The 56918-nt window shown below is 66.5% G+C and carries 55 protein-coding genes and 3 pseudogenes (1 of these 58 running past the window's edge); 33 read left to right on the top strand and 25 right to left on the bottom strand.

The window, feature by feature from the left end:
• From A5651_RS13935 to A5651_RS26010, 3 genes and pseudogenes are all read right to left on the bottom strand, one after another.
• A pseudogene (locus A5651_RS13935) lies at positions 1-711 on the bottom strand (acyltransferase); it reaches 610 nt to the left of the window's first position.
• Positions 712-770: 59 nt separating this feature from the next.
• Positions 771-1961 carry an MFS transporter gene (locus A5651_RS13930; RefSeq protein ID WP_066981416.1) on the bottom strand — a complete coding sequence of 397 codons (1191 nt, stop codon included), beginning with the start codon at positions 1959-1961 and terminating at the stop codon, positions 771-773.
• 60 nt (positions 1962-2021) lie between these two features.
• A pseudogene (locus A5651_RS26010) lies at positions 2022-2107 on the bottom strand (DUF732 domain-containing protein); the annotation flags it as partial.
• Between the two features lie 135 nt (positions 2108-2242).
• Between A5651_RS26010 and A5651_RS13925 the strand changes: the two are divergent.
• Complete coding sequence (locus A5651_RS13925; protein ID WP_066981412.1) at positions 2243-2827, top strand: HhH-GPD-type base excision DNA repair protein; 585 nt, start codon at positions 2243-2245, stop codon at positions 2825-2827.
• On the opposite strand, the gene A5651_RS13920 is transcribed toward A5651_RS13925, so the two are convergent.
• Complete coding sequence (locus tag A5651_RS13920; protein ID WP_066981536.1) at positions 2824-3477, bottom strand: nitroreductase family protein; 654 nt, start codon at positions 3475-3477, stop codon at positions 2824-2826. The genes A5651_RS13925 and A5651_RS13920 overlap by 4 nt on opposite strands.
• Before the next feature lie 32 nt (positions 3478-3509).
• Here A5651_RS13920 and A5651_RS13915 point away from each other — a divergent pair, with 32 nt between their 5' ends.
• Positions 3510-3656: a DUF1059 domain-containing protein gene (locus A5651_RS13915; RefSeq protein ID WP_066981409.1), complete on the top strand. Its 147-nt coding sequence runs from the start codon at positions 3510-3512 to the stop codon at positions 3654-3656.
• 16 nt (positions 3657-3672) lie between these two features.
• On the opposite strand, the gene A5651_RS13910 is transcribed toward A5651_RS13915, so the two are convergent.
• Positions 3673-4629: a hypothetical protein gene (locus tag A5651_RS13910; protein ID WP_066981403.1), complete on the bottom strand. Its 957-nt coding sequence runs from the start codon at positions 4627-4629 to the stop codon at positions 3673-3675.
• Positions 4630-4676: 47 nt separating this feature from the next.
• Entirely contained in the window at positions 4677-5270 is a 594-nt protein-coding gene (locus tag A5651_RS13905; RefSeq protein WP_066981401.1) for a hypothetical protein, read from the bottom strand.
• 189 nt (positions 5271-5459) lie between these two features.
• Between A5651_RS13905 and A5651_RS13900 the strand changes: the two genes are divergently transcribed.
• Positions 5460-6656, top strand: a complete 1197-nt coding sequence (locus A5651_RS13900; protein ID WP_066981398.1) for a mannosyltransferase — start codon at positions 5460-5462, stop codon at positions 6654-6656.
• On the opposite strand, the gene A5651_RS13895 is transcribed toward A5651_RS13900, so the two are convergent.
• Positions 6595-6885 carry a 4a-hydroxytetrahydrobiopterin dehydratase gene (locus tag A5651_RS13895; protein ID WP_066981395.1) on the bottom strand — a complete coding sequence of 97 codons (291 nt, stop codon included), beginning with the start codon at positions 6883-6885 and terminating at the stop codon, positions 6595-6597. The two genes, A5651_RS13900 and A5651_RS13895, sit on opposite strands and share 62 nt — an antisense overlap.
• A 38-nt stretch (positions 6886-6923) precedes the next feature.
• Between A5651_RS13895 and A5651_RS13890 the strand changes: the two genes are divergently transcribed.
• Together A5651_RS13890 and A5651_RS13885 are read left to right on the top strand one after the other, a co-directional pair.
• Entirely contained in the window at positions 6924-7319 is a 396-nt protein-coding gene (locus tag A5651_RS13890; protein ID WP_066981533.1) for a (deoxy)nucleoside triphosphate pyrophosphohydrolase, read from the top strand.
• A gap of 82 nt (positions 7320-7401) precedes the next feature.
• Positions 7402-8472 (top strand): hypothetical protein, encoded by a 1071-nt coding sequence (locus A5651_RS13885; protein ID WP_066981392.1) that lies wholly within the window; start codon positions 7402-7404, stop codon positions 8470-8472.
• Positions 8473-8481: 9 nt separating this feature from the next.
• Here the strand turns inward: A5651_RS13885 and A5651_RS13880 are convergent, their stop codons facing one another.
• Positions 8482-8754, bottom strand: a complete 273-nt coding sequence (locus tag A5651_RS13880; protein ID WP_066981530.1) for a hypothetical protein — start codon at positions 8752-8754, stop codon at positions 8482-8484.
• Positions 8755-9040: 286 nt separating this feature from the next.
• Between A5651_RS13880 and typA the strand changes: the two genes are divergently transcribed.
• The gene (gene typA, locus A5651_RS13875) at positions 9041-10942 is read left to right on the top strand and encodes a translational GTPase TypA (protein ID WP_066981389.1); all 1902 of its coding nucleotides are present in this window, start codon (positions 9041-9043) and stop codon (positions 10940-10942) included.
• A gap of 59 nt (positions 10943-11001) precedes the next feature.
• Here typA and A5651_RS13870 read toward each other — a convergent pair whose 3' ends face one another.
• Positions 11002-12084, bottom strand: a complete 1083-nt coding sequence (locus A5651_RS13870; RefSeq protein ID WP_066981386.1) for a hypothetical protein — start codon at positions 12082-12084, stop codon at positions 11002-11004.
• A gap of 417 nt (positions 12085-12501) precedes the next feature.
• On the opposite strand from A5651_RS13870, the gene A5651_RS13865 reads away from it, so the two are divergent.
• Complete coding sequence (locus tag A5651_RS13865; protein ID WP_066981383.1) at positions 12502-14424, top strand: ABC transporter family substrate-binding protein; 1923 nt, start codon at positions 12502-12504, stop codon at positions 14422-14424.
• Here the strand turns inward: A5651_RS13865 and A5651_RS13860 are convergent.
• Positions 14354-15667, bottom strand: a complete 1314-nt coding sequence (locus A5651_RS13860) for a chloride channel protein (protein WP_082943758.1) — start codon at positions 15665-15667, stop codon at positions 14354-14356. The two genes, A5651_RS13865 and A5651_RS13860, sit on opposite strands and share 71 nt — an antisense overlap.
• An 846-nt stretch (positions 15668-16513) precedes the next feature.
• Here A5651_RS13860 and mshB point away from each other — a divergent pair.
• From mshB to A5651_RS13835, 5 genes are all read left to right on the top strand, one after another.
• Entirely contained in the window at positions 16514-17398 is an 885-nt protein-coding gene (gene mshB / locus A5651_RS13855; RefSeq protein WP_066981525.1) for an N-acetyl-1-D-myo-inositol-2-amino-2-deoxy-alpha-D-glucopyranoside deacetylase, read from the top strand.
• Between the two features lie 113 nt (positions 17399-17511).
• Positions 17512-17931 carry a hypothetical protein gene (locus tag A5651_RS13850; protein ID WP_066981380.1) on the top strand — a complete coding sequence of 140 codons (420 nt, stop codon included), beginning with the start codon at positions 17512-17514 and terminating at the stop codon, positions 17929-17931.
• Positions 17932-18071: 140 nt separating this feature from the next.
• Positions 18072-20651 carry a bifunctional FO biosynthesis protein CofGH gene (locus tag A5651_RS13845; RefSeq protein ID WP_066981377.1) on the top strand — a complete coding sequence of 860 codons (2580 nt, stop codon included), beginning with the start codon at positions 18072-18074 and terminating at the stop codon, positions 20649-20651.
• A 113-nt stretch (positions 20652-20764) separates the two neighbouring features.
• Complete coding sequence (locus A5651_RS13840; RefSeq protein WP_066981374.1) at positions 20765-21226, top strand: DUF2231 domain-containing protein; 462 nt, start codon at positions 20765-20767, stop codon at positions 21224-21226.
• A gap of 70 nt (positions 21227-21296) precedes the next feature.
• Positions 21297-21860, top strand: a complete 564-nt coding sequence (locus A5651_RS13835; protein WP_066981371.1) for a YceI family protein — start codon at positions 21297-21299, stop codon at positions 21858-21860.
• Positions 21861-21879: 19 nt separating this feature from the next.
• Here A5651_RS13835 and A5651_RS13830 read toward each other — a convergent pair whose 3' ends face one another.
• Together A5651_RS13830 and A5651_RS13825 are read right to left on the bottom strand one after the other, a co-directional pair.
• Positions 21880-23895, bottom strand: a complete 2016-nt coding sequence (locus A5651_RS13830; RefSeq protein WP_156662889.1) for an NADPH-dependent 2,4-dienoyl-CoA reductase — start codon at positions 23893-23895, stop codon at positions 21880-21882.
• Positions 23892-24449 (bottom strand): PadR family transcriptional regulator, encoded by a 558-nt coding sequence (locus A5651_RS13825; protein WP_066981367.1) that lies wholly within the window; start codon positions 24447-24449, stop codon positions 23892-23894. The genes A5651_RS13830 and A5651_RS13825 overlap by 4 nt, the downstream gene beginning before the upstream one ends.
• Before the next feature lie 264 nt (positions 24450-24713).
• On the opposite strand from A5651_RS13825, the gene fdxA reads away from it, so the two are divergent.
• A complete protein-coding gene (gene fdxA, locus A5651_RS13820; protein WP_066981364.1) occupies positions 24714-25037 on the top strand; it encodes a ferredoxin in 324 nt (107 codons plus the stop codon).
• 34 nt (positions 25038-25071) lie between these two features.
• On the top strand, positions 25072-26166 hold the full coding sequence (gene dapC, locus A5651_RS13815) for a succinyldiaminopimelate transaminase (protein WP_066981519.1): 1095 nt from the start codon (positions 25072-25074) through the stop codon (positions 26164-26166).
• Positions 26167-26170: 4 nt separating this feature from the next.
• On the opposite strand, the gene A5651_RS13810 is transcribed toward dapC, so the two are convergent.
• Positions 26171-26392, bottom strand: a complete 222-nt coding sequence (locus A5651_RS13810) for a hypothetical protein (RefSeq protein ID WP_066981361.1) — start codon at positions 26390-26392, stop codon at positions 26171-26173.
• Positions 26393-26733: 341 nt separating this feature from the next.
• Here A5651_RS13810 and A5651_RS13805 point away from each other — a divergent pair, with 341 nt between their 5' ends.
• The 3 genes from A5651_RS13805 to A5651_RS13795 all read left to right on the top strand — a co-directional run bounded on the left by A5651_RS13805 (position 26734) and on the right by A5651_RS13795 (position 31222).
• Positions 26734-28506, top strand: coding sequence for an acyl-CoA dehydrogenase family protein (locus tag A5651_RS13805; RefSeq protein WP_066981357.1), 1773 nt, complete (start codon positions 26734-26736; stop codon positions 28504-28506).
• Between the two features lie 119 nt (positions 28507-28625).
• Complete coding sequence (pruA, locus tag A5651_RS13800) at positions 28626-30260, top strand: L-glutamate gamma-semialdehyde dehydrogenase (RefSeq protein WP_066981355.1); 1635 nt, start codon at positions 28626-28628, stop codon at positions 30258-30260.
• Positions 30260-31222 (top strand): proline dehydrogenase family protein, encoded by a 963-nt coding sequence (locus A5651_RS13795; RefSeq protein WP_066981352.1) that lies wholly within the window; start codon positions 30260-30262, stop codon positions 31220-31222. The genes pruA and A5651_RS13795 overlap by 1 nt, the downstream gene beginning before the upstream one ends.
• Positions 31223-31251: 29 nt before the next feature.
• Here A5651_RS13795 and A5651_RS25380 read toward each other — a convergent pair whose 3' ends face one another.
• Positions 31252-31629: a hypothetical protein gene (locus tag A5651_RS25380; RefSeq protein WP_156662887.1), complete on the bottom strand. Its 378-nt coding sequence runs from the start codon at positions 31627-31629 to the stop codon at positions 31252-31254.
• A 146-nt stretch (positions 31630-31775) separates the two neighbouring features.
• On the opposite strand from A5651_RS25380, the gene A5651_RS13790 reads away from it, so the two are divergent.
• The gene (locus tag A5651_RS13790; RefSeq protein WP_369803951.1) at positions 31776-32021 is read left to right on the top strand and encodes a hypothetical protein; all 246 of its coding nucleotides are present in this window, start codon (positions 31776-31778) and stop codon (positions 32019-32021) included.
• Positions 32022-32042: 21 nt separating this feature from the next.
• Here A5651_RS13790 and A5651_RS13785 read toward each other — a convergent pair whose 3' ends face one another.
• The gene (locus tag A5651_RS13785) at positions 32043-32525 is read right to left on the bottom strand and encodes an NUDIX hydrolase (protein ID WP_066981516.1); all 483 of its coding nucleotides are present in this window, start codon (positions 32523-32525) and stop codon (positions 32043-32045) included.
• 91 nt (positions 32526-32616) lie between these two features.
• Here A5651_RS13785 and A5651_RS13780 point away from each other — a divergent pair, with 91 nt between their 5' ends.
• A complete protein-coding gene (locus A5651_RS13780) occupies positions 32617-34038 on the top strand; it encodes an acyl-CoA synthetase (protein ID WP_066981347.1) in 1422 nt (473 codons plus the stop codon).
• Here A5651_RS13780 and dapD read toward each other — a convergent pair.
• Entirely contained in the window at positions 34013-34960 is a 948-nt protein-coding gene (dapD, locus tag A5651_RS13775) for a 2,3,4,5-tetrahydropyridine-2,6-dicarboxylate N-succinyltransferase (protein WP_066981344.1), read from the bottom strand. The two genes, A5651_RS13780 and dapD, sit on opposite strands and share 26 nt — an antisense overlap.
• A 71-nt stretch (positions 34961-35031) precedes the next feature.
• On the opposite strand from dapD, the gene dapE reads away from it, so the two are divergent.
• The gene (gene dapE / locus A5651_RS13770) at positions 35032-36096 is read left to right on the top strand and encodes a succinyl-diaminopimelate desuccinylase (protein ID WP_066981341.1); all 1065 of its coding nucleotides are present in this window, start codon (positions 35032-35034) and stop codon (positions 36094-36096) included.
• Positions 36097-36213: 117 nt separating this feature from the next.
• Positions 36214-37803, top strand: coding sequence for a ribosomal protection-like ABC-F family protein (abc-f, locus tag A5651_RS13765; RefSeq protein ID WP_066981337.1), 1590 nt, complete (start codon positions 36214-36216; stop codon positions 37801-37803).
• 71 nt (positions 37804-37874) lie between these two features.
• On the opposite strand, the gene A5651_RS13760 is transcribed toward abc-f, so the two are convergent.
• On the bottom strand, positions 37875-39953 hold the full coding sequence (locus tag A5651_RS13760; RefSeq protein ID WP_066981333.1) for an AAA family ATPase: 2079 nt from the start codon (positions 39951-39953) through the stop codon (positions 37875-37877).
• Between the two features lie 58 nt (positions 39954-40011).
• Here A5651_RS13760 and A5651_RS13755 point away from each other — a divergent pair, with 58 nt between their 5' ends.
• The 9 genes from A5651_RS13755 to A5651_RS13715 all read left to right on the top strand — a co-directional run bounded on the left by A5651_RS13755 (position 40012) and on the right by A5651_RS13715 (position 47417).
• Entirely contained in the window at positions 40012-40572 is a 561-nt protein-coding gene (locus tag A5651_RS13755) for a TIGR00730 family Rossman fold protein (RefSeq protein ID WP_066981330.1), read from the top strand.
• Positions 40573-40630: 58 nt separating this feature from the next.
• A complete protein-coding gene (fadD6, locus tag A5651_RS13750; protein WP_066981327.1) occupies positions 40631-42439 on the top strand; it encodes a long-chain-acyl-CoA synthetase FadD6 in 1809 nt (602 codons plus the stop codon).
• A gap of 145 nt (positions 42440-42584) precedes the next feature.
• On the top strand, positions 42585-43409 hold the full coding sequence (gene folP / locus A5651_RS13745; protein WP_231988686.1) for a dihydropteroate synthase: 825 nt from the start codon (positions 42585-42587) through the stop codon (positions 43407-43409).
• The gene (locus A5651_RS13740; protein WP_066981320.1) at positions 43406-44353 is read left to right on the top strand and encodes a glucosyl-3-phosphoglycerate synthase; all 948 of its coding nucleotides are present in this window, start codon (positions 43406-43408) and stop codon (positions 44351-44353) included. Before folP ends, A5651_RS13740 begins: the two co-directional genes overlap by 4 nt.
• Positions 44354-44395: 42 nt before the next feature.
• Positions 44396-44755 (top strand): DivIVA domain-containing protein, encoded by a 360-nt coding sequence (locus A5651_RS13735; protein ID WP_066981317.1) that lies wholly within the window; start codon positions 44396-44398, stop codon positions 44753-44755.
• Complete coding sequence (locus A5651_RS13730; protein ID WP_066981313.1) at positions 44752-45342, top strand: DNA-3-methyladenine glycosylase I; 591 nt, start codon at positions 44752-44754, stop codon at positions 45340-45342. Before A5651_RS13735 ends, A5651_RS13730 begins: the two co-directional genes overlap by 4 nt.
• Positions 45343-45346: 4 nt before the next feature.
• The gene (locus A5651_RS13725; protein ID WP_231988683.1) at positions 45347-46180 is read left to right on the top strand and encodes an AraC family transcriptional regulator; all 834 of its coding nucleotides are present in this window, start codon (positions 45347-45349) and stop codon (positions 46178-46180) included.
• Between the two features lie 52 nt (positions 46181-46232).
• Positions 46233-47147, top strand: coding sequence for an SAM-dependent methyltransferase (locus tag A5651_RS13720; RefSeq protein ID WP_066981309.1), 915 nt, complete (start codon positions 46233-46235; stop codon positions 47145-47147).
• A gap of 102 nt (positions 47148-47249) precedes the next feature.
• Complete coding sequence (locus A5651_RS13715; protein ID WP_006554284.1) at positions 47250-47417, top strand: DUF3117 domain-containing protein; 168 nt, start codon at positions 47250-47252, stop codon at positions 47415-47417.
• Here A5651_RS13715 and glgA read toward each other — a convergent pair.
• Positions 47414-48580 carry a glycogen synthase gene (gene glgA, locus A5651_RS13710; protein WP_156662885.1) on the bottom strand — a complete coding sequence of 389 codons (1167 nt, stop codon included), beginning with the start codon at positions 48578-48580 and terminating at the stop codon, positions 47414-47416. The genes A5651_RS13715 and glgA overlap by 4 nt on opposite strands.
• A 147-nt stretch (positions 48581-48727) precedes the next feature.
• On the opposite strand from glgA, the gene glgC reads away from it, so the two are divergent.
• Positions 48728-49942, top strand: coding sequence for a glucose-1-phosphate adenylyltransferase (gene glgC / locus A5651_RS13705; protein ID WP_066981306.1), 1215 nt, complete (start codon positions 48728-48730; stop codon positions 49940-49942).
• On the opposite strand, the gene A5651_RS13700 is transcribed toward glgC, so the two are convergent.
• Both A5651_RS13700 and A5651_RS13695 read right to left on the bottom strand, forming a co-directional pair.
• Positions 49939-50517 (bottom strand): DUF4126 domain-containing protein, encoded by a 579-nt coding sequence (locus A5651_RS13700; RefSeq protein WP_066981303.1) that lies wholly within the window; start codon positions 50515-50517, stop codon positions 49939-49941. The genes glgC and A5651_RS13700 overlap by 4 nt on opposite strands.
• Positions 50518-50536: 19 nt before the next feature.
• Positions 50537-51397 carry a sigma-70 family RNA polymerase sigma factor gene (locus A5651_RS13695; RefSeq protein ID WP_066981300.1) on the bottom strand — a complete coding sequence of 287 codons (861 nt, stop codon included), beginning with the start codon at positions 51395-51397 and terminating at the stop codon, positions 50537-50539.
• 71 nt (positions 51398-51468) lie between these two features.
• On the opposite strand from A5651_RS13695, the gene A5651_RS25375 reads away from it, so the two are divergent.
• Positions 51469-51858, top strand: coding sequence for a hypothetical protein (locus tag A5651_RS25375; RefSeq protein WP_156662883.1), 390 nt, complete (start codon positions 51469-51471; stop codon positions 51856-51858).
• On the opposite strand, the gene A5651_RS13685 is transcribed toward A5651_RS25375, so the two are convergent.
• The 5 genes from A5651_RS13685 to A5651_RS13665 are packed head-to-tail and all read right to left on the bottom strand — an operon-like array spanning position 51744 to position 56445.
• Complete coding sequence (locus A5651_RS13685; protein WP_369803952.1) at positions 51744-52502, bottom strand: isoprenylcysteine carboxylmethyltransferase family protein; 759 nt, start codon at positions 52500-52502, stop codon at positions 51744-51746. The two genes, A5651_RS25375 and A5651_RS13685, sit on opposite strands and share 115 nt — an antisense overlap.
• Before the next feature lie 32 nt (positions 52503-52534).
• Positions 52535-53209: an isoprenylcysteine carboxylmethyltransferase family protein gene (locus tag A5651_RS13680; protein ID WP_066981291.1), complete on the bottom strand. Its 675-nt coding sequence runs from the start codon at positions 53207-53209 to the stop codon at positions 52535-52537.
• A gap of 20 nt (positions 53210-53229) precedes the next feature.
• On the bottom strand, positions 53230-54852 hold the full coding sequence (locus A5651_RS13675; RefSeq protein ID WP_066981287.1) for an ABC transporter permease: 1623 nt from the start codon (positions 54850-54852) through the stop codon (positions 53230-53232).
• A complete protein-coding gene (locus A5651_RS13670; protein ID WP_066981284.1) occupies positions 54849-55787 on the bottom strand; it encodes an ABC transporter ATP-binding protein in 939 nt (312 codons plus the stop codon). Before A5651_RS13670 ends, A5651_RS13675 begins: the two co-directional genes overlap by 4 nt.
• Positions 55759-56445 (bottom strand): TetR/AcrR family transcriptional regulator, encoded by a 687-nt coding sequence (locus A5651_RS13665; protein WP_066981281.1) that lies wholly within the window; start codon positions 56443-56445, stop codon positions 55759-55761. Before A5651_RS13665 ends, A5651_RS13670 begins: the two co-directional genes overlap by 29 nt.
• A 221-nt stretch (positions 56446-56666) precedes the next feature.
• Between A5651_RS13665 and A5651_RS13660 the strand changes: the two are divergent.
• Positions 56667-56918 (top strand): annotated as a pseudogene (locus tag A5651_RS13660) (O-methyltransferase); the annotation flags it as partial.

The following is a 56918-nucleotide window of genomic DNA, read 5'->3' as shown; positions in this document are numbered from 1 at the left end:
CCACATCAGCAGCAGGTTCACGACGAACATGCCCAGCCCCAGCGTCAGCGCCGCGCGCCCGGCGACCAAGCGTCGACGGTAAGCGACACCGAGCATGCCGGGGATCAACCACGCGACCAGGTTCAGATAGCCCAGGGCCGACGGTCCGCCGACGTTGACCCGGATAACGTCGACCGCCGCGATGAAGGCGTAGGCGCCCGCGACGGCACCGCATAGGCGGGTGGTCGTGGTGATGCGGGCCAGCAGCGGAACGGTCGCGAGCACGCAGACGTAGGCGCCGAGAAACCACAGCAGCTGAATGGAGACCCCGGCGACGGGTTCGTAGATGTGCTCGGGCAGGAAGTACCGAAGGATCGCCAGCGCGGAAACCCAGAACGCCAGGTAATAGAACACGGGCCGATACAGCCGGGTGCAGCGTCGCATCAGCCAGTTGCCCCAGCTCTGGTCCGGACGCCAACTGTCCACGCACGCCGCGACACCGGCGAAGAAGAACAGGGGCATGATCTGGAACACCCAGGTCAGTGCCTGGAAGACGACGGAGGCGGTGAGCAGATTGCTCCAGAGGAAGACGTCGTCGCGGATGGTGCTGGTTGCCATGATCGTGTGGCCGACGACAACGCCGACCAGGGACACAATCCGGATGACGTCGATGGCGCGGTCTCGTGTCGCGGGGGTGTTCGCCTCAACCTCAGCCGGGCTGGAAACATCGATGCAGCGGTCATGCCGCAAATTTAGGTGTGACCTGCACCGGAGGATTTGAGTAGAAGCACTCAAATGGCCGCGGCGGTGGTTTTACGGGCCTCCCTCAGCACGATCGCCACCAGGCACACGACGGCCAGCACCCCCACGCCGATGGAGAAGGAGACACCCGCCGTGCGCAGTCCCCACTGTTCGGCGGCCAGGCCTTCGCCGATCACCGGCAGAGAGATCGCCACGTAGGCGACAACGAAATACGCCGAGCTGATCTCGGCGCGCCGGCCCGGCGGCGTCAGGTCGGAGACCGCCGCCAGTCCGCGGCTGAAGCAGATGCCCTGACCGATACCGCCGACGATCGCCGCGGCCAGCAGACCCCACAACGACGACAACGCAAGTGCGGCAGCGAGAATGACCATGCCGACGACGAGGATCGCGCAGCCCACCACGACGGCGCGCTGCGGCGGGATGCGCCCGGCAAACAGTTGCGTTGCCGCCGAGGCAAAGAACACGGCCGACGCGACCGCGCCGGCGACCGCGTGATTGCCGACACCGACGACGTCCGACAGGAACGCCGGAGCCACCGATGCGAACAGTCCGGTGACGGCGAACCCCGCGAATGCGGCGAGGCCGGCGATGACGAACACTGCGCGGACTTCGGGAGGCACCGCCAGCCGTTGCAGCCCAACGCTTCCCGTGCGCTGCGAGGTTTCGGGCACCGCCACGACGGCGAGCGCGGCCAGCATCACCATGAGGATGTGCACGACGAAGGTCAGCTGCAGAGGGTCGGGTGCGTACTGGACGAGCAGACCGGCCAGCAGGGGTCCGCCGCCGAGGCCGCCGACATTGGCCGCGGTCGCCACCGCGGCCGCCCGGTTGTGCCACTTCGGCGGGGCGGCCTCGATGATCGCTGCGGTGGCGGTGCCGGTGAAAATCCCGGCCGAAAGGCCCGACAGCAGCCGACCCACCAACAGCACCGCCACCGAGTCAGCGGCGAGAAACACCGCGGCGCTGCCGAGCGCAAAGGCCGTCCCCGCCAGTAGAAGCGGCCGCCGTCCGATGGCGTCCGACCACCGGCCGAAGGCCAGCAGCGCCAACAGCACCCCGCCTGCATAGGTGGCGTAGATGACCGCGGTCGTCAGCACCCCGAAATGCATTCGGTCGCCGTAGAGCGCATACATCGGCGTGGGCAGCGTCGTGCCCACCATGATCGCGGCGAAGGCATACGACAACAGGGCGAACGCACGGCGGGATCGGGTATTGCGCACGTGACGTTGCAGCGTATGGGCCCGCGTGCGGTATTCCTCCGGTCGGTGTGATGTCAACGGCTACTGAACGGGGCAGGCGTACTTCTGGCCACGTCCATCACCCGCTGCTGTGCCCCGGGACCGACAACCCCTTGGGCGGCGAGTTTCATGTCGGTCTCCGAGGGGCGTAAACACCGGTCATCGCCTCCACGATCGCATAACCCGCCGCGCCAGACTGCCGAAACGGCCCGACCGCCGGCCACGGCCGATGGAGGGGCGGCGAATCGTCCTAAACTGGCCGGGTGCCCACACTGCAGCTCGCTCAGGATCCGGCGGCCGATGCGCTGCTGGAGTCCAACCCGTTCGCGCTTTTAGTCGGCATGTTGCTCGACCAGCAGATCCCGCTCGAGGTGGCCTTCGCCGGGCCGAAGAAGATCGCTGACCGCATGGGTGCGGTCGAGGCCCGCGAGATCGCCGACTACGACCCGGACAAGTTCGCTGCGCTGTGTGCCGAACGTCCTGCCGTGCATCGGTTTCCGGGGTCGATGGCCAAACGCATCCAGGCGTTGGCTCAGATCATCGTCGACCAGTACAACGGTGACGCCGCCGCGGTATGGGCTGCCGGTGACCCCGACGGCAAAGAGGTGCTGCGGAGGCTCAAGGAGCTGCCCGGCTTCGGTGACCAGAAGGCGCGAATCTTCTTGGCGCTGTTGGGCAAGCAATACGGCGTGACACCGAAGGGCTGGCGTGAGGTGGCCGGTGACTACGGCAAGGCGGGATCGCATCTTTCGGTCGCCGACATCGTCGACGCCGGCTCGCTGGAGAAGGTGCGGTCGTACAAGAAGCAGATGAAGGCGGCGGCGAAGGCCGCCAAGCAGGAGAACTAGAGCGGCGCGCCGTCGAACCGCTCTCGGGTGGCCAATTCGGCCACCGGTTTGCGCGTGAGCTTTTGCACCTGCTTGACCGGTTTACCGAGCGGTAGCAGCGCGGCGACGGCGTAGTCGTCCGGAATCCCGAGCAGTGCCTTCACCCGCGGTTCCTCGGCCACCGCGGCAGTGGTGAGCACGCCGCCGAACCCCTCGTTGCGGGCTGCCAGCAGGAGATTCCAGACGAACGGGTACACCGACGCGCCGGCGATCAGCCCGACGCGGTCCAGATGCTGGTCGAACGCCGCGACGACGTTGAGGTCGACGCAGACCACCAGCACCACCTCGGCGGTGCGCAGGGGCGACTGGCGGGGCACCTCGACGGCGTCGATCGTTTCGGCGTCAACTCCGCACGGCTGCAGCGGGTTCCACGGCCCTTCGCCGTTGCGAAGCTGAGCGATATAGCGCTTGGCGCCCGGGATCGTGCAGTCGATCAGTTCCTCGCGCGTGCGGGGGTCGCGGACGACGACGACGTGGTTGCCCTGGCGGTTGCCGCCGCTGGGCGCAAACCGCGCATTGCCGAGGATGCGTTGGAGAACCTCATCGGGCAGCGGATCGCCGGTGTACTCGCGGACCGCACCCGTCGTGCGCATGACGTCGTATAACTCCATGCCGTCCATCTTGACTGTGGGATCGTAGGGGTATGAAGACCCACCTGAACTGTCCCTGCGGCGAGGCGATCACCGGCAACGACGAGGACGATCTCGTCGAGAAGGCGCAAAAGCATCTCTCCGAGCAGCATCCCGGCCGCGAGTACGACCGGGACGCCATCCTCTTCATGGCCTACTGACCCGCCGAAGCTGGTGTCAGGGCACCACCGTCGAGCCGATGGTGGGCATGAACTGGCACTGCTTTTCGGTCGTGGTGACCTGACCGAAGATCGTCGACATGATGCTGCCCGAGCCCGTGTCGGCGACGACCGACAGCGTCGTTGGTCCCTCCGGATTGATATCGGGACGCGGCTTGAGCGTCGCGCTGCCCGACTTGCCGGTGGTCAGGTTGACCCACGTGACGTTCAACGGCAGCTTCTGCTCGGCCGCCGGTCCCGGTGTGCCGATGGCAGTGAACACGTAGGCCGTCTGCCCCGGGCCGACGCCCGGCGCCGGGATCTTGGCGGGCCCCGCCACCGAGATCGCGGTCGCCAGCACGTTACCGCCGTCCTTCAGGCACCCGTTGCTGATCGACGGATACAGGAAGTCCTGCGTCGTCGGGGCGTCAGGACCGAACTGCGGATTGGCCCCGGTGGCCCCCGCCTCGGGGGCAGGGGAGGCGCCCCCGGGGGTCGGGTCGGGTGACGGCACCGCGTGCGCAACCTCCGCCGCCGGAGCGGAAGCCGCCTCGGGCGCCGGTGCCGGAACTGCTTCCGGTGCGGGCCCGACGGCGTGTGCCGGATCGACACCGGCCGGCAGGTGGGCCGCCTCGCCCGGCACCGCACCCGGTGCCGGCACATGAGCGGCAGCGGGTTCGGCGACGAAGCTGTTGACGGCCGACGCCACGTTCTTCGAGTCCGTAGGAGCCGCGGAGTTGCCTGTGAACGCCGCCGCGGCCGCCATCAACGTCGACACCGCGTTGTACGGGTCGGCGGCCGCCTTCTGGACCGCCGGGCTGAGGCCCTCCATCGCCGACAACCCCGGTGCCTGAGTGGTGTCGATCGGCAGCGGCGCGACAGGCTCGGCGGTGGCGGTGCCTGCGGCACCCCACATCAGTGCTGCCGACGAGGCGACAGCGGCGGCGGTGGTGAACAACTTACGGGTCGATGACATGGCTTCTCCCAAGACTCGGTGGCGTTCGGCTGGGCTGTCTTACGGGGTCACGGCAGTGCGCTGAGCACTGACGCGGGCATGCCCGGCAGGGCAGCCGCTGCGGCCGGTGCCGCGGCGACGGGTGCAGGAGCGATGGCAAGAGGCGCCACGACCGTGGGAGCCGCCGCGGCAGGTGCCGCGGCCGCAGGTGCAGCAGAGCCGATGCCCGGCAACGACATTCCGGCCGGCAGCAGGTTCGCCAGGCCGGCGGGCACGCCGAGCTCGGACGGCAGCGAATTGGTCAGAGTGGACACCACGTTGCCCGGAGCGGCTGCGGGTGCGGCCGCGGGAGCGGCGGGTGCGGCCGCGGCCGGCAGAGCTGGGGCCTGCGGCAGCGTCAGCGACGCGGTGGCGCCGGGCGGAGGAGTGGCCGGTGCCGCCGCGGGGGCAGCCTTGCCCGACATGGTCGACGCGAGGGTCTGCATCAGCTGGGGAGCGGCCGCGCCGACGCTGGAGAGCTGGGTGAGCAGCTGGGCGCCGGGGTTCGCCGGCACTGGGGCCGGGGCGACGGGATCGGCGGAGGCCGTTGCGCTGAGTGACAGCGCGGTGACCGCGCCGGCGGCGGCGATCATGGTCGAGACAAACAGTTTCCGGGTGTTCATGGTTCTCCCAATCGTTTGATGGCGCGGGTCTAAGCCGAAGCTAGTTTGTTACTGCTGTGACTCAAGTGACACGTGTGGCGTTTATGCAACCGTTACGGGAGCGAAGGCTTTTGGTGACCGGTCGCTAGAGTCGGTCGGATAGACCTCACATCCGCCACGGCGAAGACAGTCCCGCGGCTGCCAGCGCGAATGGCGGCCGCGGCGCCGTTGCTTCTTGTCCTCAGCATCGCTGCGCGATTGGCATGGACCTACCTGGTGCCCAACGGCGCGAATTTCGTCGACCTTCACGTATACGTCGGCGGCGCAAGCGCTTTGGATTCGCCGGGCACGCTCTATGACTACGTATACGCCGATCAGACGCCGGACTTCCCGCTGCCGTTCACCTATCCCCCGTTCGCCGCCGTCGTCTTCTACCCGCTGCATCTGTTGCCGTTCGGCTTCGTCGCTTTCGCCTGGCAACTGGGCATCATCGCCGCGCTGTACGGCGTGGTGCGCATGAGCCAGCGCCTGTTGGTCGTCGAGGATGCCGCGCGCAGCCGGCGTGTCGCGATGCTGTGGACCGCGGTCGGCATCTGGCTGGAACCGCTGCGTAGCACGTTCGACTACGGCCAGGTCAACGTGCTGTTGGTGCTCGCGGTGTTGTACGCGGTCTACATCTCGCGGTGGTGGCTGTCGGGGCTGTTGGTCGGGCTTGCGGCGGGGGTGAAGCTGACTCCTGCTGTCAGCGGCCTGTACTTCCTCGGCGCGCGGCGCTGGGCGGCGGCGGCGTTCTCAGCGGTCGTCTTCCTCGCCACGATCGCGGTGTCGGCGATGGTCGTGGGTGACCAAACCCGTTACTACTTCACCGAACTGCTCGGCGACGCGCGGCGCGTCGGGCCCATCGGAACGTCGTTCAACCAATCCTGGCGCGGCGGCATCTCGCGGATTCTCGGCCACGACGCCGGATACGGGCCCATCGTGGTGGTTGCGATCGTCGTCACCGCCGTGCTGGCGTTGCTCGCGTGGCGAGCGATCAGTGATGACGACCGGCTGGGCCGGATCCTCGTCGTGCAGATGTTCGGCCTGCTGTTGTCGCCGATTTCGTGGACCCATCACTGGGTGTGGGTGCTGCCGCTGATGATCTGGCTGTTGCACGGCACGCTGCGGGGCCGGCGCGGCGCGCAGATCCTCGGGTGGAGTTGGTTGGCGCTGACCATCATCGGGGTGCCGTGGCTGCTCAGCTTCGCCCAGCCGACAATCTGGGAGATCAGTAGGCCGTGGTATCTGGCGTGGGCGGGGTTGATCTATATCGTGGCGACGTTGGTGACGCTTGGGTGGATCGCCTCTACTGCGCCGAGCCGACGATCCCGTCGATCTCCCTCGCCATCTCCAGATCCTTGTCCGTGATGCCGCCCTCGGAATGGGTGACGAGCGCGAAAGTCACTGTGCGCCAGCGGATATCGATGTCAGGGTGATGATCCTTCTGCTCGGCTCGTTCGCCCACCCGGCGCACGGCGTCGATGCCGTCGAGGAAAGCGGGGAACTTGATCGACCGGCGCAGCGCTCCGTCCTTGCGCTCCCAGCCATCTAGGTCGGGGAGTGCGGCGTCCACTTGTTCGTCCGATAACACAGCCATATTGAAACGGTATACCGTCAGCCGCAGTGCCGAATCAGATGCGAAACCAGATCGTCGTCGCCGGTGCACTCATCGCCGGATCGGCGCTATTGGTCGCCCAGCGTGCGCGGCCGCCGGAACTTGCCGGGCTGTGGGAACTGCCCGGCGGGAAGGTCGCCGCGGGGGAGAGCGACGCAAGCGGTCTGGCCCGCGAACTCCTCGAGGAGCTCGGCGTGGTGGTGACGGTCGGTGAGCAGCTGGGCACCGACGTCGCGTTGACCGAGACGACGACGCTGCGCGCCTACCGCGTCACCCACACCGGCGGCACGCTGAGCCCTATCGACCACCGTGCGTTGCGGTGGGTGACCGTCGACGAGCTGGAAAGCCTGCCGTGGGTGCCTGCCGATCGGGCATGGCTAGGTGATCTGGCCCAGGCGTTGCGCAAGCCGCACTAGCCCCGCGAAACGATATTCCGGCACGCTCGTTCTCGCTCTTTCGGTGCTGGAATTCCGTTTCGCGCCGTTAGTCTTCCCAGCCATGGGCGTGCTGCGGTTCATTTGGCAGGGCGTGCTGGCGTTCGACCGGATCGGTTCGCGCATTCCACAGTTGATCCAGATGTGGCTCGTTGAACTCTTCTTCGCGCTTCCACTGACGTTCTTCATCGCCAAGATCATCGATAGCCGCGGTGCGTTCGGCGTCCCGGGCACCGGTGAATCGATGCCGGGCGTCTTCTGGGCGGCGCTGGCGCTGTCATCGGTGTGCGGGTTCTTCTTCGTCAAGGGCTTGATCCGTCCGCGCGTCGTGCGCGGCACCTGGACGCCGATGGTGCACGCCGACGTCGGGCCGGTCACCGTCTACGGCGCAAACCGCCAGTGGACGACGAGCTATGACTATCTGACCAGCCACCCGTCGTACTCGCTGCTTCTGCTTCTCACCGCGCCGATTCCCGCGGTGATGTTCCTGGCCACTGCCAACCACGGCGACAGCACGTTCTATTGGCGGGTGGCCGGCATCGTCGGAATCGTCATCCTGGCGTTGATGGCGCTGGCGCGCGTATTGGCCTGGTACGTCTTCCGATTCGGTCGCAGACAACTAGACAGTCAGACCGCGGGCATGTCTCAGAGCAGGCTCGGCTGGGAGATCGCATGGAAACCCGTGCTGATGCTCATGGTTCTGGTCTACGCGATCGTCTGCATTCCGCTGGGATGGATGTGGTGGCAGGAGAAACGCACGATCGCCGCGCTGCCCGTCGTCACCGTCTCCGACACCGAGCACGCGGGCGAATACTTCCGCATCGAAGGATCCATGCTGTCCGACGCGGTGTACTGGGCTCCGCGGGGAACGGGTCGCGGCGGCAACAACTACTCCGGTGCCGGGGTGCTGATCGAATTGCCTTCCGGCGGTGAGGCATTGCTGTTGGCCGAGTCGCTCTCGGTGCCCGACTTCGTCGGGATGATGAAGGACACGCGGGCCGGCCGGCTCCAGGCGCAGGGCAAGATCATCGACTCGATCAGCGCCGACCAGGCGACGTACTACGGTTTCGACGAGTCAGCGTTTCCCGACCCGTCACCGGATGGCCGGGTGATGATGCTGCTGTCGTATCCCTAGACCGCAGGCTCAGTAGTGCAGCCGGTCGTCGAGCACGCGGACCCGGCTGGTCGAGCGCGGATGGTGCAGGGAGTACAGCGGATGTGTCAGCACGGGGTGGCGGCAATGCGGACAGGATGGGTCTGCCGTCTTCGCCGTCGTGAACGCCAAGTGGTGACATGCAGCACAGCGGACGACGAAGAACGCTCCCATCCAGTTGAGTAGTCCGAGATAGATCGCCGCCGTGGCCGCTGTCGCGATGACCGCGATCAAAACGATGGTCAGTACCTGATAAACCGACATATTCGCCACCTTCACGCTCGGCTGCCGGATAGCCCTACGGTACGCCTGGAAACCGGGACCGATCAGGACTTTCGGGCCCGCTTGAACACCTTCTGCAGCTGCTTGCCGCGGATCCCGTTGCGCTGCGCCTTCCGCACCTGATGCACGACTACTGGACATTTCTGGCAGCGCGGCTTGCTGCGGCAACATTTCTTCTTCGGTTTCAGGCCGGCGAGCTTGCTTGGCTTCAAGTGACGGGAGTCTCTCGTTTTCGTGATCGGCCGATGGCACTGAGACAATCACCGGCGTGGATTCTCGCCCTGATTTTCGCAACGTCGCCATCGTGGCACACGTCGACCATGGGAAGACGACCCTGGTCGACGCGATGCTGCGGCAGTCAGGGGCGCTGACGCACCGCGGCGACGACGCCACCGAGCGAATCATGGACTCGGGTGACCTGGAGCGCGAGAAGGGCATCACGATCCTGGCGAAGAACACCGCCGTGCACCGCCACCACCCCGACGGCAGCGTCACCGTCATCAACGTCATCGACACCCCCGGCCACGCCGACTTCGGCGGTGAGGTGGAACGCGGCCTGTCCATGGTCGACGGGGTGCTGCTCCTGGTCGACGCCTCGGAGGGGCCGCTGCCGCAGACCCGGTTCGTGCTACGTAAGGCGCTGGCCGCCCACCTGCCGGTGATTCTGGTGGTCAACAAGACCGACCGGCCGGATGCGCGCATCGCCGAAGTGGTTTCCGACAGCCATGACCTGTTGCTCGACGTGGCGTCCGACCTTGACGAAGAGGCGCAGAAGGCGGCCGAGAACGCGCTGGGGTTGCCGACGCTCTACGCATCCGGCCGCGCGGGCATTGCCAGCACGACCCAGCCGGCCAACGGCGAGAACCCCGACGGCGAGAACCTCGACCCGCTGTTCGACGTGCTGTTGGAACACATCCCGCCGCCGCAGGGCGATCCCGACGCGCCGTTGCAGGCGTTGGTGACCAACCTCGACGCGTCGGCGTTCCTGGGCAGGCTGGCGCTGATCCGCATCTACAAGGGCCGGATTCGCAAGGGGCAACAGGTCGCCTGGATGCGGGAGGTCGACGGCCACCCGGTGATTACCAACGCCAAGATCACCGAGCTGCTGGTGACCGAGGGCGTAGACCGGACGTCGACGAATGAGGCCGTCGCGGGCGACATCGTCGCCGTGGCGGGGCTGCCCGAAATCATGATCGGTGACACGCTGGCCGACCCGGACCACGCGCATGCCCTGCCGCGGATCACGGTCGACGAGCCGGCGATCTCGGTCACGATCGGCACCAACACCTCGCCGCTGGCGGGCAAGGTCTCCGGGCACAAACTGACCGCCCGGATGGTGAAGAACCGGCTGGATGCCGAGCTGGTTGGCAATGTGTCGATCAAGGTCGTCGACATCGGCAGACCGGACGCCTGGGAGGTGCAGGGTCGCGGCGAGCTGGCGCTGGCCGTGCTCGTCGAGCAGATGCGCCGGGAGGGTTTCGAGCTGACGGTCGGCAAGCCGCAGGTGGTCACGCGCATGATCGACGGCAAGCTCCACGAGCCGTTTGAAGCCATGACGATCGACTGCCCGGAGGAGTATGTCGGGGCCATCACGCAGTTGATGGCGGCGCGCAAGGGCCGGATGGAAGAGATGACCAACCACGCCGCGGGGTGGGTGCGAATGGATTTCATCGTGCCGAGCCGCGGGCTGATCGGCTTCCGCACCGACTTCCTCACCGAGACGCGGGGCACCGGCATCGCCAACGCGGTGTTCGACGGCTACCGCCCATGGGCGGGGGAGATCCGGTCGCGGCACACCGGATCGCTGGTGTCCGACCGCAGCGGCACGATCACTCCGTTTGCGTTGATTCAGTTGGCCGACCGCGGCACGTTCTTCGTCGAGCCCGGGCAGGACACCTATGCGGGTCAGGTGGTGGGTATCAACCCGCGCCCCGAGGACCTGGACATCAACGTCACCCGCGAGAAGAAGCTGACCAACATGCGGTCCTCGACCGCGGATGTCATTGAGACACTTGCCAAACCGATCGAGCTCGATCTCGAGCGGGCGATGGAGTTCTGCGCGACAGACGAGTGCGTCGAGGTGACGCCGGAGGTCGTGCGGGTACGCAAGGTCGAACTGGACGCAACGGTCCGGGCCCGCAGTCGAGCCCGGGCGAAAGCGCGGGGCTAGTTCGTCGATGACGAAAAGCCGGCCACGGAATGCGTGGCCGGCTCTTCAATCTGCCCCGATTATTTGGTGTTGTCTGCGCTGGTATCGGCCTTTGGCTTCGCAGCCGGCTTCTTGTCGTCGAGCGAGGTCAGCTTCTGCACCCTGCGCTCGAACTTGTCCGCCGCAGCCTTGATCTCGTTGCGGGTGTTTTTGACCGTCGTGTTGAGTGAAACTCTCTGCTGCGTGTTCGTGGTGCGCGCAACGTTGTTCGCCACCTTGTTCGTCTCGTCGCCTGTGACGGGGTTCACTCCGAGCGCACCTGCGACGACCTTGCGGACGTTATCACGAGGCGCCAGAAGGACATTGCCGCGGAATTTCGAAATCGCGCTTCCGTCCATCTTCGCGGGGTCGGTCTCCGGATCTCCTCCGATCGGCTTGGGCAGCACATCGTCAGCGGCGAAGACGATCGGATCGGCCACGTAATTCGGCCCGTCGATGTAGGCCTGCAACGCCTTGTACAGATCTGTGTTGTCGCCTTCGAAACTCTTCTGCAGACCCTGCGCGACCGCCACGAGTCCCAGCGGCGCCGAAACAGCGCTCTGGGCCGCACGTACGCCGGACATCGCGAGGCCGGCTCCAACGCGGGCAGCGGCATAGGTCGGACTTACGTCATTGCCAGCGGTGCCCACGCCGAGGGCGTCTTCAATGGCTGCGTTGATGTCGTCTCGTCCCTGGACGAGGACTGCAGCACGGAACTGCGAAATAGCGCTGTCGGGGTCCGGCGTCGTGGGTTCGTTGGCGTCGTCACCGCCGATGGGCTCCGGGAGCAGATCGTCCAGCGCGTAGATCGCGGGGTCGACGGCCCACAGCGGGCCGTCGACGATCTGAGACAAGGCGCCCTGTGCGTCGGTGTTCTTGCCCTGGGCGAGCGCCGCTGCGGCCGTTGCCAGGCCGATCGGCGTGGTCGCAAGGCCGGTGACGCCGCGCTGTGCCGACAAAGCAAACAGCGCCGGCACGCCCTGGTCGTACGCGGCGAGTTGCACATCGGCTTCCGCCGCCTTGACCACTTCCGGCGCCTGCTGGGCGACCGGCGAAGCCGCCACCACGCCGACGCCGACAAGCGCAACGCCAGCGGTCACTGCGCCTTGGACACGTTCCTTCATGGTCCCCCTCGTGAGTTAGTCGTGGAGCTGTCCCCAACTTGCGGGGAGCCTATGCTGTGAATCGATTCAGAACAAGTTTGCTGAGTAAAATTTGCGTTTTTCGTACAGGGAGCCGGGACGGGCGGTCGGCAACTGACTTGACCGGGCCTTGTTGCGCACGGTGGCACCCTAAACTACGACCCGCGACGGTTGTATTCATTTCGCCTATTTTCAGTGGCAGAGGCTCACGGATTGGTCAGGAGCCGCGGAGGGGCAGCGAAGTCTGGGGGCAGTCGGCCCCCGTCGGGCGGCCTCGGCGCACGGTATTTTCGAACGCAAACAGTGCCTCGCGGCGCTGCGATACCAGTCAGCAAACTATGTTTGCTATGACGGTGACGTAAATTATCAACCTGGGCTAACTTACCAACGCGAAGATCAATGCGCGCCACGGGTGTCGATACCCTGTGGGGCGTGCCGATCGCCTGCCTCCGTGACTGGATCACGCGCGGGATGGTTCTCTCGGCAGCTGTGCTGCTCGTCGGCGGCTGCACCGTCAGTCCGCCGCCGGCGCCGCAGAGCACCGACACCGCCGAGAGCACGGCGCCTCCGCCGCCGAAGGCGACGCAGATCATCATGGCGATCGACACCATCGGCCCCGGATTCAATTCGCACCTTCTCTCCGACCAGTCACCGGTAAACGCGGCGATCAGCTCGTTGGTCTTGCCTAGCTCGTTTCGGCCCATTGCGGACCCTGCGTCGCCGACGGGCTCGCGGTGGGAGATCGACCACACGCTTCTCGTCTCCGCGGAAGTGACCAACAACAACCCGTTCACCGTCACCTACAAGATCCGTCCGGAAGCGCAGTGGACCGACAACGCCCCGATAGCCGCTGATGACTACTGGTACCTCTGGCGCCAGATGGTCGGCCAGCCCGGCGTCGTGGACCCGGCGGGCTACGACCTCATCACGGGCGTCCAGTCCATCGAGGGCGGCAAGACGGCGGTGGTCACCTTCTCCCAGCCGTATCCCGCCTGGCGGGAACTGTTCAACGACATCTTGCCCGCGCACATCGTCAAAGACGTCCCGGGCGGCTTCGCCTCCGGATTGGCGCGGGCACTACCGGTTACGGGCGGGCAGTTCCGCGTGGAGAACATCGACCCGCAGCGCGAGGAAATCCTGTTGGCGCGTAACGATCGATACTGGGCCCAGCCCGCCAAGCCCGACCAGATCCTGTTCCGTCGCGCCGGTGCCACTGCGGCACTGGCCGATTCGATCCGCAACGGCGATACGCAGGTCGCCCAGGTGCATGGTGGAGCGGCGGCGTTCGCGCAACTGTCAGCGATTCCCGATGTGCGCACCGCACGCATCGTGACGCCGCGGGTCATGCAGATGACGCTGCGGGCGCAACAGCCCAAGCTCACCGATGCTCGGGTGCGCAAGGCGATTCTCGGCCTGCTCGACGTCGACCTGCTCGCGGCCGTCGGTGCCGGTAGCGACAACACCGTCACGCTGGCCCAGGCGCAGGTTCGCTCGCCGTCGGATCCCGGCTATACACCGACGTCGCCGCCCGCGCTGTCCAAAGAAGCGGCCCTCAACTTGTTGGGTAGCAGCGGATATCAGTTGGTGCCGGTTGATACGCCGCCCACGCCCACGCCGGGCACGCCGGTACCCGATGACGACCGCGGGCGCATCACAAAAGACGGTGTGCCGCTGTCATTGGTAATCGGCGTGGCATCAAATGATCCGACGTCGGTGGCCGTGGCCAACACCGCTGCCGACCAGTTGCGCAACGTGGGCATCGAAGCGTCGGTCCTTGCCCTGGATCCTGTGATGCTCTATGCCGATGCAATCCCGCAGAACCGCGTCGACGCGATCGTCGGATGGCACCAGGCTGGCGGCGATCTGGCCACTGCGTTGGCCTCCAGGTACGGATGTCGGGCGCTGGAGGCCACCGCGGTGTCGACGACAACTGGGATAACCCCTACGCCCGCACCATCATCCACGTCCACGTCCAAAACGTCGACGGCGCCGGCGACGACGACACCCACCACGGCCACCCCGACCACGACAAGTCCCACCCCGGAGTCTGACGAGCTGATCCAGGCGCCAAGCAACCTCACCGGCATCTGCGACCGCAGCATCCAGCCGAAAATCGATGCCGGCTTGCGCGGCAGCGAGAACATCGGCGATGTGATCGAGGCGGTAGAACCGCGGCTGTGGAACATGTCGACGGTCCTGCCGATACTGCAAGACACGACGATCGTCGCGGCCGGGCCCCGCGTCCAGAACGTCAGCCTGGCCGGCGCGGTCCCGGTGGGGATCGTCGGCGACGCCGGCATCTGGGCCAAGAAGCCGCAGTAGTAGATCGACCCCCTTCCGGGCGGAAAGGGGGCCGATCGAAAAGCTGTTGCAGGAGACGCGAGAGGATTGCGGCGGTTAGGAACGGAGCCAGTAACCACCACGGCGGCCTGGCCAGCTCCCACACGAAGATCGCCGCCCATATCGGCGCGCCCTGGGTGATCGCGAGCACGCCGGCCGCGCAGGTGAGTGCGACCGCGGGCACGCTGACGTGATGCTGGGTCAAGCTGTTGATCGCCAGAGCCACGACGGAGCCCATCGCGGCGCCCGTTGCCACGGCGGGGGTGAGCATGCCGCCGACTGCTCCTGCGCGCAGGAACACCGCTGTGAGAACAGGTTTGAGAAACAGGATGGCTACGGCGGAGCTCAGTGTCAGGCCGCTGTTGAGGCTAACGGTCAGGATGCTCTTGCCGTTGCCCGGCAGCTCCGGATAGCGGATGGAACATAGCCCGATGAGCAATCCGGCGGCTGCGATGGCGGGTATGAGAAGCCATGAAGTCGCCGTGGTGGAAGGACGTGCCCACGCCATGACTTTGTTGAACGCGAGTCCCACGCCGAAGTTCAGGGGCGCTAGGACACACGCGAAACCCACGAGCAGGTAGGACAATTGGGGGTCCGGCCACGTCAGCGGCGGTGCTTCATGTGTCAGCGGTGCTGCAACGGCCACCGCGAGGCTCGAGGTGATCAGCGCGGTGCCGACAGCGCGGGGGTGCCACGTTTTCAGCATGATCGCGGTTGCGAACAGTGCACCGCCGATAGGAACGCTGTACACCGCGGCCAACCCCGCGCCGGCGGCGCAGGCAAGCAGGATCTCGCGGTCACGATCTGTCAGTGACCATCGCGATGTGGCGAGATCGCCCAGCGCCGCAGCCAATTGCCGCGGCGCTCCCTCGCGGCCCAGGGACGCTCCTGATCCGACGAGCAGAACCTGAAGTGCCGCGTCAATCGTCATGGGTAACCGCGGGATTCGCCGATGGGCCGCGATGGTGTCGGCCAGGGGCGGAACTTCGGCGCGGCGCCGCAGCATCCACCAACCGAACCCGGCGAGCGCCCCGCCGATCATCGGACCGATTGCGCGTCGCACCGGACTGCTGCCGCTGACGCCGGCGAGCAACGTCCCGAATGTGTAGTGGTAGGTCACGTGCTCGACGAAGCGCAGGAACAGTGTGGTGCAAAGGCCTGCCACTCCAGCGAGGAGCCCGACGACGATGACGCTGCAACCGAACTCCACCGTGCGCCGGTTCATGACTCGGAACCTATGTCACTTCCGCGACGGCGGCGTTGAATCTGCCGACCGGCGCTTATTGCGGTCATAGCGCTCGACCCTGGAGACGATTCGGCCCCGCTGCCGGTGGGTGTGAGGGCACCAACAGCGGGGCCGATCTAGAAGGCGATGAGACGTTATCTCAGCGACGGCCTCCCCTCCGTCACCCGGGGCCCCCAGCTACCGGGTATTTCGCCTTCTCGCTCATGGTCTGCTTTCTGTGCTTTTTCGAGGTAGCTGCACGACTTGCCGAATCTGTGCGGGGCCGAGCCGGTGCAGCCGCTCTTTTCTCTTCGCTATGACGTACGAATCCGTTACACGTTCGGAGGGAATCTAAGCACGTTTCGCTAACGCTTTTGCAAATACGTCGATATCGGCTGAGCTGCTGTCTTAGCCGCTGTCAGCTACTGCAGGAAGTTGCGGTCACTAGCAAATGACAACTTTGACATCCGGTCACGGCAGTGTTAGCCGAAGCCGCTTCGGCCACTTCTCGTTGAACCTTAGCTAGTCAAAGTTGCTGAGTTTGATTGCCATTGCAGAGTTTGCTGTTAAAGCGCCGTTAACTGTCGGTTCAATGGGTTTGCGCCATCCGCTGTTCGACACATCTGGCAGCGGGCAGCCCGCATCACGCGCCCCCTGTGCGGTGCCAGGTGGCGACGCACCCTCGGCCGAGCCGGCAACCAAACGGCAGCGAAACCCGACGCGTAGCCGCTTGACTGGTTCATGCGTAAAAACTGGTATTGATCTTGATGTTCGAGTAACGGGTCCTGTCATCTCCTCCCATTGCTACTCGCGTCGCTCGATGCGGTGATCGGTACATTCGGACCAATGCCTGACCAGGACACCCCACGGCTGCTCTTCGTCCACGCGCATCCCGACGACGAGTCCCTGATGACGGGCGGCACGATCGCCCACTACGCAGAACGGGGCGCCGACGTGCACGTGGTCACATGCACCCTCGGCGAAGAGGGCGAGGTGATCGGTGATCGCTATGCCCAACTCGCCGTCGATCATGCCGACCAGCTGGGCGGCTACCGCATCTGCGAGCTCACCGCCGCGCTGCGCGCCCTTGGGGTTACCGCACCGAATTTCTTGGGCGGACCAGGACATTGGCGTGACTCGGGGATGGACGGCACCGAGCCGAGACGTCACCAGAGGTTCATCGACGCCGACATGGGCGAGGCCGTCGGCGAGCTGGTCGCCGTCATCCGGCGCCTGCGGCCCCACGTCGTCGTCACCTACGACCCCAACGGCGGCTACGGCCACCCCGACCACATTCAGGCCCACCGAGTCACCACCCAAGCCGTCGCCGCGTCCGCAGGCAACGAACATCCCGGTGATCCGTGGCCGGTGCCCAAGTTCTATTGGGCGGTCACCGCGACGAGCGCGATGGGCGCCGGCCTCGTCGACATCGAGGAAGCGCCGCAGGAATGGACCCGAGTACACATCGACGACGTGCCGTTCGGCTATCCCGACCAAGACATAGATGCCGTGATCGCCGCGCGCGACCAGCTACCCGCCAAAGTCGCGGCGCTTCGAGCCCACGCCACCCAGGTCACCGTCGCGCCGAACGGACGCTCTTTCGCGCTGTCCAACAACCTCGCGCTGCCGATCCTCGCCGAGGAGCACTACATCCTGGTCTCCGGCGAGCCGGGTGAACGCGACGACCGCGGCTGGGAAACAGATCTCCTGGCCGGATTGGACCTCGGATAACCGGCCTTAACGCGGTACGCTTCGACCGAGTGGCCGCAGAGACAAAGGACAGTCATGGATCAGGATCTGGACCCCAACCTGCAGCACTGGCAGGACCGCTTCGACAACTATCAGTGGGTGATCGGCTCCTTCGTGTCGCTGCTCGACAGCATCCCGACCTGAGCCCTTCGCCCGATGACGGTCGGGCCATGCGTGCCGTCGTCCTGACGGCGCTAGGGCTCGACGGCGTGATATCGGCGATCCTCGCCGCCTTCTTCCTTCCTCTTCACCTCGGGCCGGTTCCGTTTCCCCTCAGCGCGCTGATCAGCGGCGCGCTCAATACAGTCCTGGTGTGGGTCGCCCTGCAGTGGACCTCGTCGCCGCGGCTGGCGGCTCTACCGCTATGGACCTGGCTGGCGACGGTCGGCGCGCTCACCTTTCCCGGGCCAGGGGGTGACGCCGTGTTCAGCGCGCAATGGCAGCCGCTGCTGCTCATCGTGGTCGGCGCGCTTCCGCCCGCTCTCTTGCTGTATCGGCACAACCAGCCGCGCTAGGGGCCTACTCGCCGAGACCGACCTGGCGGCAGTCACCACGACGACCGGGCCGCGGACTACTGTGGCCGATATGTCAGGCGCCGATGTTTCAGATTGTGAGACGCGCGGATGATTGTCATCGAACGCGGGGTTACACGGGAGTGGCTCTGAACCCCCAGCCCGGCACCCCTCTGCCCAGCCCGGTGGTCCCACCGAAGTCCGGCACGCCCAGTGCGTCTGCGTTGCGGCGTGTGCTGAAGCGTGCCCGCGACGGCGTCGCGTTGAACGTCGACGAGGCCGCGATCGCCATGACGGCCCGCGGCGACGACCTCGCCGATCTGTGCGCGAGCGCCGCCCGGGTCCGTGACGCAGGACTGGCATCGACGAACCGGCGCGGGCCCAACGGACGGTTGCCGGTCAGCTACTCGCGCAAGGTGTTCATCCCGGTCACCCACCTGTGCCGCGACACGTGCCACTACTGCACCTTCGTCACCGTCCCCGGCAAGCTGCGTGCGCAGGGCATGGGGATGTATATGGAGCCCGACGAGATTCTCGACGTGGCTCGTGGGGGTGCGGAATTGGGATGCAAGGAAGCGCTTTTCACGCTCGGTGACCGCCCCGAAACCCGATGGGACGAGGCTCGCCAGTGGCTCGACGAGCGCGGCTACGACTCGACTCTGGACTACGTGCGAGCGATGGCCATCCGCGTGCTCGAGGAGACAGGCCTTCTGCCGCACCTGAACCCGGGTGTCATGACATGGGCGGAGCTGTCGCGGCTCAAGCCCGTCGCTCCGTCAATGGGCATGATGCTGGAAACGACATCGCGCCGGCTGTACGAGACGAAAGGCCTGGCCCACTACGGAAGCCCCGATAAGGATCCCGCCGTCCGGCTGCGGACCCTTGACGACGCCGGGCGGCTGTCGATCCCGTTCACCACGGGCCTGCTGGTCGGAATCGGCGAGACGCTGACCGAGCGCGCCGAGACATTGCACGCGATCCGCAAGTCGCACAAGGAGTTCGGCCACGTCCAGGAAGTGATTATGCAGAACTTCCGGGCCAAGGATCACACAGCGATGGCTTCGACACCCGACGCTGGAATCGACGACTTCCTGGCGACGGTCGCCGTCTCCCGATTGGTGCTGGGACCCAAGATGCGCATCCAGGCCCCACCGAACCTGGTCTCGCGCGCCGAATGCCTTGCCCTGATCGGCGCGGGCGTCGACGACTGGGGCGGCGTGTCACCGCTGACACCCGATCACGTCAACCCCGAACGGCCGTGGCCTGCGCTCGACGAACTCGCCGCGGTGACCGAAGAAGCCGGTTATGACCTCGTGCAGCGGTTGACCGCCCAGCCGCCCTATGTGCAGGCCGGCGCTGCCTGGATTGACCCGCGCGTGCAGGGACACGTCGCGGCCCTGGCCGATCGGGACACCGGGTTTGCGCTGGATGTCGTCCCGGTCGGCCGCCCCTGGCAGGAACCCGACGAGGCCGCTGAGTCGCTCGGCCGCACGGATCTGCACTCAGCGATCGACTCGCAAGGCCGGTTCACCGCCACGCGCAGCGATCTCAACAGTGCCTTCGGTGACTGGGAAGCCATCCGGGAAAAGGTGGGGGAGTTGGCCTCGCGCGCTCCCGAACGCATCGACACCGACGTCGTCGCGGCACTGCGCTCCGCCGAACGCGACCCCGCCGGATGCAGCGACGACGAGTACCTGGCGCTGGCGACCGCGGACGGACCTGCGCTGGAAGCCGTTGCCGCGCTGGCAGATTCACTGCGCCGCGACACGGTCGGAGATGACGTCACGTTCGTCGTCAACCGCAACATCAACTTCACCAACATCTGCTACACCGGCTGCCGCTTCTGCGCGTTCGCGCAACGCAAAGGCGACGCCGATGCGTACTCGCTATCCACCCACGAGGTGGCCGACCGCGCCTGGGAAGCCCACGTCGCGGGAGCGACCGAGGTCTGCATGCAGGGCGGCATCGACCCCGAGCTGCCGGTCACCGGATACGCCGACCTGGTGCGCGCGGTGAAGCAGCGGGTGCCGACGATGCATGTGCACGCGTTTTCTCCGATGGAGATCGCCAACGGAGTCACCAAGAGCGGATTGTCCATCCGTGAGTGGCTGATCAGCTTGCGCGAGGCCGGGCTCGACACCATCCCCGGCACCGCCGCCGAGATCCTCGACGACGAGGTCCGGTGGGTGCTGACCAAAGGCAAGCTGCCGACGTCGATGTGGATCGAGGTCGTCACCACCGCCCACGAGGTGGGGCTGCGCTCGAGTTCGACGATGATGTACGGCCACGTGGACACCCCGCGACACTGGGTCGGGCACCTGCGTGTGCTGCGCGACATCCAGGACCGCACGGGCGGTTTCACCGAGTTTGTGCCGCTGCCGTTCGTGCATCAGTCGTCGCCGCTGTACCTGGCGGGCGGGGCGCGTCCCGGCCCGACACACCGCGACAATCGGGCCGTCCACGCGCTCGCGCGAATCATGCTGCACGGCAGGATCTCTCATATCCAGACCAGCTGGGTAAAACTCGGCGTCGAGCGCACGCAAGTGATGCTCAACGGCGGAGCGAACGATCTCGGCGGCACGTTGATGGAGGAGACCATCTCCCGCATGGCCGGCTCCGAGTTCGGCTCGGCCAAATCCGTCGAGGAGCTCGCGGCGATCGCCGAGGGCATCGGGCGGCCCGCGCGCCAGCGCACTACCACCTACACGTCACTCGCAGCCTGACGCGCTCGCGAGAATTGCGGCTCGCCGCGCGGGATTTCACGCGAGAACGGTGAACCACATGTCAGGCTCGGAACGTATACGGAAGTGAATCCGTCTGAGCCCAGGAGCGCGCGTTGACCACCTTGTTCGGCTTGCCTGCCCACGCTCTTCTCAATCACACGATCGTCGTGCTTGCGCCGTTGCTGGCGCTGCTCGAAATAGTCTGCGCCCTATGGCCAGCCGCGCGTCGCAGGCTGGTGTGGTTCAACCTGGCACTGGCCGTGGGGGTCATGGTGCTGACGCCGTTGACCGTGTCGGCGGGCGAGTGGCTCTACAGCCAGCAGACCCAACACACACCGATCCTCGAGCTGCACGAGGAACGGGGCCAGTGGGCGATTTACTTCGCGATCGGGCTGCTGGTCGTCGCGCTCGTCCAAGCGGTTCAGCATCGCATCGAGTCGCGATCACCGGAGCCGAAGCGGGTGCTGGCGGTGGTCGCCGCCCTGCTCGCCGTCGTGGTCGGAGGATGGGCCACCTACGGCGTCGTCCTGATCGGTGACGCCGGCGCACAAGCTGTGTGGGGAACGCGGGAATAGAACCGGACCGCAGTCCGATTTAATTCGGTGAGGCGTCGGAAAGGCCGACGCATCACTCGAGGAGATTCACATGACCCCAGTAGACTCGCCAGCCACCGCGACCGCCCAGCTCAGCACGGGTACTTGGGCTATCGATCCCGTTCACTCGTCAATCGAGTTCTCGGTGCGCCACCTGGTCGTGAGCAAGGTGCGAGGTCACTTCAATTCGTTCGGTGGCGCCGTTGTGATCGGCGAGGACGGCAGCGCTTCGGTGACCGCCGAGATCGCGGTCGACTCCGTCGACACCCGCAACGAGCAACGTGATGCTCATCTGAAGACCGCCGACTTCTTCGACGTCGAGCAGTATCCGACCGCAACGTTCACCTCCACCGGCCTGCGCCAGAACGGCGAGAACTATGTGCTGGATGGGGATTTCACCCTGAAGGGCATCACCAAGCCGATCAGCCTCGAGCTCGAGTTCAACGGCGTGAATCCCGGCATGGGCCACGGCGAGGTCGCCGGTTTCACCGCGTCGGTGGTGTTGACCCGCAAGGACTTCGGCATCGACATCGACATGCCTTTGGAGACGGGCGGCGCCGTGGTCGGCGACAAGATCGCCATCACCCTGGAGATCGAGGCGGTCAAGCAAGCCTGACGGGGTCGTTGGGTAAAGGTCAGAGCCGGGCCGCGAGCTCGGTGCCTTGCTTGATCGCGCGCTTGGCATCGAGCTCGGCCGCCACGGCCGCACCGCCGACGATGTGCGGCTCGATCCCGTTGCGGCGCAATTGGTCTTCGAGATCACGCACCGACTCCTGGCCCGCGCAGATCACCACGTTGTCGACCTCGAGCACGTGCGCACGTTCCCGGCCAGGGCCGAAGCTGATATGCAGACCGTCGTCGTCAATCCGTTCGTAGTTCACGCCGGATAACTGCGTGACTCCCTTGGCTTTCAACGACGCCCGATGTACCCAGCCGGAGGTCTTGCCGAGCCGCCTGCCCTGAGGTCCCTTTGTCCGCTGCAACAAATAGATCTCGCGCGCGGGCGGCGCGGGAATGGGTGTCGTCAACGCGCCGCGCGCCTCTTGCGGATCGGCAGCACCCCACTCCGCTTTCCACTCTTTGAGGTTCAGCGTCGGAGACTCGTCGATGGCCAGGAACTCGCAGACGTCGAAACCGATCCCGCCGGCGCCGACGACGGCCACCGACTTACCGACGGGCCTGCCCATGATCGCCTCGGCGTAGCTCATCACCATTGGGTGATCGATACCGGGGATGTCGGGCATTCGCGGCGCCACCCCGGTCGCCAGCACCACGTCGTCGAATCCGGCGAGGTCGCCGACCTCGGCGCGCGTGTTCAGTCGGACGTCGACGCCGTGCTTGGTGAGCATCCGGGTGTAGTAGCGGACGGTCTCGCTGAACTCTTCCTTCCCGGGAATCCTTCTGGCCAAGTCGAATTGGCCGCCGATCACTTCACCGGCCTCGAACAGCGTGACGTCGTGGCCGCGCTGGGCGGCCGTTACCGCTGCCGCCAGACCCGCGGGGCCGGCACCGACCACGGCGACGCGGCGGCAGCGGCGGCTAGGCAACAGCACCAGATCCGTCTCGCGGCCGGCCCGCGGGTTGAGCAGACACGACACCTTCTTGTGTACGAAGGCATGGTCCAGGCACGCCTGGTTGCACGAGATGCACGTGTTGATCTCGTCGGCGGCGTCGGCCCGGGCTTTGACGACCCAGTTGGGGTCCGACAGCAGCGGCCTGGCCATCGAGATCAACGCCACGTTGGTGTCGGTGAGGATCTGCTCGGCGGCCTGGGGCATGTTGATGCGGTTCGACGCGACCACCGGAACGGTGACGTGCTCGGCCAGCGCGCTGCTGATGTCGACGAACGCGCTGTTGGGCACCGACGTGACAATCGTCGGCACCCGAGCCTCGTGCCAGCCGAAGCCCGAGTTGATCATGGTCGCCCCAGCTGCCTCGACTTCGGTTGCCAGCGCGACGATCTCGTCCCAACTCTGACCGTCGGGCACATAGTCGGCCATCGACATGCGATAGCAGATGATGAAGTCGGCGCCGACGGCCGCGCGGGTGCGCCGCACGATCTCGACCGGAAAGCGCCGGCGGTTCGACGGTGAACCACCCCATTTGTCGGTGCGCGTGTTGGTGCGAGGCGCTAAGAACTGGTTGAGCAAATAGCCCTCGCTACCCATGATCTCTACACCGTCGTAGCCGGCCTCGCGGGCCAGTTGGGCGCACCGAACGAAATCGTTGACGGTGCCATCGACGTTTCGCAGCGCCCGCGGTGTGAACGGGTTGATCGGCGCCTTGATTGCCGAGGCGCTGACCGAAAAGGGGTGGTAGGCATAACGACCCGCGTGCAGAACCTGCAGCAGGATCTTGCCGCCCTCGGCGTGGACGGCGTCGGTGATCCTGCGGTGGCGTCGCGCATCCGACGACGACACCATCTGCGATGCGAACGGCAGCAGCCACCCGGTGCGGTTGGGCGCATACCCGCCGGTGATGATCAACCCGACGCCGCCGCGCGCGCGTTCGACGAAATACCCTGCGAGCCTGTCGATGTCGCGGGCGCGGTCTTCGAGACCGGTGTGCATCGAGCCCATCACCACCCGGTTGCGCAGCGTGGTGAATCCGAGGTTCATCGGCGACAGCAGAGTCGGATACGGGTTGGTCACGGGTTCCCCTTCAAGCTCGCCGCCACCTCATCGAGCCATTCGACGGCACCCTCTTCGGCCCGGATGCCGCCGCGCAGAACGAGATACTGATGCAGGGCGCTCGCGGTGAGCTTGCTCGGATCGGGAAACTGCCGCTTCTCGAACCCGCGATAAGTATCGAGGAGTTCAGCACGCTCGGCCCGAAGCGCGACCACCTGTTCCCGTATCGCCTCGACATCGCCGTAGGCGGCCGCGCGGATCTTGACCGCCAGGTCGCGGGTGCGGTTGTCGGTCACCGAACTGCCCCGGCCCTTCAGCGGTTCGGCGATCCAACGCGCCAGCTCGGTGCGACCGGCTTCGGCGACGGTGTACACCTTCTTGTCCGGTCTGCCCTGCTGCACGACGGGCGTGGCGCGCAACCAGCCGTCGTCTTCCATCGTTTTCAGCGTGCGGTAGATCTGCTGGTGGGTCGCGCTCCAGAAGAAGCCGATCGAGCGGTCGAACCGGCGCGCCAACTCATAGCCCGAACCGGATTGCTCGGACAGGGAAACCAGGATCGCGTGGGGCAACGCCACGCGAGGCAGCCTAAATCGCACACGTTTGATATGCAACTTGTTGCACTGCACCCGCACGCATAGAGGTGTGCCGGGTGGGACTTTGTATATGCAACGTCTAGTATCAGTAACTACGCGTCCGCCCCCGCGGGTGGGCGCAAAGTTAGGGCAGGCTGACATAGACCTTCCGGTACCCGCATCGGATACTGGAGCGAATTTCGGCAGGCCTTAACCACAGGCGGCCCCGTTGATCAGGTTGATCGAGAGGACTCGAGGAGCACTCAGGTGACGTACACGATTGCCGAACCCTGCGTCGATATCAAAGACAAGGCGTGTATCGAAGAATGCCCCGTCGACTGCATCTACGAGGGTGCACGCATGCTGTACATCCATCCCGACGAATGTGTGGACTGCGGCGCATGTGAGCCGGTCTGCCCCGTCGAGGCCATCTACTACGAAGACGATGTGCCTGATCAGTGGAGTCAATACACCCAGATCAACGCCGACTTCTTTGCCGAACTCGGGTCGCCCGGTGGGGCGTCGAAGGTCGGGCAGACCGACAACGACCCGCAGTCGGTCAAGGACCTCCCGCCTCAGGGTGAGGACTGACATAACGGCTCGACCCGACGCAGTTCGCCGCGGCATCTCTGCGGGGCTGCCGGTATTTCCCTGGGACACGCTCGCCGACGCGGCGGCGCTTGCGCGCTCGCATCCCGACGGCATCGTCGATCTGTCTGTCGGCACGCCCGTCGACCCGGTCGCGCCGGTCATCCGCGAGGCACTGGCGGCGGCGAGCGCCTCACCCGGTTACCCCACCACGGCGGGCACCCCGGCGCTGCGCCAGTCGGCGGTAGCCGCGCTGAGCCGCCGCTACGGCATCACCGGCCTCGATGGCGACGCCGTTCTGCCGGCGATCGGCACCAAGGAACTCATCGCGTGGCTGCCCACGCTGCTCGGGCTCGGCCCGCAAGACGTGGTCGTCGTCCCCGAATTGGCTTATCCCACATATGAAGTCGGCGCGAAGCTGGCGTGCGCGCAAGTACTTCTAGCCGACTCGCTGACCCAACTCGGCCCGCTGTCGCCCGCCCTCATCTATCTCAATTCGCCGAGCAATCCGACAGGAGCGGTGCTGGGCGCCGACCATCTGCGCAAGGTCGTTGGTTGGGCTCGTGACCGCGGCATCGTCGTCGCCTCCGATGAGTGCTACCTCGGTCTCGGTTGGGACGCCGAACCCGTATCGCTGCTGCATCCCTCGGTATGCGACGGTGACCATACCGGCCTGCTCGCCATCCACTCCCTGTCGAAGACGTCCTCGCTGGCCGGCTATCGGGCCGGTTTCGTCGCCGGCGACTGCAACCTGATCGCCGAGCTGCTCGCGGTCCGCAAACACGCCGGGATGATGGTGCCGACGCCCGTACAGGCCGCGATGGTCGCCGCGCTCGACGACGACGCGCACGAGCTCGAGCAGCGGCAGCGCTACGAGCGTCGTCGCCAGGCGCTGCTGCCCGCCGTGCGGGCTGCCGGCCTCGAGGTCGACCATTCCGAGGCGGGGCTCTACATCTGGGCGACACGGGGTGAGTCGTGCCGCGACACCGTCAGATGGCTCGCACAGCGCGGGATCCTCGTGGCCCCCGGTGAGTTCTACGGACCGCGTGGTTCACGCCACGTGCGAATCGCGCTCACCGCCACCGACGAACGAATCGCCGCCGCGGTTGCGCGGCTGGACGGTTCGTCGTGAGTCGTTAGACGAGGCGTCGCCAGGTCTTACGGGCCACCGCGTTGTAGATCGACACGTTCGACACGCCAAATTTCTCGGCTAATTGCCGCAAAGTCGCGCCGTCGGCATAAAGCGAGCGTAATTCCCTGACATTGTCGGCTGAGAGCTTTGCGTTGCGGTGCTTTTCGCCTTCCGAGCGCTCACCGCCGGCCAGCGGTGTCCCTGCCCGCTGGCGGTAGTAATGCATTCCACAAAGGCCGCGCGCCCTGTATTTACGGTCGCATCCATCGACCGTACAGAGCTCGGGCAGCCCTTTTGGCCTCCCCATGAGGCAGGATATTACGAGAACGAGCCGGGTCATCTGCAAGGTTTTGACATTCAATTGCAATTCAACTGCCGCTCATCACAATTTGCTTACGGCAATTAAGTACTTGCTCTACGGGTAATTACATCGCAGTTTTTTGATACGCCCGTCCATAAAAAAGAGCTCAGGATTCACCGGGTTGCCGGGCGATGGTGCGGCGTAACCGCCGACGACGTGTGCGCGTGCTCCTTCACCGGGAGCCAAACCTGCAATACCGTCGCTTCATGAGCGATTACGACGCCGAGGCCGTCGACCGCCTGCCGTTCACCACGCCGGAGAAGTCCGCGCGTTACCGCACCGAGTATTACCAGGGCGCGGCCGGCCTCAATTGGTATGCCACCGACCCGACGCTGCGCGCCACCATGGCGTACTACCTGACGCCGGACGAACTGGCTGTCGCCGAGCCCCACCTGCTGCAGATGGGGGAGTTGATGGCCGGGCCCGTCACCCGGTGGGCCGAGGAGACCGACCGCAACCCGCCGCGGCTCGAACGCTACGACCGCTGGGGCCACGACGTCAGCCGCGTTGTCATGCCGACCTCCTTCGAAGAGTCGCGCCGCGCGGTGCTCGACGCCCAGAAGGCGCTGCGCGACGACGTCCGCGGCGCAGGCATGAGCTCGTCGCTGCTGCTGTTCGCCTCCAACTATCTGCTCAACCAGGCCGACATCGGCATGGGCTGTGCACTGGGTACCGGCGGCGGCATGGTGAAGGCCTTGGTGGCGGCCTACGCCCCACCGGATGTGCGCGACCACGTGCTGGGGAAGTTCGAGTCGGGCGAGTGGGAGGGCCAGACGGCACAACTGTTGACCGAACGCACCGGCGGATCCGATCTCGGTGCCCTCGAGACGACCGCGACGCGGCACGGAGATGCCTGGCTGCTCAACGGGTTCAAATGGTTCGCGTCGAACTGCAACGGCGAAGCATTTGTCGTTCTGGCCAAGCCAGAAGGGGCACCGGACTCCAGCCGCGGCGTGGCCACCTTCCTCGTCTTGCGGACGCGCCGTGACGGCTCGCGCAACGGCGTGCGGGTGCGTCGGCTCAAGGACAAGCTCGGTACGCGTTCGGTGGCCTCCGGTGAGATCGAGTTCGTCGACGCCGAGGCGTTCCTGCTGTCTGGCGAAGCCAGCGAGGAGGCGGGACCGTCGGACGGCAAGGGCCTGGGCCGCATGATGGAGCTGACGAACGCGGCTCGCCTCGGCATCGCGCTGTTCGCGCTGGGCAACGCGCGTCGCGCACTGGTGGAGTCGCTCTGCTACGCCCGGCGCCGGCAGGCTTTCGGCGGCGCGCTGATCGACAAGCCGCTTATGCGACGCAAGCTGGCCGAGATGATCGTCGACGTCGAAGCCGCCCAAGCACTGGTGTTCGACGGCACGGGGGCGGCCAACCATCGTCAGCCGCGACGCGTGCGCCAGCGCATCGCCGTGCCCGTCACCAAGCTGAAGGTCTGTCGGCTCGGCATCACGATGGCCTCGGACGCGATCGAAATCCACGGCGGCAACGGCTATATCGAGACCTGGCCGGTGGCGCGGCTACTGCGCGACGCTCAGGTCAATACGATCTGGGAGGGCCCCGACAACATCCTCTGCCTCGACGTGCGGCGGGGTATCGAACGCGCACACGCCCATGAGCCGCTGCTGCAGCGCCTCCACGATGCGGTGTCGGTGTCGGACGCGGACGACACCACGGCGTTGGTGGCGCGTCGCGTCGAGGACCTCGACGCCGCTGTCACCGCGTGGAGCAAGCACGACGGCGCAGTCGCCGAGGCCCGGCTGTTTCCGCTTGCGCAGTTCATGGGTGACGTGTACGCCGGCGCCCTGCTGATCGAGCAGGCGGCGTGGGAACGGGCCACAAACCGCGGTCGGCGTAAGGGTCTTGTCGCCCGGCTCTACGCACAGAGGTATCTGGCGGACCGGGGGCCGCTGCGTGGGCTCGACGCCGACGGCGACGAGGCGATCGAGCGGTTCGACGAGCTGATGGCCGGGGCGTTGACGCTCTAGGCCCGATCGGTCGCGCGCAGACGCAAATGCACGCAACACGCCGGTGGAATATATGCGTGCGCGTCTGCTCGCGCAGGGAAATCCGCGCCAAAGGCGAGTCCGGGGCGGATCATGGCTACATGGATGCCGTCACCGAAGTCCCTGCTCCGGCCAACGAACCCGTTCTCGATTACGCACCGAACAGCCCGGAACGCGCACGGCTCGTCGGCGCGCTCGCCGAACTTTCCGAACACGATCCGATCGATCTGCCGCACGTCATCGGCGGCACCCACCGGCTGGGCGGTGGGCAGCGCGTCGACGTCGTACAACCGCATCGCCACAGCGCCAGGCTGGGCACCTTCACCAACGCCGAGCGCGGCGATGCGACCGCAGCGATCGACGCAGCCATGGCGGTTAAGGACGGCTGGGCGAACACGCCGTTCGACGAACGCGCCGCGGTCTTCCTGCGCGCCGCCGACCTGCTGGCCGGCCCGTGGCGCGCGAAACTGTGTGCGGCCACCATGCTCGGCCAATCGAAGTCGGCCTACCAGGCTGAGATCGACTCGGCCTGCGAGCTGATCGACTTCTGGCGGTTCAACGTCGCCTTCGCCCGAGAAGTGTTGGCGCAGCAGCCTGTCAGCACCCGCGGAGTGTGGAACCGTACCGACTACCGGCCGCTTGAAGGATTCGTCTACGCCATCACCCCATTCAACTTCACCGCGATCGCGGGCAACTTGCCCAGCGCCGCGGCGCTGATGGGCAACACGGTGGTGTGGAAGCCGTCGCCGACGCAGACCTTCGCCGCATACCTGACCATGAACCTCCTGGAGGAGGCCGGACTTCCGCCGGGCGTGATCAACCTTCTCGCCGGCGATGGGATCGCGGTTTCCGATGTGGCGCTTGCTGATCCGCGATTGGCCGGTATTCACTTCACCGGCTCCACTGCGACGTTCCAGCACCTGTGGCGCGAGGTCGGCAGCCACATCGACCGCTATCACACCTATCCGCGGCTGGTCGGCGAGACCGGAGGAAAAGATTTTGTGCTGGCGCATTCGTCGGCACGGCCCGACGTGTTGCGCACGGCGCTGATCCGCGGCGCCTTCGACTACCAGGGCCAGAAGTGTTCGGCGGCTTCGCGGGCGTTCATCCCGCGATCGGTGTGGGCGGCCATGGGGGACGACTTCCTGGGGGCGACGGCGGCGCTGCGCTACGGCGATGTCGCTGACCTGACGAACTTCGGCGGCGCGCTGATCGACGACCGCGCGTTCGCCAAGAACGTCAAGGCGATCGAACGCGCGAAGGGCGCTGCCGGTGTCACGATCGCCGTCGGCGGTGAATACGACGACAGCGAAGGCTATTTCGTCCGGCCCACCGTGCTGTTGTCCGACGATCCCGGTGACGAATCCTTCTGCACCGAATACTTCGGACCGATCCTGTCGGTGTATGTGTACCCTGACTCCGACTACGAGCAGATCCTCGACGTGGTGGACAAAGGCGCCAAGTATGCGCTGACCGGCGCGGTGATCGCCGATGACCGTCATGCGGTGCTGCAGGCGCAGAACCGGCTGCGCTTTGCTGCAGGCAACTTCTACGTCAACGACAAGCCGACGGGTGCCGTGGTCGGACAGCAGCCGTTCGGCGGATCGCGGGCGTCGGGCACCAACGACAAGGCCGGCTCCGCGCTGAACCTGCTGCGGTGGACGTCTGCCCGGTCCATCAAGGAAACGTTCGTTCCCCCAACAGATCACCGCTACCCGCACATGGAGACGGACTGATGGCGCTGTTCCATCGGGTGGTGCGGCCGGCGATCCTGGCGGTGAGCCGATCCGACCGGTTGCGGCACACAGCCGAGCGGCTGCCGGTCACCCGGGCGGTAGTGCACCGGTTCGTGCCTGGCGAGACGATCATCGATGCCGTGAACTCCGTTGCGCGACTGCGGGAGAGCGGCCGCATGGTCAGCATCGACTATCTGGGCGAGCACACCACCGAGTTGGAGGATGCCGAGAAGACGGTACAGGCCTACCTCGGCCTGCTCGATGCGCTCGGCACACGTGACGAGAGTGCCGGTCCGGTGCGTCCGCTCGAGGTCTCGCTGAAGTTGTCGGCGCTGGGGCAGGCGCTGCCGCGCGACGGCGAGAAGATCGCCCGCGACAACGCCTACACGATCTGCGAGCGGGCCCAACGCGTCGGCGCGTGGGTGACCGTCGACGCCGAGGACCACACCACCACCGACTCGACGCTGTCGATCGTGCGAGATCTTCGCGCCGAATTCCCGTGGCTGGGCACCGTTTTGCAGGCCTATCTGAAGCGCACGCTGGGCGATTGCGAGGACTTCGCGGTTTCGGGTGCCCGGATCCGGCTGTGCAAGGGTGCCTATGACGAACCGGCCGCGGTGGCGTTCCGGGATCCCGGCGAGGTCACCGACTCGTACCTGCGCTGCCTTCACGTGCTGATGGCAGGGTCGGGTTATCCGATGGTGGCATCGCATGACCCGCAGATCATCGAGGCAGTAGCCGGGCTCGCCCGCGAAACCAACCGCGGTGTCGACGATTTCGAGTACCAGATGCTCTACGGCATCCGCGATACAGAGCAACGGCGGCTGGCCCAGGTGGGCAACCATATGCGGGTGTATGTGCCGTTCGGCACGCAGTGGTACGGCTATTTCGTCAGGCGCATCGCCGAGCGACCGGCGAACCTGACGTTCTTCCTGCGTGCGCTGGCCGAGCGCCGCCGCTGACGATTACGGCGAGTGCGTGGGGTCCGACGTCAGAACCCCGGCAGGCAGGTGACGAACGGTATGCACGGCGGCGGCGGAGGCGGCGGCGGACCAGGCGGCTGGCCCGGGATCATCACGGGCTCGGTCAACGGGGCGTTGCGGTCGAAGTAAAAAGTGTGGCAGACGTTCATGTCCCAATTCGGTACGTTCCGCATCCCCGAACCCGGACACCACAGCTGACCACACACGCCGTTGGCGTCGCACGTCCCCGGCGGCCCCTCAGGCGGCGCGCATGGTGGGGTTTTCGCGTTCCACGGCGAACAGGCTTCGGCCTGTGCGGGGGCTGCCGCCAGTCCTAATCCGGCGACCATCAGACCCACTGATACCGCGGCCGCGGTGGCGAACCTCGTGACGAGCGTGCGATGCATGGCAGATTCCCTTCGTTAGCGCCACGAGTATTGGCCGCAGCCCCTCCTACCGATCCCAATTTCGGCCAACGGCTCAGTGCCATGGTGTAACCACAGCCGTATTCATAGGCATGACAACTAGTGCGATCGTGAGCGGTGCGGCTGCCGTGATGGTGGCCGCCGCAATGTGTTCGACCGGGGTGGCCATGGCTGCTCCGAGCAGTACTGGGTCGGCAAGCGACGTGGTGCAGAGCTTGAAAGACGAAGGCTTTGCCGTGATGATCAACGGCACCGTCACGGGATCGCTGTCGAATTGCGTTGTCACAGGCGTTCACAACCCCGCTACGTCAAACAAGGCATCGGGGTTCACGACTGTCTATGTCGACGTCGATTGCCCGGACACGAACAATTGAATCGGTCTGACGGGTATCTCGTCATTCGGTCAGCAGGAACAGTGTCCACGCCGCCAGCGACTGCGCGTCGGTGATTTCGTTGTCCCGCATCATCCGTTCGAGCTCGACGCGGGTGAACCATTCGCTGTGCATATCCTGTTCGGTGTGCTCGCGGTCGTGGTCGCCCTCGGTGATACCGGTGGCCACGAACACGCGTCCGCGCTGGCTGCTCATCCCGGCCGCAACGTCGAGCAGTCCGATCGCAACCATGGATTCAGCGCGCAACCCCGTCTCCTCACGCAGCTCGCGATGCGCGAGCTCGACGGGATCGAGATCGGCCCGCCCAGGCGCCGTGCCTTGCGGGAACTCCCAACGGCGCAAACCGAGCGGATACCGGAACTGCTCCACGAGGCGAAACCGGTCGCCATCGCGGGGGATGATCAGCGCATACCACGGCTTGTCGATGACGCCGTAGACACCGTCGGACCCGTCGGGCCTGCGCACCTTGTCCTCGCGCACCGTCATCCAGGCGTTGCGGTACACCTCACGGGACGCGACGCGCTTGATCTCACTCACGCGCACAGTATGCCGAGCATCGGCAGGTAGCCTCGCTGACGTGTTGCTGGCCTCGCTGAACCCTGCGGCCGTCGCCAACGGCGCCGACCTGGCCGACGCGGTGCGCATCGACGGTGCCACGCTCAGTCGCAGCGATCTGGTCGGCGCTGCGACATCGGTGGCCGAACGCATCGCCGGTGCCCAGCGGGTGGCCGTGCTGGCCCGCCCGACCGCCACCACGGTGTTGGCCGTGACCGGCTGCCTGATCGCCGGGGTGCCGGTGGTCCCGGTGCCCGCCGATGTCGGCGCGGCCGAACGGCGCCACATTCTCACCGATTCCGGTGCACAGCTGTGGCTCGGTGAGCGGCCAGAGGAGCCGGAAGGTCTGCCGCATATCCCGGTGCGACTGCACGCCCGCTCGTGGCACCGCTATCCCGAACCGTCGCCCGAGGCGACCGCGCTGATCATGTACACCTCGGGGACCACGGGTCCGCCGAAGGGCGTCATCGTGAGCCGCCGTGCGATCGCCGCCGACATCGACGCACTCGCCGAGGCGTGGCAGTGGACGCCGGAAGACACGCTGGTGCACGGGCTTCCGCTGTTCCACATCCACGGTCTGGTGTTGGGTCTGCTGGGGTCGCTGCGGATCGGAAACCGCTTCGTGCACACGGGAAAACCGACGCCGGCCGGGTACGCCGAAGCTCGTGGTTCCCTGTATTTCGGCGTGCCGACGGTGTGGTCGCGAATCGTGGGGGAGCCCGACACCGCGAGGGCGCTGTCATCCGCCCGGTTGCTGGTGTCGGGCAGCGCGGCGCTGCCCGTGCCGGTGTTCGACCGGCTCGCCGAACTCACCGGCCACCCGCCGGTGGAGCGGTACGGCGCCAGCGAAACCCTGATCACCGTCAGCACTTTCGCAGCCGGGGAGCGACGGCCTGGCTGGGTTGGTCTTCCGCTGCGCGAGGTGCAGACGCGGTTGGTCGATGACGACGGCGCGCCCGTGCCGCATGACGGCGAAACCATTGGGGCCCTGCAAGTCAAGGCGCCGACGATCTTCGACGGTTACCTTAACCGGCCGGATGCGACCGCGGCGGCCTTCGACCCCGACGGGTGGTACCGCACAGGTGACGCGGCGGTCATCGACGGTGATGCCATGCACCGCATCGTCGGCCGGGAATCGGTGGACCTGATCAAGACGGGCGGCTTCCGGGTCGGTGCGGGCGAGATCGAAACCGTGTTGCTCGGACATCCCGGGGTGGCCGAAGCCGCCGTCGTCGGTGTTCCCGACGACGATCTGGGCCAGCGCATCGTCGCCTTCGTCGTCGGCGACGCCGATCCGCAGGCTCTCATCGAGTATGTGGCAGAACAGCTTTCGGTACACAAGCGGCCGCGGGAAGTGCGCGTCGTCGACGCCTTGCCCCGCAACGCGATGGGCAAGGTGCTGAAGAAGGAGATGACGTCTAGTTGGCGTGCAACGCCTCGTTGAGCGTGATGCCCGTACCGTCGCGCTTGACGACCTCGACTGCGCCGCTGAGCGAATTGCGGCGGAACAGAAGGTTGTCGGCGCCCGACAGTTCGCGAGCCTTGACCGTCTTGCCGTCCGCCGTCTGCACCTTCGTGCCCGCGGTCACGTACAAACCGGCCTCGACGATGCAGTCGTCGCCCAAGGAAATGCCCAACCCGGAGTTGGCGCCGAGCAGGCATCGCTTGCCGACCGAAATCACTTCGGTGCCGCCGCCCGACAACGTGCCCATGATCGACGCGCCGCCCCCGACGTCTGAGCCGTCGTCGACGATGACACCCGCCGAAATCCGGCCCTCCACCATCGACGCGCCCAGCGTGCCCGCGTTGAAGTTCACAAAGCCCTCGTGCATTACGGTTGTCCCCGCCGCCAGGTGGGCGCCGAGGCGAACCCGGTCCGCGTCGGCGATGCGGACGCCCGTCGGAGTGACGTAGTCGACCATCCGCGGGAACTTGTCGATGCCGTACACGGCCACCGCGCCGTGGCGGCGCAGCCGGGCCCGCACGGCCTCGAAACCGTCGACGGCGCACGGCCCGAAATTCGTCCACACCACGTTCGCCAAAACGCCGAAGATGCCATCGACGCTGGCGCCGTGCGGCTGGATCAACCGGTGTGAGAGCAGGTGCAGCCGCAGGTAGGCGTCGTAAGTGTCGGTCGGCTTGTCCTCCAACGACGCGATCACTGTGCGCACCACCACGATGTCGACGTCGCGATCGTGGTCGCGGCCCGCCAGCTCGGCCAGCTCCGCGGGCACTTCGGCCACGGAGAGGCGAACGGTGCCCGACGGGCCGTCACCTGCCAATTCGGGGGCAGGAAACCACGTGTCGAGGACGGTTCCGTCGGCGGCGATCGTCGCCACGCCGACGCCAGAAGCTGCTCGGGTCACGCTGCAAGAGGTTACTGGATGCGGTTCCGGCGGTGTCTGCCCGCGGAAGTGACCCGCTAGCCTGGTGAATTGTGCTCGATCTTCGCGGCGATCCGATCACGCTGACCGCGGCGCTGGTGGACATTCCCAGCGAGTCGCGCCATGAGCAGCGCATCGCTGACGAGGTCGAAGCCGCGCTTCGCGACCAGACCACAGGATTCGAGATCCTCCGCACGGGCAACAGCGTGCTGGCCCGGACCCACCGCGGCCTGTCGTCGCGGGTGATCCTCGCCGGACACCTCGACACCGTTCCGATCGCCGACAACGTGCCGAGCAGGTTGGCCGACGGCGTGCTGCACGGCTGTGGGACGTCCGACATGAAGTCCGGTGATGCGGTGTTCCTGCATCTGGCCGCCACCATCGACGAGCCGGCCCACGACATCACGCTGATCATGTACGACTGCGAGGAAATCGAAGCCGCGGCAAACAGTTTGGGCCGCATCGAGCGGGAACTGCCGGACTGGCTGCGGGCCGACGTGGCGATTCTCGGCGAGCCGTCCGGGGGGTACATCGAAGCCGGCTGCCAGGGCACGCTGCGCGTCGTGGTGAGCGCTCACGGCACCAGAGCGCATTCGGCGCGATCATGGTTGGGCGACAACGCCATTCACAAACTGGGCGCGGTGCTCGACCGGCTGCGGCGTTACGAGGCGCGCAGCGTCGACATCGACGGATGTGTCTACCGCGAAGGGTTGTCCGCCGTGCGCATCGACGGCGGCGTGGCCGGCAACGTCATTCCCGATACGGCGTCGGTGACGGTCAATTACCGCTTCGCGCCGGACCGCACCGTCGAGCAGGCCGGTGAGCATGTGCGCGAGGTGCTCGACGGCCTCGACGTGGACATCGAGCAGACGGATGCCGCCGCAGGAGCATTGCCCGGACTGACCAAGCCGGCCGCCGCCGCGCTGGTCGACGCCGCAGACGGACAGGTGCGAGCGAAGTACGGCTGGACCGACGTGGCGCGCTTCGCGGCGCTGGGCGTGCCAGCGGTCAACTTCGGGCCCGGCGACCCGAACCTTGCCCACCGCATGGACGAAGGCGTCGAGGTGGCTGCGATCACCGCCGCCACCGAGATGTTGCGCGGCTATTTAACCGCTTGACGCGACGCCTAGCCTGGACGCATGTGAGTTGACGATGTCTTTCGGGGCCTTTCTGGGCCTTTCGGGGCTGCCCGAATCGATGTTTCCGTCCCGCTTCCGTGAATCACGAGCTCTCACATGTCTGCATCTATCGTCTGTACGAATCTGTCCTTCGCGTGGCCCGGCGAAGAACCGCTGTTCGAGTCGTTGTCCTTCACCGTCGGTGACGGCCGCACCGGGCTCGTCGCGCCCAACGGCGCGGGAAAAAGCACCCTGCTCAAGCTGATCACCGGCGAGTGTCAGCCGACGGCGGGGTCGGTCGCCGTCGAGGGATCCGTCGGTTACCTGCCGCAAACGTTGCCGTTCGACGGCCGGCGCAGCGTCGCCGAGGTACTCGGCGTCGCATCGGTACTCGCGGCGCTCACCGCGCTGGCCAACGGCGACGCCAGCGAGGAAGTGTTCGGCACCATCGGTGACGATTGGGACATCGAGGAACGCATCCGCGCCCAGCTCGACCGGCTGGGCCTCGGACACCTCGACCTCGAGCGGCGGCTGTCCTCGCTCAGCGGTGGTGAAGTGGTCTCGCTCGGGCTGGCCGCCCAGCTGTTGAAGCGGCCCGACGTGCTGCTGCTCGACGAGCCGACCAACAACCTCGACGCCGATGCGCGCGCCAAACTGTATGACGTGCTCGACGACTACGAGGGCACCGTCCTGCTGGTGAGCCACGATCGCGTGCTGCTGGACCGGATGGACCGCATCGCGGAGCTGCACAGGGGCATCACCTTCTACGGCGGTAATTTCACTGCATACGAAGGCGCGGTGCGCGAAGCGCAACGGCTTGCGCAGGAGAACATCCGCACTGCCGAGCAACAGCTGAAACGCGAGAAACGCCAGATGCAGCAGGCGCGCGAACGCGCGGCCCGCAGGTCGAGCAATGCGGCGCGCAACATCAAAGACGCCGGGTTGCCGAAGATCATCGCGGGTGCCAGGAAACGCAGTGCGCAGGAGTCGGCCGGGCGCATCGACGGCGTGAATGCGGCTCGGGTCGACAGCGCAAGGGCTCGGTTGGATGACGCCGAACGAGGCCTTCGCGACGACCCGACGCTGGTGTTGGAGATGCCCGACACCGCGCTGCCAACCGGTCGTAACCTGTTTATCGGCAACGGGTTACGAATCCGCTACGGCGACCATTGGCTGTTCGGCGACGGTATCGACCTCACCATTCGCGGACCTGAACGCATCGCCCTGGTCGGGCACAACGGCGCAGGCAAGTCGACGCTGCTGCGGATCATCGCCGGCGAGCTGCAACCGGACAGCGGAACGATTCATCGGGCCGACCGTCGCACGGCCTACCTGTCACAGCGGCTCGACCTGCTCGACCAGGACCGCACGGTGCTGGCAAATCTCGTCGCCTATGCGCCTCACCTGACGCAGACGCGGCGGATGCATCTGCTGTCGCAGTTCTTGTTCCGCGGCAACACAATTCACCTGCCGGTCGGTGCGCTGTCGGGAGGAGAGCGGTTGCGGGCCACGCTGGCATGCGTGCTGTACGCCGAACCCGCGCCGCAGCTGCTGCTGCTCGACGAGCCGACCAACAACCTCGATCTGCTCAGCATCCGACAACTGGAGTCCGCATTGAACGCCTATCGCGGCGCGTTCGTCGTCGTCAGCCACGACACGCGATTTCTCGAAAACATCGCCATCGACCGGACCATTGGGCTGCCCTGACTCGCGAAACGGAATTCCAGCACGCCGCTAGTCGTACTTTCGGTGCTGGAATTCCGTTTCGCGAGTCAGGGTTAGCCGGCGGATTCGGCCTGTCGGGCCGCATCGGCCGCGGCGGCCATCATGCCGATGTCGCTGAACGCGGCCGACACCGCTTGCAGGTCATCGGCGTCACCGGCGACGAAGGCGCGGGCGTGCTGCAACGCGAGCCTGCCGAATACGCAGTCGACATCGGAGAGCCGGGTGAGCGCGTCGACGGCCCGGATATCGCCGAGCCGCACCGCGTCGTGATACGCGCGCAACGCCACGGCGTGCTGGCCGCCGCGTTCAGCTGCGCGGCCCGCTCCGCGCGCCACCGAGCGTGCTTCCGCCGGATCGCGGCGCGCGGCCGTCGTCCACGCCCTGCCCAACGCCAGCTCCGGCGCGAACAGCATCGACTTCAGCCCGTGCCGAGACTCAGCCCGCGCCAACATCTTTGACGCCTCGCCCATCTCGCCGAGCTCGCCTAGCGCGCGGCTCAGCAGCATCAACGCCAGCGGCCCCCACGAATACCCGGTCGGCGCCAACGCCTCAGCCGCACCGCGCAACAGTGTTGCGGCGTCAGCGGCCGCGCCCCGCGCCAGCAGCACGTCGGCCACCAGCACCTCACCGATCGCCCGCCCCGGCTGCTGCATCTGCGCGAAGTCGGTCAGCTGCTGCGCAAGCGCCTGCGCCCGATCCAACTCGCCGGCCATCACCAGCGCCGACGTCTGACCGAACCCGCTTGTGAAGCGCAGCAGGCCCGGATGCTGCGCGGCCATCGCGCGCTCCGCGAGAGCGTCGACGTCGGTGAACCGGCCCATCCGGGCGCAGCTGAGCGCCGCCGCGGCAGCCGACCAACCCACCGCGGTGTCGTCGGCGTACGGCGATGCCAACACCTCCTGCGCGAGCTCCAGCGCCCGGCCCGGACGGCCCGCGTTCATCGCGAACGTGGCCGACAGCGCGTCCACCGTCGTCTGCGCTGCCGGCGACGTGACGCGCTTGCGGGTCGTCTGCAGAAACGCCGTCGCCCGTTCCGGCTCCGACAACATCCAGAACTGGTTGGCCGCCCGCGGCAGCGCCCACGCCATCAACTCCGTGTCCGACAGGCCGGCCGGGTCGACGGCGGCGAGCACCTCGTCGGCCTCGCGCCCGCGGCCCTGCCACGCCAACGCCTGCGCCAGCGTCAGCCGCGCGTCGAGATCGGGGTCGCGGGCCAGCACCGCCTCGCCGAGCCGCTCGCTCAGCGGCAGATCGCCGAGCCGCAACGCATCGGCCGCCGCGGCCACCACATCCGATACCGGTTGGGAGTTGTCGCTGTCGAGCGCCAGCACAGCCAGCCGGAGCCGGTCGACGACATCGTGGGGCTCTCGGGCCGACATCAGTTCATAGAGTGCGGCACGTCGCGCCTGCAGATCGGCGTCCGACAGCTGCGCACGGATCGCGTCGGCGTAGAGCGGGTGCGTCGCGCGCGCCACGTCGTGAGCAACATGAACGACATCCGCGCTCACCGCGGCCTGCACGGCACCCTCACCAGCCAGTGCCGTCATGTCGGTCAGCGGCATCGGATCGGCGACGGCCAGAACCTCCAGCACCGCCTGCGCCTCGGCGGGAAGCGCCGCGACGAATTCACGCACCGATGCGTCCAGCCGCTTGCGGTCCATGGGCGCCGCCGCGAGTTCGATGCGCGGCAGCACGTTGTCCAGCTGCAGCGCGGTGATGGAATCCGGCGCGCCCTCATCGGGATCCACGGTGACCAGCAGCCGCACCGCGCCGCCGATGGCGAGTTGGTACACCAGCGTCGCCGAAAGATGGTCGAGCAGATGCGCGTCATCGACGACCAGCAGCAGCCCGTCGGCAACGGACTCCCTGGCTGCCCGCAGCACCGCGGCCGTCTTGCCGTCGTCGGGCACGTCGACGAGGTCGCGCACTGCTGCGAACGGGACGACGCGGTCCGACACCGTCCCGGTCACCCATGCCGTCGGCCCGTCGAGCTGTTCGCTCGCGGCGCGGGCCACCGTCGTCTTACCCGCCCCGGCCCGCCCGATGAGCACCACGCCGCCCGCCTCGCGGACCGTCGACTCGACCTGCCCGGCCGCCGGCTGCAGTGGTGCGTTTTTCCAGTCGACGGGCACCCGCCGGAGTTTAGGGTGTGGGCTCGGTCGCCGGGCCGTACTCGTCTACGTTGTCGGAGTGTCACCAGAACAGCGGAGCGAGTGGGCGGTCTGCGTGTACTGCGCGTCGGTGCCGACCCATCCCGAACTGCTGGACTTGGCGGGCCGGCTCGGCGCAGCGATCGCCGAACGCGGATGGTCGCTCGTGTCCGGCGGCGGCAACGTCTCGGCCATGGGCGCGGTGGCCACCGGGGCGCGGGCGCGCGGCGGCAGCACCATCGGCGTGATACCGAAGGCGCTCGTGCACCGCGAGCTCGCCGACGTCGACGCTGACGAGCTGGTCGTCACCGAGACGATGCGGGAACGCAAGCAGGTGATGGAAGACCGCGCCGACGCATTCATCGCACTGCCGGGGGGTATCGGCACCCTCGAGGAATTCTTCGAAGCGTGGACAGCCGGCTATTTGGGTATGCACAGCAAGCCGGTGGTGATGCTCGACCCGTTCGGGCATTACGACGGGTTGCTTGCCTGGCTGCACGGACTCGTCGACAGCGGGTATGTCGGCCAGGCGGCATTGGATCGGCTTGTTGTGGTGGACGACATCGACGATGCTCTGGCGGCCTGCGCACCGGCCCGGTGATGGCGCTCACCCGCATGGCTAGGGTGTCGGACAAGTTCACATCGGAGGGGATCGCCGCATGACTGACGAGAAGTCGGGAACCCGCAGCAGCGTAGGGCTGCTCGACATCGCCACGAAAGTACCCGGGCTCATTGCCGACGCGCCGACGATATTGCGCGGCGTCATCACCGGCTTCGGTGCCCGTCCGACGGCCAAGACGTCAATCGGCCGGGTATTCCAGGAGCGCGCCGCCCAGTACGCCGACAAAGTCTTCATCAAATTCGAAGACCAGGAGATCACTTACAAGCAGGCCAACAAGGCCGTGAACCGGTACGCCGCGGTGCTCGCTGCGCGCGGCGTCGGCAAGGGCGACGTGGTGGGCATCATGCTGCGTAACTCGCCTGAACCGGTGCTGTTGATGCTGGCGGCGGTCAAGTGCGGCGCGATCTCGGGAATGTTGAACTACAACCAGCGCGGCGACGTGCTCTCCCACAGCCTCGGGCTGCTGTCGGCCAAGGTGATCGTCGCCGATCCCGACTTCGTCGACCCGATCAAAGAAAGCGGCGCGGACACCGACGGCTTGGTGACGATCGACGAGTTCGACAAGCTCGCCGAGACCGCGCCCACCGAGAACCCGGCGGCGACCTCGGCGGTGCTGGCCAAGGACAAGGCGTTCTACATCTTCACCTCCGGCACCACCGGTATGCCGAAGGCCAGCATCATGACGCACTACCGGTGGCTGCGAGCGCTGGCCGGCTTCGGCGGCCTCGGAATGCGCTTGAACAGCAACGACACCCTGTACTGCTGCCTACCGCTCTACCACAACAACGCGTTGACGGTTGCGCTGTCGGCGGTGCTCAACGGCGGCTCAACTCTGGCACTGGGCAAGTCGTTCTCGGCGTCGAAGTTCTGGGACGAGGTGATCCGCTACGACGCCACCGCATTCGTCTACATCGGCGAGGTCTGCGCGTATCTGCTCAATCAGCCGGAGAAGGACACCGACCGCAAGCACAAGGTGCGGGTGATCGCGGGTAACGGTTTGCGCCCGGCCATTTGGGACAAGTTCACCGAGCGGTTCGGGATCGACCGGGTGTGCGAGTTCTATGCCGCCAGCGAGGGCAATACCGCGTTCGTCAACGTGCTCAACGTCGACAAGACCACCGGCATCTGCCCGACGCCGGTGGCGTTCGTCGAGTACGACGAGGAAACCGGTGACCCCAAGCGCGATAAAAACGGCCGCTGCAAAAAGGTCCGCAACGGCGAGCCGGGCCTGCTGCTGTCAAAGGTGAGCAACTTCCAGCCGTTCGACGGCTACACCGACAAGGAGGAGTCGGAGAAGAAGCTGGTGCGCGACGCCTTCAAAGAGGGCGACGTGTGGTTCAACACTGGTGACCTGATGCGTTCGCAGGGGTTCGGCCACGCCGCGTTCACCGACCGGCTCGGCGACACGTACCGGTGGAAGGGCGAGAACGTCGCCACCACCGAGGTGGAGGCCGCGATATCGACCGATCCGCAGATCGAAGAGGCGACGGTGTTCGGCGTCGAGGTGCCCGATGTCGGCGGCAAGGCGGGCATGGCCGCGATCCAGCTCAAGGAGGGCAAGGAGTTCGACGGCAAGTCGCTCGCCAAGGCCGCCTACGACAATCTGCCCCCCTACGCCGTCCCGCTGTTCGTCCGGGTCGTCGAGGAACTCGCTCACACCTCGACGTTCAAGAGCCAGAAGACGGAGCTGCGCAAGGAAGGCTACGGCGGCAACTCCGGCGAGGGCGACGAGGAAGCCAACGACATCGAGGACCCGATCTACGTGCTGTCCGGGCCGGACGAAGGCTACGTCGAGTACTACGACGACTACCTCACCGAAGTGAAGGACGGCAAGAAGCCGAAGTAGCGAGTGCTTGGTTGCCGCTGAGCGCAACCAACGGCGCACACATCGCGGGAATCCCTGGAGTCCCTGGAGTCCCTGGAGTCCGTAGCCTGAAGGGGTGCAGCCGACCTTTTGCGGCCGTCCGGTGGCCGGCGATCGCGCGCTGATCATGGCGATCGTCAACCGCACACCAGACTCGTTCTACGACCGCGGCGCCACCTTCACCGATGAGGCGGCCAAGGCCGCGGCTCACCGGGTGATCGCCGATGGTGCCGATGTCGTTGACGTCGGCGGCGTCAAAGCAGGCCCCGGCGAGGACGTCGGCGTCGACGAGGAAATCGCCCGCGTGGTCCCGTTCATCGAATGGCTCCGCGACGCCTACCCCGACCAACTCATCAGCGTCGACACCTGGCGATCGGCCGTCGCCAAACAGGCCTGCGCGGCCGGAGCCGACCTGATCAACGACACCTGGGGCGGGCACGACCCCGGACTGGCCGAAGTCGCTGCGGAGTTCGGCGCTGGGCTGGTGTGCTCCCACACCGGCGGCGCCACGCCACGCACCCGCCCGTTCCGGGTCAACTACGGGACGTCCGAGCGCGGGGTCGTCGACGACGTCATCGCCGAGGTCACCACCGCGGCCGAACGGGCGGTGGCCGCCGGGGTCTCCCGCGATGCGGTGCTGATCGATCCGACCCACGATTTCGGCAAAAACACTTATCACGGCCTTAGTTTGTTGCGCCATGTAAAAGATCTTGTTAAGACCGGATGGCCGGTCCTGATGGCGCTGAGCAACAAAGACTTCGTCGGGGAGACTCTGGGTGTGGACCTGACAGAGCGCTTGGAAGGCACCTTGGCGGCAACGGCTCTCGCCGCCGCGGACGGCGCCGCCATGTTCCGAGTGCACGAGGTCGGTCCCACACGACGCGTACTGGAAATGGTCGCGTCGATCCAGGGGGTGCGTTCGCCCACGCGCACGGTAAGGGGATTGGCATGACTCTCACGCCCGAGCTTCCCGGCACGGACGTCGTCGGCAGCCAGTGGTTGACCGACCACAGCTGGAACCGTCCGGCATGGACCATCGGCGAGCTGGAGGCGGCCAAGGGATCGCGCACGGTCTCGGTCGTGCTGCCCGCGCTCAACGAGGAAGAGACCGTCGGGTCGGTCGTCGAAACCATCACGCCGCTTCTCGGCGGGCTGGTCGACGAACTGATCGTGCTGGACTCCGGCTCCACCGACGACACCGAGATCCGCGCGCTCGCCGCCGGAGCGCGGGTGATCAGCCGCGAGGTCGCGCTGCCCGAGGTTGCGCCCCAGCCGGGCAAGGGTGAGGTGCTGTGGCGGTCGCTCGCGGTCACCACCGGCGACATCGTGGTGTTCGTCGACTCCGACCTGATCAACCCCGACCCGATGTTCGTGCCGAAACTGGTCGGCCCGCTGCTGATCACCCCCGGGGTGCACCTGGTCAAGGGTTTCTACCGGCGCCCGCTGAAGGTCAGCGGCAGCGAGGACGCCAACGGTGGCGGCCGGGTCACCGAGCTGGTGGCGCGCCCGCTGCTGGCCGCGTTGCGGCCGGAGCTGAGCTACCTGATGCAGCCGCTCGGTGGTGAATACGCCGGCACCCGCGAACTGCTCACCGCGCTGCCTTTCGCGCCGGGCTACGGCGTGGAGATCGGCCTGCTGATCGACACCTACGACCGGCTCGGTCTCGACGCGATCGCGCAGGTCAACCTGGGCGTGCGCGAGCACCGCAACCGTCCGCTGACCGAACTCGCCACGATGAGCAGGCAGGTCATCGCCACTCTGCTGTCACGCTGCGGCGTCCCCGAGTCCGGGGTGGGCCTGACCCAGTTCTTCGTCGACGGCGACGACTACACCCCCCGATCATCGGAGGTGCGCCTCGATGACCGGCCACCGATGATCACCCTGCGGCCGCGCTAGCTCGGGCGCCGCTCGTCGGACCCGTGAGGCAGTATCGAGGGCGTGACCCTGATCCTGCTGTATCTCGTGGTCCTGATCCTGGTGGCGATCGTGCTGTTCGGGTTGGGCAGCGTGCTGTTCGGGCGCGGCGAAGTCCTGCCGCCGCTGCCCCGCGCCACCACCGCGACCGCGCTGCCCGCATCCGGCGTCACCGGCGCCGACGTCGACGCAGTGAAGTTCACCCAGACGCTGCGCGGCTACAAGACCAGCGAGGTCGACTGGGTGCTCGACCGGCTGGGCCAGGAGCTCGACCTGCTGCGCGGACAGCTGGCCGCGGCGCAGGTGACACGCGGCCGAACCGACGAGCAGCCCAGCGAAACCGGCGCGCACGCACTGCCGTCTGACGAGGGGGCCGACCCGTGACGGCGGCAGCCGAGGACGACGGCCGCGTGCGATGCGGATGGATCGACCGAACCCGGCTGGCGCCAGCCGATTTCATCCTCTACCGCGACTATCACGACACCGAGTGGGGCCAGCCGCTGCGCGACTCGAAAGCCTTGTTCGAACGGATCAGCTTGGAAGCGTTCCAGAGCGGGCTGTCGTGGTTGATCATCCTGCGCAAGCGGGAGAGCTTCCGGCGCGCGTTCGACCGGTTCGACATTGAAAAGATCGCCCGCTACACCGACCGTGACATCGAGCGGCTGATGAACGAGGCGGGCATCGTGCGCAACCGCGCCAAGATCGAGGCGACGATCGCCAACGCGCGCGCCGCGGCTGACCTGGACGTCGACCTCTCGGAGTTGCTCTGGTCGTTCGCGCCGCCGCCCCGGCCGCGACCCGCCGACCTGTCCGGCGTGCCTGCGGTCACCCCGGAATCGACGGCGATGGCCAAGGAACTCAAGCGGCGGGGATTCAAGTTCGTGGGCGCGACGACGGCCTATGCCCTGATGCAGGCAACCGGAATGGTCGACGATCACGTGGCATCGTGCTGGGTGCCCGCGGCGGCCTGAACCGGTGAACACCCCAGAACCCCTCGGGCCCGTCCTGTTTCGTCCGCGCCCGGAGTTGCGGCGCCACATCGCCTTCTTCGGGTACTGGGAGCACGCCGGGTCTGCCGTTCACCGAAGCCGCGCGTTGCCTCGCGGGGCGCTTACCCTCCTCATCGACCTGAGCGGAAGCGACGATGTCGAGTTCTTCGCCGCTGACGGGCTGACGCGAGCGGCGAACAGTCCCGCGTTCGTCGTCGGTGCGGGACGACAGTCCTACGTCATCGGTGTCGCGCCGCGTCAGACGGCGCTGACCGTTCATTTCCAGCCGGCGGGTGCCGCGCCGTTCCTCAACATGCCCGCCGACGAACTGCAGGATCGCTGCGTCGGCATCGACGAACTGTGGGGTAGCGCCGCGATCACGCTGCGGGCACAGCTGACCGATGAAAAGTCCGCGACCCGACGCATCGGGATCACCGAGCAGTTCCTGCTGTCGCGGCAGACTCTGGATGCGGCCCGGTATTCGGCGGTGACTGCTGCATTGCGCGCCGTCGAGGCCAACCCGTCAACGCGCGTCACCCATCTGCAGCGGTTGTCGGGGTTGCCGGCCAAGAGGTTTGCCACCGAGTTCCGTTCTCACGTCGGCGTCGCACCGAAGACGTACATCACCGTGCGCCGCCTCCAGGCCGCGCTAAAGCGGCTGGCCGAAGCCCGCGAACTCGGCGCCGACATCGCGGCCGATCTCGGGTACTTCGACCAGTCCCACTTCGTCAGGGAATTCCGGGCTTTCACGAACACCACGCCGACGGAGTACCAAGGACACCGGTCGCCGATGCCCGGACATGTCGAGCTGGTCCGTTGAGTGGGATGAAATATCCAAGCCAGGATGCGGTGCCGGCGGTGAGGATCGGCAGATGGACGAGATCTCGATGAATCTGAGTGCGGTGGCCGATACGGGCGTCTTGGTGGCGGCGATCCGCGCCCATGAATCCAGTCGCGAAACACCCCTGTTCGTGGACCCTTTCGCGAGGCGGCTCGCAGGCGATGTGGGTATGCGCATGCTGGCGGACATGATCGCCGAGGTCGGAGAGCAGCCGACGCTGCAAATCGTGGTTCGGACGCGGTTCTTCGACGAGGCGCTGCTGCGCGTGGCGCCGGCGGCCACTCAGGTGGTCCTCGTCGCGGCGGGCCTCGACGCCAGGAGCTACCGCCTGCCATGGTCTTCTGGCACGACCGTCTACGAGCTGGATCAGCCTGCAGTCATCGCCGCCAAGGACCAACACTTGGCCGCTGAGCGCCCGCGGGCCCGTCGGGTCGCGGTGGGCGTCGACCTCACCGTCGACTGGGCATCGGCGCTGACGTCTGCCGGACACGACGCCGCGACTCCGACGATCTGGTTGGTCGAGGGGTTGCTGCAATACCTCGACGAACCCACGGTTCGAGCGCTTTTCTCGGGCATCGACTCGCTGTCGGCGCCCGGTTCGGTGCTCCTCTATGACGTCGTGGGAAAGACACTGCTGGAGTCCGCCCCCCTCGCGGGTGTCCGACAGACGATGGCAGAGCGAGGATCACCGTGGTTGTTCGGCACTGACGAGCCGGGCGAGCTGGCCGAAGTCAACGGGTGGGATGCCGTGGTCACCGACGTCGCCGAACCGGGCCATGCCTGGGGACGGTGGCCGGCACCGGCCGCGCCGCGGGACGCCGAGGGCGTGCCACGCGGGTACTTCGTCGAGGCGGTCAAGCCTGTCGCTCCGTCACCGGGGAACGAGAGCGTCAAGTCAGCCATAGCCGGGTCTTGCACACCGAACGCGCGGGATAGGGAAGAATAGAGACGTTAGTTGCAGTTCAGTGCCGGGATCTGTGGACGGCTGGGCAGTCCCGGCCCCGACGAGGCCCGCAAGCCGGGCCGGCTCATGTGGAGGGAGCACTCGATGGCGGCGATGAAGCCCCGGACCGGAGACGGTCCTCTGGAAGCAACCAAGGAGGGGCGCGGCATCGTGATGCGGGTACCACTGGAAGGCGGCGGTCGGCTCGTGGTCGAGCTCACCCCCGAAGAAGCCGCCGCCCTTGGCGACGAACTCAAGAGCGTCACCAGCTAACCGGACACCTTCCGGTAGATCTCCAGGGTCTGCTCGGCGATATGCGCCCAGGAGAACTCCTCAATACAGCGTTGCCTGCCTGCTTCTCCGTACTGGCGCGCCCGCTGCGGGTCGCCAACCAATGAGTTGACCGCGTCGGCCAGCCGAGCCTCGAAGAACTCCGCGTCGTCGGCGTTGTAGTGGACCAGCAGCCCGGTCTGGTGGTCGGCCACCACCTCCGGAATGCCGCCGACATCTGAAGCCACCACCGCCGTCGCGCACGCCATTGCCTCGAGATTCACGATGCCCAACGGCTCGTACACCGATGGGCAGACGAAAACCGTTGCCGCCGAAAGAATCTCACGGATCTTGCCGATCGGCAGCATCTCGCGGACCCAGAACACACCGGTGCGGGAACGTGACAGCTCCTGCACCGCGGTCGTCACCTCCGCCGCGATCTCGGGGGTGTCCGGCGCGCCCGCGCACAACACCAGCTGCACCTCGGGGGCGAACCGGTGAGCAGCCGCGACCAGATGCGCCACGCCCTTCTGCCGGGTGATGCGCCCGACAAAGACGACGATCGGGCGCGACGGATCCACTGCCAGTTCGGCGAGCACCGAATCGCCGGCCTCCAGCGGCGCGACGGGGTACCAGACCTCGGTGTCGATCCCGTTACGCACCACGTGCACCCGGTTGGGATCCAGTGCTGGATACGTGCGCAACACGTCGTCGCGCATGCCCGAGCTGACCGCGATGACGGCGTCGGCCGCCTCCACCGCCGTGCGCTCCACCCACGACGAGATCCGGTAGCCGCCGCCGAGCTGTTCGGCCTTCCACGGCCGCATCGGCTCCAGCGAGTGCGCGGTCAGGACGTGCGGGATGCCATACAGCAACGCGGCCAGATGCCCGGCCAGGCCGGTGTACCAGGTGTGCGAATGCACGACGGTCGCGTCCCCGGCGGCATTGGCCATCACCAGATCGGCCGACAGCGTCGAGAGCGCCGGATTGGCCCCCTTGAGTGCCGGGTCGGGCTGGTGGACGAAGGCGCCGTCACGCGGGGCGCCCATGCAGTGGACGTCGACCTCGCACAGATTGCGTAACTGGGCGACGAGTTCGGTGACGTGGACGCCGGCCCCGCCGTACACCTCGGGCGGATATTCCCGAGTCATCATCGCCACCCGCATGGCTACGACCGTAGTGTCCGCAGGCGTGCGCCGCAGCCATGTAAAGAACGCGAATCGGGGTATTCACCAACTGACTTGACGGTGCTCACACACCGTCAAAAGCACGAATGCCTGGCCACCCTGAGAACTCGCAGATAGGTTTGGATCATGAGGGAGTTGCCCCACGTCCTCGGCATCGTCCTCGCAGGCGGGGAAGGCAAGCGGCTGTATCCGCTGACGGCGGACCGAGCAAAGCCGGCGGTTCCTTTCGGGGGTGCCTACCGGCTGATCGACTTCGTGCTGTCCAACCTCGTCAACGCCAGATACCTGCGCATTTGTGTTCTGACGCAATACAAATCGCATTCCCTGGACCGCCATATCTCACAGAACTGGCGGTTGTCGGGTCTGGCCGGCGAATACATCACGCCGGTGCCGGCTCAACAGCGGCTGGGGCCGCGCTGGTACACCGGCTCGGCCGATGCGATCTACCAATCGCTGAACCTGATCTATGACGAGGACCCTGACTACATCGTGGTGTTCGGCGCCGACCACGTGTACCGGATGGACCCGGAGCAGATGGTGCAATTCCACATCGAAAGCGGGGCGGGTGCCACGGTCGCGGGGATCCGGGTGCCGCGCGCCGAGGCCACCGCATTCGGCTGCATCGACGCCGACGAGTCGGGCCGTATCCGTAGCTTCATCGAAAAGCCCGCCGATCCGCCCGGCACCCCGGACGACCCCGAGCAGACGTTCGTATCGATGGGCAACTACATCTTCACGACCAAGGTGCTCATCGACGCCATCCGCGCCGACGCCGACGACGACGACTCCGATCACGACATGGGCGGCGACATCATCCCGCGGCTGGTGTCCGACGGCATGGCGGCGGTCTACGACTTCAACAACAACGAGGTGCCCGGCGCCACCGAGCGCGATCACGGCTACTGGCGTGACGTGGGGACGCTCGACGCGTTCTACGACGCCCACATGGATCTGGTTTCGGTGCACCCGGTGTTCAACCTGTACAACAAGCGCTGGCCGATCCGCGGCGAGTCTGAGAACCTGGCCCCGGCCAAGTTCGTCAACGGCGGGTCGGCGCAGGAGTCGGTGGTCGGTGCGGGCAGCATCATTTCGGCGGCGTCGGTGCGCAACTCGGTGCTGTCGTCCAACGTGGTCGTCGACGACGGCGCGATCGTGGAGGGCAGTGTGCTGATGCCTGGTGTCCGGGTCGGCCGCGGCGCGGTGGTGCGCCACGCGATCCTCGACAAGAACGTCGTCGTGGGCCCGGGCGAGATGGTCGGCGTCGACCTCGACAAGGACCGCGAGCGGTTTGCGATCAGCGCCGGCGGGGTGGTCGCCGTCGGTAAGGGTGTCTGGATTTAGGCGGATGCGCGACGTCTCCGCCGTAGGAGTTTGACGAACGCCCACACCCCGAACGCGAGCACCACCAGCACAACGACCGGGATCAGGATCGCGAGGAATACCAGCACGACGCTGACGCCGTCCTCGATGGTAGACAGCACCGGCGCCGCCATGCCCGCGGTGGCGACGTTCGCGGCCGGGCGCACCGTCGACTTCGTCAGCGACACCACCAGCGCCACAAGCACGCCGACGACGATCGGGACCCATTGACTCGATTGGACGAATGCGCCGGGATCGGCGACCGCGGGGGTCTGGGCGGCGGTACCCGAGCCGAACACGATGCCGCCCGCCGTCGGCCGGACGAACGTCTGGATCGTGTCGTTGACGCTGTCTAGCGCGGGGACCTTGTCCGCGACGATCTCGACGACCAGCAACACCGCGACGATCGTCAGCACCCATCCGTTCTCCAGCCAGGTCCAGCCGTGGGGGAGGGTGATCAGGTCGGTGAACCGCGACAGCAGGCCGAGTGCCAGCAGGGGTATGTAGGCGTTGAGGCCCGCTGCGGTCGCCAGCCCGAGGCCGGTCAGCAGTTCCATAGATCCAGTATGGGGCCGGTCAGCCGAATACAGCGAGATCGAACCGGTTCAGCCGGCGCGGATCCGCGCAGATGTCGATCGCGACGATGACGCCGGGGTTGCTCGAAAAGCGCAGCGCCAGAGTCAATCTGCCCTCGGGTGCGACGATGACACCGGGGACCCCGTCGATCAGTACGACGTCGGCATAGGCCGCGTTTGCCGCGAACATCGCGGCCCGTGATGCCACCTCTGCAGCGCCGCGCACCAACACCGGTGGCCCTCCCGCGGCGGCCGCATCGACACGCAGCTCGACGTCCGGGTGCAGCAGCGCCAGCAGCGCGTCGAAGTCGCCCTCGCGTGCGGCGGCGAGGAACGCCTCCACGACATGTCGCCGCTCCGTGACACCGGCATGCCGTTCCTGGTCCGCCCCGCGTACCCGCCGTCTGGCCCGCAGCGTCAGCTGAGCCGCCGCGTTGGGCGACCTGTCGATGATCGGTCCGATGTCGGTGAACGGAACATCGAAGACGTCATGCAACACCAGCGCCAGCCGCTCGGCAGGAGACAGCGTCTCCAGCACCACCATGAGCGCGATGCCGACGGAGTCCGCCAAGACCGTGTCATCCTCCGGGCCGGTCGTCGAAGAATCCGGGTAATCGACTTCGTCGAGCGGCTCCTCTGCCCGGGCAGAACGCGACCGCAACATGTCGAGGCAGATGCGAGCGATCACCGTGGTGAGCCAGCCCCGCGGATTGGTCACTTCGGTTTCAGCGGCGCGGTTCACCCGCAGCCACGTTTCCTGCACCGCGTCGTCGGCCTCGCTGTGAGAACCCAGCATGCGGTAGGCGACGGCATGTAGGTGACCGCGATGCGCTTCGAAGTTCACCGGTTCTGCTCCTGTCATCGTCGATGACGTCTCATCGTCATATCAGTGACGAACCGCGACACCGCGGTATGACATGAGAGGAAACCGACATGTATCGCCCATTGCGCATCCTGCTGGTGATCCACGGCGTGATCACCCTTGCGGGCGCGGTCGTGTTGACGGTGTTTCCCACGGCGATCCCGTCTCTGGTCGGCTTCACGGTCGAGCGGCCGCAGTATCTGCTGGTCTACTTGATCGGTGCGGCCGAACTTGCGGTGGCGGTGCTGTCGTTCGGTGCAACCAGGATCACCGACGCCGCCGCGCTGGGTCTTGTCGTGATCACCCTTGTCGTGCTGCACGGCGCCAGCGGAATCCTCGACCTCGTCTACATGGCGGTGACGCGCGTCAACACCACGATGGTGGCCAACACCGTGGCCCGGTTCGCCGTGGTTGCGGTGTTCCTTCTGGTGTGGCAGAAGGCGAAGGACCACCAGACGTAGGGCATCAGTCGGTAGTGGACTGTCTGCGTGTACTCGCGATAGCCGGCCAGCTCCCGCGTCAGCAGCGACTCCTCGTCGGTGATACGCAACGCCAGTACGGAAAGGCCGACGCTGACGAACAGCAGACCCCAATACGAGCCCAGCGCCGGCGGCGTGCCGATCATCAGGATCACGTTGCCGAAGTACATCGGATGCCGCACCAGGCCATACCAACCCGTCGACGACACCTGCTGACCCGACTCGACCGTGACATTGGCTGCGGCATAGCCATTTTGGACGGCCACCAGCATGGCAATGGTGAGACCGGCCGCGACGAGGACGAGTCCGGCGACCGACACGACGGCGGGCACCGTCGACCAGCCGAAGCGGAAGTCCAGCACGCTGACCACGATCATGGCCGCCATCGACAGGAAGGCGAACGCGATGATGGCCTTCTGCAGCGGTCGACTCTCGGCCTGCGGGCCGGCCTGCATGCGGCGGCGCAGGGCGTCGGGATTGTTGATCAGCAGATACACACTGGGCAGCAGTGTCGCGGCGGCGAACACCGCGATGAACGCCCACCCGCGCCAGTAGTGGAACGTCCCCGCGGGGACGAACACCAGCAGCAGGAAGGCGGTCAGACCGACGATCGACGAAAAAGCCATCTGCGCAGAGGTTTTCACGTTGGTTTTCACGTTCACCACACTCCCGGCAGCATGCGGTAGCGCACCTTCTCGGTGTAGGCGTCGTAACCGTCGAGCTCCTGTCGCAGCGCCTTCTCCTCGTCGGTGATGCGGGCCGCGAACACCAGCGTTGCAGGGATGAGCGTGAGCAGGCCCCAGTAGGAGCCCAACGCCAGCGGCATGCCGACCATCATGATCAGGGCGCCGACGTACATCGGGTGGCGCACCACGCCGTACACGCCGGTCGAAACGACAGGCTGACCCTTCTCGACGGTGATTGTCGCTGCGGCATAGTTGTTCTGGATGACGACGAGCTCCGCCAGCACGAGCCCGCCGAAAACCAGGACGTTGCCCACGATGACTATCGCCGTCGGCACGGTCGACCAGCCGAACCGATGGTCGAGACCACTCACGACGCCCGCGGCGGCATTGGCCAGGAGAATGCCGACCACGATGAGCTTCTGCACAAGGCGGGTTTCGTTCCACGGGCCTGACGCCATCCGCCGCCGCAGCGCGTCCGGATACTTCACCGCGAGGTATGTCGTCGGAACCATGGTGCTCACGATGAACACCGCGATGAAGACCCATGCTTGCCAATAGTCGAACGTCCCCGCGGCTGGGAAAACCAACAGGCCCATGAAGAGGACGCCGCCCACCGCGGACGCCAGCAACTGGAGGGTGACCTTCATGATTTCTCCTTCCGAACCGTCTATACGGCGTCCCGGCGCCGGTAGATCGCGCCTGCGATCAGCGTCAGCACGGCGCAGGCCACGGCCATGGTTGTCAACGCCAGCGCCGAGTATTCGACCGGTGCCTTGGTCTGACCCACCGGCGACGCGTTGAGCACCCACTGCGGCAGCCGCAGCAGCGCGCCGAGGTAGAGCGAGATGATGACGAAAGTCACTGCGAGCCAAGCGATCCATGGATGCCGCAGTGCCACGGCGAGCGCCGCGACGCCCGCCATCGCTGCCATCGCGGGCACGAAGGCCAGGCCGGCGAGCGTCAGCCGCCAGATGGTTGGTGGCTCACCGATTGTGATACCCGCACCTAGGCCCATGCCGAGCCCGGCCGCAACCATCAGCACCGTCGAGCCGATGATGGCGGCGGCGACAGCGGTGGTGAGCCAGCGCCACCGCGATACGGCCCCTGAGAGCACAACCTCGCCCAGACCGGACTCCTCGTCGGTGAAAACGCGCAGTACGGCGGAGGTCGCGTAGGCGGTCGCCGCTGCTGCGAGGAACTGCGTCAAGGTCGTGTACACGCCGTCGGTGCCCTGCTGAGCCATCACCCGTTGGAGCAGTTCGTTGTTCTCAGCAGCGTTGAGCAGAGACTTCGTCATGGACCCGAATGCCAAGCCCGAAAGGAAGAGTGCGACGGTCCAGCCGATCGTCTGGCCGCGCTGAAGGGTCAGATGCAGGCCGAAGACGCTGGTGATCGGGCGCGCGTTCGGGTGCTCGCCTGAGGAGGGGATGACTCCGTCGTCGTACTGGCGTCGACGCTCAAGGCCTGCGGTGAGCGCCATCAGCACGACAGTGAGCACCACCAGCAGGCCGAAAGGCCACCACCGCAGATCGACGAACGGCCGCATCTGCTGGGCCCAGGCGATGGGGGAGAACCACGACAGCGTGCTGCCGGAATTGTCGATGACGTCGCCGATTCCGCGTACCAGCGCCGCCAATGCGAGTACACCCATGGCGGCTCCGGTCGCGGCACGACCCGTGCGCCACAGCTGCGCGGTGACCGCTGCGACCGCTCCGAACAACATTGCCACCCCGGTCACGCCCAGACACATCCCTGCGCTGTCGACGACTTCGAAACCGGTGGCCGCCATCGCCGCCGTCATGGTGACCGCGAGCAAGGCGTTCACACCGCCGACCACGATCAGGGCCGCGAAGGTTCGGGCATACCGGCCGACCACCGAAGACAGCACCAGTTCGGCTGTTCCGCTTTCCTCTTCGGCGCGGGTGTGCCGGATGACGGTGAGGATGGCAAGTATCGATGCGGCCACGACGAGGGTGAGCGTTAACTCGTTGGCAATCATCACGCCCAGGTCGGTTTCCTTGACCCCGAACATGGGGCCGCCCAACATCATTCCCGCGGGTGTCTTGAGCAGGCTGACGCGGGCCACTCGCTGGGCGTCGGTGGGATAGGCGAACTCGATGGCGTTCGGCGCGTAGACCATCATCGCGGTCAGGGCGACGATCCACAGGCTGAGCCGAACGCGGTCACGACGCAGCGCCAGCCATACCAGATCGCCGACGCTTGTGAAGGCAGACGCTTTCGGCGTCGCTTCGTGGCGGCCCCGGCGTGGCGGCATGGTTGCGGTGGTCATCGCAGGGATCCCTGGTATTCGCGCAGAAACAGGTCTTCGAGCGACGCTGACGTCACCGTCAGCTCGACGATGCCGAGCTCGGTCAGTTCGGCCATGGTGCGGTCGAGATCGGTTCGGTCGACCGAGAAGTGAGCTGCGCCATCCTGATCGGCGAAGTCGTGAACGAAAGGCTCGTGTTGCAAGCTGCGGGGATCACCGTGGGTGCGTGCGGTTACGGTGGTACGCATCAGATGGCGGAGATCCTCCAGCGCACCGGATTTCACGGCCCGGCCGGAACGAATGATCGTCACGGTGTCGCAGAGCTTTTCCACCTCGGCGAGGATGTGGCTGGACAGCAGAACCGCTGCGCCGCGCTGGGCCACCTCTTGGACGCAGGTCTGAAAAGCCTTTTCCATCAACGGGTCCAGGCCCGAGGTTGGCTCGTCGAGGATGAAAAGCTCGGCGTTGGTGGAAAACGCCGCGATGATGGCCACCTTCTGCCGGTTGCCCTTGGAGTACGTGCGGGCCTTCTTGTGCGGATCGAGTTCAAACCGCTCGATCAATTCGTCGCGTCGCCGGGTGTCGACCGAACCGTCGCCGCGAAGCCGGGCCAGGAAGTCGATGGCCTGCAGCCCAGTGAGATTGGGCCACAGAGTCACGTCGCCGGGCACGTAGGCGATGCGGCGATGCAGCACCACTGCGTCGCGCCACGGATCACCGCCCAGCAGCCGCACCGTGCCGCTGTCGGCGCGCAACAGGCCAAGTAACACCCGAATCGTTGTCGACTTGCCTGCGCCGTTGGGCCCCAGAAAGCCGGCGATGTCGCCCGGTGCGACGGTGAGGTCCAGCCCGTCGAGCGCCCGAGTGCGCCCGAAAGTCTTGACCAGACCGCTGATTTCGACAGCCGGTCGGGTGCCCTCGCCGGTGTCAGCCTGCTGTAGTGACGTTGCCGTCATCGTGATCTCCTTCAGTGGAACTACTGAACGGGATTCCTTGCTCGCGTTGTTTGACGAACGCTTCGTACATCGATGAGTCGGCCATCAGGCCGTTGGTATAGAGCTCCAGCGCCGGCAGCATCATGTCCTCGGCGTAGTCGTGCAGGACGGCGCGAATATCGGTGGGGTTGTCGTGCATCTGCAGATACAGCAGGAAGCCGCCGCCGCTGTTGATGCCGATGAACTTCGCCCGTGCCTTTGGGTCACGGCTGGGCTTGAGGGTGCCCGCGCGGACGCCTTCTTCGAGGTATTCCTCGGCGTTGTCGATCATCCGCTGCCAGAACGCCTTGGCCAGGGGGCCGCCGGTCTGCATGCTGCGCACCAGATACGACATCATCGGCGCGTACGACTCGATCTCGGCCACCTGCGCAAACCACGCGGCCGGATCTGCCGACCGAAGAGACTCAGACTTGGCCTCGCGGATCTCCTCGGCAATGTGGTCGTCGCAGGCCTTCAAGAGGCCTTCCTTGGACCCGAAGTGGTGGATGACCAATGCCGCGCTGACGCCCGCGGCCTTGGCGATCGCGCGCAAGCCGACGTTGAAGCCGTGCTGGCCGACCTGGTCGATGGCCGCATCCCGGATGCGGGCCACGGCCGTCAGATCGTCGGCTGAACGCATGTTTAGCACATTAAACATGCGTTCAGTCGCGCGTCAATGGGTCAGCCGTCAAGAATTCGTCAAGATCGCAGAAGGAGCGGGATGTCAGTCTTCGTCGGGGGCTGGCCAGTCCCGCGCTGCGGCGAGCAGACCGTCGCCCAGCGGCACCAGCACGGGGGTCAGCCGCTCGTCCTCGGCGATCAACCGGGCCGCTTCGCGCACCGCGGTGACCTCGGCGTCGCGGGCATTCGCGTCGCCGGCGCGGCCGCGCCCAGGAAGTGCTCACCCGGCTGGCCGACGAGTCCTACGACCTGGTGTTCATCGACGCCGATCCCCTCGACCAGCCGGACTTCGTCGTCGAGGGGGTGCGCTTGCTGCGCCCGGGCGGGGTGATCATCGTGCACCGCGCCGCGTTGGGCGGCCGCGCCGGCGACGCGAATGCCCGCGACGCCGAGGTCACCGCGGTGCGCGAAGCGGCCCGGTTGATCGCCGAG

It is taken from the genome of Mycobacterium sp. 1274761.0 (assembly GCF_001668615.1).
In the GTDB taxonomy this organism is placed as follows: Bacteria; Actinomycetota; Actinomycetes; order Mycobacteriales; family Mycobacteriaceae; genus Mycobacterium.
The sequence above is the reverse complement of the archived record's forward strand: the minus strand, read 5'-3'. Positions and strand labels throughout refer to the sequence as shown.

Bases quoted from the DNA above. Each gene is read 5' to 3' on its own strand.
- A5651_RS13920 (WP_066981536.1), bottom strand. From the start codon at position 3,477: ATGGAGTTATACGACGTCATGCGCACGACGGGTGCGGTCCGCGAGTAC.
- A5651_RS13915 (WP_066981409.1), top strand. From the start codon at position 3,510: ATGAAGACCCACCTGAACTGTCCCTGCGGCGAGGCGATCACCGGCAAC.
- A5651_RS13910 (WP_066981403.1), bottom strand. From the start codon at position 4,629: ATGTCATCGACCCGTAAGTTGTTCACCACCGCCGCCGCTGTCGCCTCG.
- A5651_RS13905 (WP_066981401.1), bottom strand. From the start codon at position 5,270: ATGAACACCCGGAAACTGTTTGTCTCGACCATGATCGCCGCCGCCGGC.
- A5651_RS13900 (WP_066981398.1), top strand. From the start codon at position 5,460: ATGGCGGCCGCGGCGCCGTTGCTTCTTGTCCTCAGCATCGCTGCGCGA.
- A5651_RS13895 (WP_066981395.1), bottom strand. From the start codon at position 6,885: ATGGCTGTGTTATCGGACGAACAAGTGGACGCCGCACTCCCCGACCTA.
- A5651_RS13890 (WP_066981533.1), top strand. From the start codon at position 6,924: ATGCGAAACCAGATCGTCGTCGCCGGTGCACTCATCGCCGGATCGGCG.
- A5651_RS13885 (WP_066981392.1), top strand. From the start codon at position 7,402: ATGGGCGTGCTGCGGTTCATTTGGCAGGGCGTGCTGGCGTTCGACCGG.
- A5651_RS13880 (WP_066981530.1), bottom strand. From the start codon at position 8,754: ATGTCGGTTTATCAGGTACTGACCATCGTTTTGATCGCGGTCATCGCG.
- A5651_RS13870 (WP_066981386.1), bottom strand. From the start codon at position 12,084: ATGAAGGAACGTGTCCAAGGCGCAGTGACCGCTGGCGTTGCGCTTGTC.
- A5651_RS13865 (WP_066981383.1), top strand. From the start codon at position 12,502: ATGCGCGCCACGGGTGTCGATACCCTGTGGGGCGTGCCGATCGCCTGC.
- A5651_RS13860 (WP_082943758.1), bottom strand. From the start codon at position 15,667: ATGAACCGGCGCACGGTGGAGTTCGGTTGCAGCGTCATCGTCGTCGGG.
- mshB (WP_066981525.1), top strand. From the start codon at position 16,514: ATGCCTGACCAGGACACCCCACGGCTGCTCTTCGTCCACGCGCATCCC.
- A5651_RS13835 (WP_066981371.1), top strand. From the start codon at position 21,297: ATGACCCCAGTAGACTCGCCAGCCACCGCGACCGCCCAGCTCAGCACG.
- A5651_RS13810 (WP_066981361.1), bottom strand. From the start codon at position 26,392: ATGCATTACTACCGCCAGCGGGCAGGGACACCGCTGGCCGGCGGTGAG.
- A5651_RS13805 (WP_066981357.1), top strand. From the start codon at position 26,734: ATGAGCGATTACGACGCCGAGGCCGTCGACCGCCTGCCGTTCACCACG.
- pruA (WP_066981355.1), top strand. From the start codon at position 28,626: ATGGATGCCGTCACCGAAGTCCCTGCTCCGGCCAACGAACCCGTTCTC.
- A5651_RS13795 (WP_066981352.1), top strand. From the start codon at position 30,260: ATGGCGCTGTTCCATCGGGTGGTGCGGCCGGCGATCCTGGCGGTGAGC.
- A5651_RS25380 (WP_156662887.1), bottom strand. From the start codon at position 31,629: ATGCATCGCACGCTCGTCACGAGGTTCGCCACCGCGGCCGCGGTATCA.
- A5651_RS13785 (WP_066981516.1), bottom strand. From the start codon at position 32,525: ATGACGGTGCGCGAGGACAAGGTGCGCAGGCCCGACGGGTCCGACGGT.
- abc-f (WP_066981337.1), top strand. From the start codon at position 36,214: ATGTCTGCATCTATCGTCTGTACGAATCTGTCCTTCGCGTGGCCCGGC.
- fadD6 (WP_066981327.1), top strand. From the start codon at position 40,631: ATGACTGACGAGAAGTCGGGAACCCGCAGCAGCGTAGGGCTGCTCGAC.
- folP (WP_231988686.1), top strand. From the start codon at position 42,585: ATGGCGATCGTCAACCGCACACCAGACTCGTTCTACGACCGCGGCGCC.
- A5651_RS13740 (WP_066981320.1), top strand. From the start codon at position 43,406: ATGACTCTCACGCCCGAGCTTCCCGGCACGGACGTCGTCGGCAGCCAG.
- A5651_RS13720 (WP_066981309.1), top strand. From the start codon at position 46,233: ATGGACGAGATCTCGATGAATCTGAGTGCGGTGGCCGATACGGGCGTC.
- A5651_RS13715 (WP_006554284.1), top strand. From the start codon at position 47,250: ATGGCGGCGATGAAGCCCCGGACCGGAGACGGTCCTCTGGAAGCAACC.
- glgA (WP_156662885.1), bottom strand. From the start codon at position 48,580: ATGCGGGTGGCGATGATGACTCGGGAATATCCGCCCGAGGTGTACGGC.
- glgC (WP_066981306.1), top strand. From the start codon at position 48,728: ATGAGGGAGTTGCCCCACGTCCTCGGCATCGTCCTCGCAGGCGGGGAA.
- A5651_RS13700 (WP_066981303.1), bottom strand. From the start codon at position 50,517: ATGGAACTGCTGACCGGCCTCGGGCTGGCGACCGCAGCGGGCCTCAAC.
- A5651_RS13695 (WP_066981300.1), bottom strand. From the start codon at position 51,397: ATGACAGGAGCAGAACCGGTGAACTTCGAAGCGCATCGCGGTCACCTA.
- A5651_RS25375 (WP_156662883.1), top strand. From the start codon at position 51,469: ATGTATCGCCCATTGCGCATCCTGCTGGTGATCCACGGCGTGATCACC.
- A5651_RS13685 (WP_369803952.1), bottom strand. From the start codon at position 52,502: ATGGCTTTTTCGTCGATCGTCGGTCTGACCGCCTTCCTGCTGCTGGTG.
- A5651_RS13680 (WP_066981291.1), bottom strand. From the start codon at position 53,209: ATGAAGGTCACCCTCCAGTTGCTGGCGTCCGCGGTGGGCGGCGTCCTC.
- A5651_RS13675 (WP_066981287.1), bottom strand. From the start codon at position 54,852: ATGACCACCGCAACCATGCCGCCACGCCGGGGCCGCCACGAAGCGACG.
- A5651_RS13670 (WP_066981284.1), bottom strand. From the start codon at position 55,787: ATGACGGCAACGTCACTACAGCAGGCTGACACCGGCGAGGGCACCCGA.
- A5651_RS13665 (WP_066981281.1), bottom strand. From the start codon at position 56,445: ATGCGTTCAGCCGACGATCTGACGGCCGTGGCCCGCATCCGGGATGCG.